Annotated in this window: 51 protein-coding genes, 1 tRNA gene and 1 other annotated feature (1 of these 53 running past the window's edge); of the genes, 44 read left to right on the top strand and 8 right to left on the bottom strand. The window is 38.2% G+C overall.

Annotated elements, in window-relative coordinates; genetic code table 11:
* The 6 genes from fadR to uvrC form a co-directional block, all read left to right on the top strand.
* Positions 1-46: the 3' end of a fatty acid metabolism transcriptional regulator FadR gene (gene fadR / locus AC4G3O_RS15490; RefSeq protein WP_066108759.1), read on the top strand. Its footprint begins 536 nt before the window's first position; 46 of the gene's 582 nt are visible here — the last part of the coding sequence; the start codon falls outside the window, past its left edge; its stop codon occupies positions 44-46.
* A 36-nt stretch (positions 47-82) separates the two neighbouring features.
* Complete coding sequence (locus AC4G3O_RS15485; RefSeq protein WP_139892815.1) at positions 83-856, top strand: enoyl-CoA hydratase; 774 nt, start codon at positions 83-85, stop codon at positions 854-856.
* Positions 857-982: 126 nt separating this feature from the next.
* On the top strand, positions 983-1,756 hold the full coding sequence (locus AC4G3O_RS15480; RefSeq protein WP_066108751.1) for an electron transfer flavoprotein subunit beta/FixA family protein: 774 nt from the start codon (positions 983-985) through the stop codon (positions 1,754-1,756).
* 67 nt (positions 1,757-1,823) lie between these two features.
* The gene (locus AC4G3O_RS15475; RefSeq protein WP_490558435.1) at positions 1,824-2,801 is read left to right on the top strand and encodes an electron transfer flavoprotein subunit alpha/FixB family protein; all 978 of its coding nucleotides are present in this window, start codon (positions 1,824-1,826) and stop codon (positions 2,799-2,801) included.
* A 182-nt stretch (positions 2,802-2,983) separates the two neighbouring features.
* Complete coding sequence (gene trxA, locus AC4G3O_RS15470) at positions 2,984-3,298, top strand: thioredoxin (protein WP_066108745.1); 315 nt, start codon at positions 2,984-2,986, stop codon at positions 3,296-3,298.
* 129 nt (positions 3,299-3,427) lie between these two features.
* Positions 3,428-5,215, top strand: coding sequence for an excinuclease ABC subunit UvrC (gene uvrC / locus AC4G3O_RS15465; RefSeq protein WP_066108740.1), 1,788 nt, complete (start codon positions 3,428-3,430; stop codon positions 5,213-5,215).
* A gap of 114 nt (positions 5,216-5,329) precedes the next feature.
* On the opposite strand, the gene AC4G3O_RS15460 is transcribed toward uvrC, so the two are convergent.
* Complete coding sequence (locus tag AC4G3O_RS15460) at positions 5,330-5,791, bottom strand: YslB family protein (protein ID WP_066108735.1); 462 nt, start codon at positions 5,789-5,791, stop codon at positions 5,330-5,332.
* 406 nt (positions 5,792-6,197) lie between these two features.
* Between AC4G3O_RS15460 and AC4G3O_RS15455 the strand changes: the two genes are divergently transcribed.
* The 11 genes from AC4G3O_RS15455 to AC4G3O_RS15405 all read left to right on the top strand — a co-directional run bounded on the left by AC4G3O_RS15455 (position 6,198) and on the right by AC4G3O_RS15405 (position 15,164).
* On the top strand, positions 6,198-6,815 hold the full coding sequence (locus AC4G3O_RS15455) for a succinate dehydrogenase cytochrome b558 subunit (protein ID WP_066108731.1): 618 nt from the start codon (positions 6,198-6,200) through the stop codon (positions 6,813-6,815).
* Positions 6,816-6,872: 57 nt separating this feature from the next.
* Positions 6,873-8,633 carry a succinate dehydrogenase flavoprotein subunit gene (gene sdhA, locus AC4G3O_RS15450; protein WP_066108728.1) on the top strand — a complete coding sequence of 587 codons (1,761 nt, stop codon included), beginning with the start codon at positions 6,873-6,875 and terminating at the stop codon, positions 8,631-8,633.
* A gap of 2 nt (positions 8,634-8,635) precedes the next feature.
* Positions 8,636-9,397 carry a succinate dehydrogenase iron-sulfur subunit gene (gene sdhB / locus AC4G3O_RS15445; protein WP_066108725.1) on the top strand — a complete coding sequence of 254 codons (762 nt, stop codon included), beginning with the start codon at positions 8,636-8,638 and terminating at the stop codon, positions 9,395-9,397.
* A gap of 303 nt (positions 9,398-9,700) precedes the next feature.
* A complete protein-coding gene (locus AC4G3O_RS15440; RefSeq protein WP_139892818.1) occupies positions 9,701-10,171 on the top strand; it encodes an acyl-CoA thioesterase in 471 nt (156 codons plus the stop codon).
* 119 nt (positions 10,172-10,290) lie between these two features.
* Complete coding sequence (locus AC4G3O_RS15435) at positions 10,291-10,515, top strand: helix-turn-helix domain-containing protein (RefSeq protein WP_066108719.1); 225 nt, start codon at positions 10,291-10,293, stop codon at positions 10,513-10,515.
* Positions 10,516-10,796: 281 nt separating this feature from the next.
* Positions 10,797-11,618 carry a glutamate racemase gene (racE, locus tag AC4G3O_RS15430; protein WP_066108716.1) on the top strand — a complete coding sequence of 274 codons (822 nt, stop codon included), beginning with the start codon at positions 10,797-10,799 and terminating at the stop codon, positions 11,616-11,618.
* 163 nt (positions 11,619-11,781) lie between these two features.
* Entirely contained in the window at positions 11,782-12,873 is a 1,092-nt protein-coding gene (locus AC4G3O_RS15425) for a GerMN domain-containing protein (RefSeq protein WP_066108713.1), read from the top strand.
* A 144-nt stretch (positions 12,874-13,017) separates the two neighbouring features.
* A complete protein-coding gene (gene rph, locus AC4G3O_RS15420; RefSeq protein ID WP_139892820.1) occupies positions 13,018-13,755 on the top strand; it encodes a ribonuclease PH in 738 nt (245 codons plus the stop codon).
* A 46-nt stretch (positions 13,756-13,801) separates the two neighbouring features.
* The gene (locus AC4G3O_RS15415) at positions 13,802-14,407 is read left to right on the top strand and encodes an XTP/dITP diphosphatase (protein ID WP_491136436.1); all 606 of its coding nucleotides are present in this window, start codon (positions 13,802-13,804) and stop codon (positions 14,405-14,407) included.
* Positions 14,404-14,916, top strand: a complete 513-nt coding sequence (locus AC4G3O_RS15410; RefSeq protein ID WP_491136435.1) for a metallophosphoesterase family protein — start codon at positions 14,404-14,406, stop codon at positions 14,914-14,916. The genes AC4G3O_RS15415 and AC4G3O_RS15410 overlap by 4 nt, the downstream gene beginning before the upstream one ends.
* Positions 14,917-15,090: 174 nt before the next feature.
* Positions 15,091-15,164, top strand: a tRNA-Arg gene (locus tag AC4G3O_RS15405).
* A gap of 199 nt (positions 15,165-15,363) precedes the next feature.
* Here the strand turns inward: AC4G3O_RS15405 and AC4G3O_RS15400 are convergent.
* The 3 genes from AC4G3O_RS15400 to AC4G3O_RS15390 all read right to left on the bottom strand — a co-directional run bounded on the left by AC4G3O_RS15400 (position 15,364) and on the right by AC4G3O_RS15390 (position 19,105).
* A complete protein-coding gene (locus AC4G3O_RS15400; protein WP_140462244.1) occupies positions 15,364-16,581 on the bottom strand; it encodes an NAD(P)/FAD-dependent oxidoreductase in 1,218 nt (405 codons plus the stop codon).
* Between the two features lie 193 nt (positions 16,582-16,774).
* Complete coding sequence (locus tag AC4G3O_RS15395; RefSeq protein ID WP_491136434.1) at positions 16,775-18,334, bottom strand: esterase/lipase family protein; 1,560 nt, start codon at positions 18,332-18,334, stop codon at positions 16,775-16,777.
* Positions 18,335-18,835: 501 nt separating this feature from the next.
* The gene (locus tag AC4G3O_RS15390; RefSeq protein ID WP_066108697.1) at positions 18,836-19,105 is read right to left on the bottom strand and encodes a DUF1292 domain-containing protein; all 270 of its coding nucleotides are present in this window, start codon (positions 19,103-19,105) and stop codon (positions 18,836-18,838) included.
* Positions 19,106-19,285: 180 nt separating this feature from the next.
* On the opposite strand from AC4G3O_RS15390, the gene AC4G3O_RS15385 reads away from it, so the two are divergent.
* Positions 19,286-20,299 (top strand): LLM class flavin-dependent oxidoreductase, encoded by a 1,014-nt coding sequence (locus tag AC4G3O_RS15385; RefSeq protein WP_066108694.1) that lies wholly within the window; start codon positions 19,286-19,288, stop codon positions 20,297-20,299.
* A gap of 302 nt (positions 20,300-20,601) precedes the next feature.
* Complete coding sequence (locus tag AC4G3O_RS15380; RefSeq protein ID WP_140462245.1) at positions 20,602-21,417, top strand: GNAT family N-acetyltransferase; 816 nt, start codon at positions 20,602-20,604, stop codon at positions 21,415-21,417.
* 118 nt (positions 21,418-21,535) lie between these two features.
* Here AC4G3O_RS15380 and AC4G3O_RS15375 read toward each other — a convergent pair whose 3' ends face one another.
* Positions 21,536-22,345: an SDR family oxidoreductase gene (locus tag AC4G3O_RS15375; protein ID WP_140462246.1), complete on the bottom strand. Its 810-nt coding sequence runs from the start codon at positions 22,343-22,345 to the stop codon at positions 21,536-21,538.
* Between the two features lie 434 nt (positions 22,346-22,779).
* Between AC4G3O_RS15375 and AC4G3O_RS15370 the strand changes: the two genes are divergently transcribed.
* The 17 genes from AC4G3O_RS15370 to yihA all read left to right on the top strand — a co-directional run bounded on the left by AC4G3O_RS15370 (position 22,780) and on the right by yihA (position 46,787).
* Complete coding sequence (locus AC4G3O_RS15370) at positions 22,780-24,129, top strand: APC family permease (RefSeq protein ID WP_490551068.1); 1,350 nt, start codon at positions 22,780-22,782, stop codon at positions 24,127-24,129.
* Positions 24,130-24,309: 180 nt separating this feature from the next.
* Complete coding sequence (locus AC4G3O_RS15365) at positions 24,310-26,043, top strand: ABC transporter ATP-binding protein (protein ID WP_491136460.1); 1,734 nt, start codon at positions 24,310-24,312, stop codon at positions 26,041-26,043.
* On the top strand, positions 26,033-27,889 hold the full coding sequence (locus AC4G3O_RS15360; protein ID WP_066108683.1) for an ABC transporter ATP-binding protein: 1,857 nt from the start codon (positions 26,033-26,035) through the stop codon (positions 27,887-27,889). The genes AC4G3O_RS15365 and AC4G3O_RS15360 overlap by 11 nt, the downstream gene beginning before the upstream one ends.
* A gap of 224 nt (positions 27,890-28,113) precedes the next feature.
* Positions 28,114-28,302, top strand: coding sequence for a hypothetical protein (locus tag AC4G3O_RS15355; RefSeq protein WP_066108679.1), 189 nt, complete (start codon positions 28,114-28,116; stop codon positions 28,300-28,302).
* A gap of 432 nt (positions 28,303-28,734) precedes the next feature.
* Positions 28,735-28,978: a binding site (T-box leader), on the top strand.
* 92 nt (positions 28,979-29,070) lie between these two features.
* A complete protein-coding gene (gene ilvB / locus AC4G3O_RS15350; protein WP_491136433.1) occupies positions 29,071-30,801 on the top strand; it encodes an acetolactate synthase large subunit in 1,731 nt (576 codons plus the stop codon).
* Complete coding sequence (gene ilvN, locus AC4G3O_RS15345) at positions 30,798-31,316, top strand: acetolactate synthase small subunit (RefSeq protein ID WP_066108669.1); 519 nt, start codon at positions 30,798-30,800, stop codon at positions 31,314-31,316. Before ilvB ends, ilvN begins: the two co-directional genes overlap by 4 nt.
* Before the next feature lie 28 nt (positions 31,317-31,344).
* Positions 31,345-32,376 carry a ketol-acid reductoisomerase gene (gene ilvC, locus AC4G3O_RS15340; protein WP_066108666.1) on the top strand — a complete coding sequence of 344 codons (1,032 nt, stop codon included), beginning with the start codon at positions 31,345-31,347 and terminating at the stop codon, positions 32,374-32,376.
* Positions 32,363-33,901 (top strand): 2-isopropylmalate synthase, encoded by a 1,539-nt coding sequence (locus tag AC4G3O_RS15335; protein ID WP_490551071.1) that lies wholly within the window; start codon positions 32,363-32,365, stop codon positions 33,899-33,901. The genes ilvC and AC4G3O_RS15335 overlap by 14 nt, the downstream gene beginning before the upstream one ends.
* Positions 33,902-33,924: 23 nt before the next feature.
* The gene (leuB, locus tag AC4G3O_RS15330; protein WP_066108663.1) at positions 33,925-35,034 is read left to right on the top strand and encodes a 3-isopropylmalate dehydrogenase; all 1,110 of its coding nucleotides are present in this window, start codon (positions 33,925-33,927) and stop codon (positions 35,032-35,034) included.
* A 38-nt stretch (positions 35,035-35,072) separates the two neighbouring features.
* Complete coding sequence (leuC, locus tag AC4G3O_RS15325; RefSeq protein ID WP_491136432.1) at positions 35,073-36,497, top strand: 3-isopropylmalate dehydratase large subunit; 1,425 nt, start codon at positions 35,073-35,075, stop codon at positions 36,495-36,497.
* Between the two features lies 1 nt (position 36,498).
* The gene (gene leuD, locus AC4G3O_RS15320; RefSeq protein ID WP_491136431.1) at positions 36,499-37,071 is read left to right on the top strand and encodes a 3-isopropylmalate dehydratase small subunit; all 573 of its coding nucleotides are present in this window, start codon (positions 36,499-36,501) and stop codon (positions 37,069-37,071) included.
* A gap of 149 nt (positions 37,072-37,220) precedes the next feature.
* Entirely contained in the window at positions 37,221-38,234 is a 1,014-nt protein-coding gene (locus tag AC4G3O_RS15315) for a tetratricopeptide repeat protein (protein WP_066108655.1), read from the top strand.
* Positions 38,235-38,398: 164 nt separating this feature from the next.
* On the top strand, positions 38,399-39,688 hold the full coding sequence (gene tig, locus AC4G3O_RS15310) for a trigger factor (RefSeq protein WP_066108652.1): 1,290 nt from the start codon (positions 38,399-38,401) through the stop codon (positions 39,686-39,688).
* A gap of 405 nt (positions 39,689-40,093) precedes the next feature.
* Positions 40,094-41,353, top strand: a complete 1,260-nt coding sequence (gene clpX, locus AC4G3O_RS15305) for an ATP-dependent protease ATP-binding subunit ClpX (RefSeq protein ID WP_066108651.1) — start codon at positions 40,094-40,096, stop codon at positions 41,351-41,353.
* Positions 41,354-41,977: 624 nt separating this feature from the next.
* Positions 41,978-43,642 (top strand): ATP-dependent protease LonB, encoded by a 1,665-nt coding sequence (gene lonB / locus AC4G3O_RS15300; protein WP_066108648.1) that lies wholly within the window; start codon positions 41,978-41,980, stop codon positions 43,640-43,642.
* Between the two features lie 242 nt (positions 43,643-43,884).
* The gene (gene lon / locus AC4G3O_RS15295) at positions 43,885-46,209 is read left to right on the top strand and encodes an endopeptidase La (RefSeq protein WP_139892829.1); all 2,325 of its coding nucleotides are present in this window, start codon (positions 43,885-43,887) and stop codon (positions 46,207-46,209) included.
* A complete protein-coding gene (gene yihA, locus AC4G3O_RS15290; protein ID WP_066108642.1) occupies positions 46,206-46,787 on the top strand; it encodes a ribosome biogenesis GTP-binding protein YihA/YsxC in 582 nt (193 codons plus the stop codon). The genes lon and yihA overlap by 4 nt, the downstream gene beginning before the upstream one ends.
* A 511-nt stretch (positions 46,788-47,298) precedes the next feature.
* On the opposite strand, the gene AC4G3O_RS15285 is transcribed toward yihA, so the two are convergent.
* The 3 genes from AC4G3O_RS15285 to AC4G3O_RS15275 form a co-directional block, all read right to left on the bottom strand.
* Positions 47,299-48,234, bottom strand: coding sequence for an SMI1/KNR4 family protein (locus AC4G3O_RS15285; RefSeq protein WP_491136430.1), 936 nt, complete (start codon positions 48,232-48,234; stop codon positions 47,299-47,301).
* 204 nt (positions 48,235-48,438) lie between these two features.
* A complete protein-coding gene (locus AC4G3O_RS15280) occupies positions 48,439-48,624 on the bottom strand; it encodes a hypothetical protein (protein ID WP_066108632.1) in 186 nt (61 codons plus the stop codon).
* Between the two features lie 917 nt (positions 48,625-49,541).
* On the bottom strand, positions 49,542-50,201 hold the full coding sequence (locus AC4G3O_RS15275) for a nucleotidyltransferase domain-containing protein (protein ID WP_192796829.1): 660 nt from the start codon (positions 50,199-50,201) through the stop codon (positions 49,542-49,544).
* A gap of 528 nt (positions 50,202-50,729) precedes the next feature.
* On the opposite strand from AC4G3O_RS15275, the gene AC4G3O_RS15270 reads away from it, so the two are divergent.
* The 8 genes from AC4G3O_RS15270 to AC4G3O_RS15235 all read left to right on the top strand — a co-directional run bounded on the left by AC4G3O_RS15270 (position 50,730) and on the right by AC4G3O_RS15235 (position 57,576).
* Positions 50,730-51,269, top strand: coding sequence for a GNAT family N-acetyltransferase (locus AC4G3O_RS15270; protein WP_066108626.1), 540 nt, complete (start codon positions 50,730-50,732; stop codon positions 51,267-51,269).
* A 290-nt stretch (positions 51,270-51,559) separates the two neighbouring features.
* Positions 51,560-52,015: a CarD family transcriptional regulator gene (locus AC4G3O_RS15265; RefSeq protein ID WP_175354316.1), complete on the top strand. Its 456-nt coding sequence runs from the start codon at positions 51,560-51,562 to the stop codon at positions 52,013-52,015.
* 623 nt (positions 52,016-52,638) lie between these two features.
* The gene (locus AC4G3O_RS15260; protein WP_066108619.1) at positions 52,639-53,040 is read left to right on the top strand and encodes a CDI toxin immunity protein; all 402 of its coding nucleotides are present in this window, start codon (positions 52,639-52,641) and stop codon (positions 53,038-53,040) included.
* Positions 53,041-53,221: 181 nt separating this feature from the next.
* Positions 53,222-54,082, top strand: a complete 861-nt coding sequence (locus AC4G3O_RS15255) for an alpha/beta fold hydrolase (RefSeq protein WP_491136429.1) — start codon at positions 53,222-53,224, stop codon at positions 54,080-54,082.
* A gap of 139 nt (positions 54,083-54,221) precedes the next feature.
* Positions 54,222-54,620: a hypothetical protein gene (locus AC4G3O_RS15250; RefSeq protein ID WP_148630932.1), complete on the top strand. Its 399-nt coding sequence runs from the start codon at positions 54,222-54,224 to the stop codon at positions 54,618-54,620.
* 268 nt (positions 54,621-54,888) lie between these two features.
* Positions 54,889-55,377 carry a tetratricopeptide repeat protein gene (locus AC4G3O_RS15245; RefSeq protein ID WP_262366023.1) on the top strand — a complete coding sequence of 163 codons (489 nt, stop codon included), beginning with the start codon at positions 54,889-54,891 and terminating at the stop codon, positions 55,375-55,377.
* Positions 55,378-55,885: 508 nt separating this feature from the next.
* Positions 55,886-56,284: a DUF5412 domain-containing protein gene (locus tag AC4G3O_RS15240; protein ID WP_491136428.1), complete on the top strand. Its 399-nt coding sequence runs from the start codon at positions 55,886-55,888 to the stop codon at positions 56,282-56,284.
* Positions 56,285-56,838: 554 nt separating this feature from the next.
* A complete protein-coding gene (locus tag AC4G3O_RS15235) occupies positions 56,839-57,576 on the top strand; it encodes an AAA family ATPase (protein ID WP_151675546.1) in 738 nt (245 codons plus the stop codon).
* Positions 57,577-57,671: the final 95 nt, after the last annotated feature.

Below are 57,671 nucleotides of genomic sequence, written 5' to 3'. Positions count from 1 at the left end.
AGCTGAACCAGTTCACCATTTAATAATCAAAGGATTGGGTGCTTGAATGAGATAACCATGATACAAAAAAGGGGTAATACAAATGAAGACATTACGTGTATATGAGGAGAATCAGGTGGCCTATGTCTCTATAGATAGGCCACCAGCTAACGCACTGGCTTCTGATCTTCTTGAAGATTTATCCGCCATGTTTGATTCGATTGAAGAAAACGAGGATGTGCGGGTTGTTGTCCTATATGGAGAGGGGAAATTTTTCTCAGCTGGTGCAGATATTAAAGAATTCACGACAGTTACATCCGAAGGAGATTTTTCTGCTCTTTCTAAAAGAGGACAGGATTTATTTGAAAGGATTGAACGGTTCAAAAAACCGGTCATAGCGGCCATTCACGGCGCTGCATTGGGAGGCGGACTTGAGCTCGCTATGTCTTGCCATCTGCGATACGTAACTGAAAGGGCTAAGCTTGGATTGCCAGAGCTGCAGCTGGGTCTTATTCCCGGTTTTGCTGGTACTCAAAGGCTCACTCGTTTTGTGGGAGCATCCAAAGCTGCAGAGATGATGTTCACATCTGAACCTATTTCTGGTTTGGAGGCTGTTGAAGCAGGACTTGCAAATAAATCCTTCAAGGATGAAGAGTTAATGGATGCCGTAAAAGAGATTGCCGGTAAAATTGCAGGAAAAAGTCCAATTGCACTAGAGAAAGCCATCCACCTTATTAACTACTCTAAGCATGAACAATATTACAAAGGAGTAGATGAGGAAGCTATCCAATTTGGCAAAATCTTTGTCACTGAAGATGCTAAAGAGGGGATTCATGCATTTTTAGAAAAACGTTTGCCGATTTTTAAAGGAAAATAGGCGGTCAATAGCGAATCATTTTGTGAGTAACCTCTTCTCTTTGAGTGGGAGCTTCAGAGAGTAGGAGTTATATATATTTAGTTTTCTCAATCTTCAAAATTAATACGAACTATAGGAGGGCAATACATGAATATCTATGTTTTGCTAAAAAGGACATTTGATACAGAGGAGAAAATTTCATTATCAAACGGCCGTATTCAAGAAGATGGCGCTGAGTTTATCATTAACCCGTACGATGAGTATGCAGTGGAGGAAGCTATCCAGGTGCGTGATGCACAGGGCGGCGAAGTGACTGTTGTGACAGTCGGCGGAGAAGATGCAGAGAAAGAGCTAAGAACTGCACTTGCAATGGGAGCTGATAAGGCAGTTCTTATAAATATTGAAGATGATGTGGAAGATGGAGACCAATATACAACTTCTAAAATATTAGCTGAGTATTTAAAAGAACAAGAGGTTGATTTGATTATTGGAGGGAATGTGGCAATTGATGGAGGTTCCGGTCAGGTAGGACCGCGTGTAGCCGGTTTACTTGATATCCCTTATGTAACTACTGTTACTAAACTTGAAATTAACGGCGAAAATGTAACCGTTACCAGAGATGTTGAAGGGGATTCTGAGATTATTGAAACTTCTCTGCCTTTATTAATTACAGCTCAACAAGGTTTGAACGAGCCGCGTTATCCATCCTTACCAGGGATTATGAAAGCGAAGAAAAAACCGCTTGAGGAATTGGAACTGGATGACCTTGATCTTGAAGAAGATGATGTAGAAGCTAAAACAAAGAGTATTGAAATTTATCTGCCTCCTAAGAAAGATGCCGGTAAAGTTTTACAAGGGGAAATTCCTGACCAAGTAAAGGAACTGGTTAATCTGCTTCGTACTGAAGCAAAGGTAATTTAATTTAAATAAACGGTGATAGTGATAGATAGCAACGAACACAAAGGGAAAAATAACGGGAGGTAAAATTATGTCTAGAAAGATTTTAGTTTTAGGTGAAACAAGAGAGTCTTCTCTTCGTAATGTATCCTTTGAAGCAATCGCTGCAGCTAAGACAGTTGCTGAGGGCGGAGAAGTTGTAGGCGTTATACTTGGAGAGTCTGTTACAGAGATTGGGATGGAATTAATTCATTATGGAGCCGACCGTGTTATCGCTGTTGAGAATGAACAGCTAAAACAGTATTCATCAGACGGTTATACTCAGGCCTTGTTAGCTGTGATTGATCAAGAATCTCCTGACGGACTTATTTTCGGCCATACTTCATTGGGAAAAGACCTGGCGCCGCGTGTTGCTGGTAAATTAAGTTCCGGACTAATTTCAGATGCGATTGGTGTAGAAGAGGCAGGCGGAAATATCGTCTTCACACGTCCAATCTACTCCGGTAAAGCATTTGAAAAGAGAATTGTAACAGATGGACTAGTATTTGCTACTATTCGACCAAATAATATTGATCCGCTTGAGCATGATCCTTCCCGTACGGGGGATGTTTCAACTATATCTGTAGATATCAAGGATTTACGTACCGTTATTAAGGAAGTATTACGTAAAGCAACTGAGGGAGTTGATCTGTCAGAAGCTAAAGTAATTGTTGCCGGTGGACGGGGAGTAAAAAGCGAAGAAGGTTTTGAACCACTAAAAGAATTGGCCAACGTTCTTGGAGGTGCTGTTGGAGCATCTCGCGGAGCATGTGACGCCGAATACTGTGATTATTCTCTGCAAATTGGCCAAACAGGTAAGGTCGTGACACCGGATCTGTATATTGCTTGTGGAATTTCCGGAGCAATCCAGCATTTAGCCGGTATGTCTAACTCCAAAGTAATTGTAGCAATCAACAAAGACCCAGAGGCTAATATTTTTAAAGTAGCTGATTACGGTATTGTTGGCGATTTATTTGATGTAGTTCCTTTATTAACAGAAGAGTTCAAAAATCTTCTTGTGAAATCTTAAGTTCATATTTTGGGTAAACAGGGTGGCAAAAGCCATCCTGTTTTTCAACATAAAGGTAAAATTAGTACAAACCCATTTCTTTGAAATTCAGGATAATTAAGCAGGACAGTAGCCATCCTATATAGAACAGTGGTATACTCCACTTATAGTTTACTTAATGTATGCTTTAGGAGGTAAAATTCATGGCAATTTCTAATGTAACGGATCAAACATTCGTAACTGAAACAGGCGAAGGCTTGGTTTTAGCTGATTTTTGGGCACCTTGGTGTGGACCTTGTAAAATGATCGCACCTGTATTGGAAGAAATCGATGCAGAGTTAGATGGTAAAGTTAAAATCGTTAAACTTGATGTAGATGAGAATCAAGAAACAGCTGTTAAATTCGGTGTCATGAGCATTCCTACACTTGTTCTTTTTAAAGATGGAGAAGTAGTAGATAAAGTGATCGGATTCCAACCAAAAGAAGCACTTGTTAATTTGATTTCCAAGCATTCTTAAGGTTTAACGTAAAAAAGACTTCGGACGACCGGAGTCTTTTTTCTTTTGGAAAGTATTAAAACCTCCTTTAATTGTAAAATCCGTTTATAATATATAGAAACTTAAACTTTAAGTAGAGGGGGGACCCTTTTGAATCAACATATAAAAGATAAGCTTAGCTTGTTACCCGATCAGCCGGGATGTTATCTAATGAAGGACCGACAAAATGTTGTTATATATGTGGGAAAAGCCAAAGTTTTAAAAAATAGGGTACGTTCTTATTTTACTGGTTCTCATGATGGGAAAACCCAGCGCCTTGTATCGGAGATTGAGGATTTTGAGTATATCGTAACCTCTTCTAATATGGAGGCACTCATATTAGAAATGAATCTAATAAAAAAATATGATCCAAAATACAATATCATGCTGAAGGATGATAAAAGCTTTCCGTTTATCAAGATCACTTCGGAAAGGCATCCTCGATTAATCATTACAAGAAACGTAAAAAAAGATAAAGGTAAGTACTTTGGGCCCTATCCAAATGTATATGCAGCCAATGAAACTAAAAAGCTGTTAGACCGGCTGTATCCGCTCAGGAAGTGTACAACCTTACCGGCTAAAGCATGTTTGTATTATCATATTGGACAATGCCTTGCACCATGTGAAAAGACGGTCAGGGAAGATGAATATAAACAAATTACAGATGAAATAACAAAGTTTTTAAATGGCGGTTTTAAGGATATCAAGAAAGATTTACAGGATAACATGTATAAAGCATCAGAAGAATTGGACTTTGAACGGGCCAAGGAATTAAGGGACCAAATCGCTCATATTGAAGCAACAATGGAAAAACAAAAAATTGTATTCAGCGATTTAACGGACCGGGATATATTTGGATATGCAGTTGATAAAGGTTGGATGTGTGTCCAAGTCTTTTTTGTTCGGCAAGGAAAGCTGATTGAGAGAGATGTCTCGTTATTCCCTTTATATGATGATCCTGCTGATGAGCTATTGACCTTCTTGGGGCAATTTTATTCTAAGCCAAATCATTTTAAACCACATGAAGTACTCCTCACTGATGATATAGATATAGAATTGGCTGAAGGACTTCTTGACGTGAAAGTGGCACAGCCTAAACGTGGACCAAAGAAAGACCTGGTGAAACTTGCTGTTAAAAATGCAAAAATCGCCTTGCAGGAGAAGTTTTCTTTAATCGAAAGAGACGAAGAACGGACGATAAAAGCAATTGAAAACTTAGGAGAAATCATGGGGATTCATACACCGCATCGAATCGAGGCTTTCGATAACTCGAATATTCAGGGTGTTGATCCTGTCTCTGCTATGGTTGTATTTATTGATGGGAAACCTGAACGGAAGGAATACCGGAAATATAAAATTAAAACCGTAATCGGCCCGAATGACTACGATTCCATGAGAGAAGTCGTCAGAAGGAGATATGCCCGCGTACTTCGAGAGAATCTCCCTTGGCCGGATTTAATCATAGTTGATGGAGGCAAAGGACATATTGAGGCAGTTCGCGAAGTAATTGAGGATGAATACGGAATGGAGATTCCTGTAGCGGGATTGGCTAAGGATGATAAACATAAGACCTCCGTATTGCTATACGGAAACCCTTTAGAAATAATTCCATTGGGCAGAACCAGCCAAGAGTTTTACCTCTTGCAGCGTATACAGGATGAGGTTCACCGATTTGCAATTACCTTCCATCGGCAAATTAGAGGAAAATCAAGCTTCCAATCTGTCCTGGATGGAGTTCCTGGTATAGGAGAGAAAAGAAAGAAAGTACTGCTTAAGCATTTTGGCTCGATTAAAAAGATGAAAGAAGCCACATCAGAGGAATTTATAAAATTGGGAATCCCTGAAGCAAGCACCAAGGCTTTATTGGATAAACTAAATGAAGAACAAAAAAATGACTAACCAGTAAACCTGCACCTTTAATTTTATGGTGCAGGTTTTTTATTGAAGGTAAACAGATATCATAGAGAAAAAGGGCAATTCATATATGGAATTACCCTTTTTAATCAATTTACATTAAATGGTATCTTTATTGTCGGTTTTCACCGTGAAGTATACTTTATTTGCCCGTTTTTTTTGTTCTTCATAGCTTTCAGAAACTACTTTTCTCTGATGTTCTGTTTGGTAGGCAAGAAAACCTGCTTCTAATTGGAAATGGGTATTTTCGTTGATTGAAAATCTGCGGTTAATTAATTCACCTGTAAGCTCCCACTTTAATTCATCTTTTGTTTCCTTTACCAGCGTAAGGTCGCCCCAACCGGCGTCATGAAAAAACGTGATGGTTTCTTCTGTACTAGATAATGGAAATCTTCTTCCGAGTTGCTTTCCAGCCCAATAAAGGATTTGAGGGCCTTCCTTTCCCAATAAATCTTCCAAAAGGAATTCTCTTATTATTTCATACCCAAATGCAGGTATTAACGGCTCATTTTCAGTGACAGGTGCCATTTCTACTGACTCTAACTTATCTTCTTTTGTCATAGTTTCCCCTCTTTCCTTACATTATTATAGCTATATATATGGGAGTGGATGCAAGGGTAAAGTTGTATTTTCTATTAAGTATTTTCCAGGTAATATATAGAAATAGAAAAATATCAGTTATTTACAAATTATCGGTAGAAATAGGAAATCTCTGTATCCGTTTTCTTGACGCATTTTGGTTGAAAGGAGTACAATAAAACCGTCACATAATTGTAAGAATATGTGGAATTATTTTTGTTTTTATACTATTCATCTATTAATTTTGCAGAAAAATGTTTTTGGCATCTTAGATGGGTGGTGGGTTAGATGATTGCAGCTATGTTGAAGACCTGCTTGCAATTATTTAAGGCATAGTCCTTATCCAAGGCTATACTTTTATTTTTTCATTTTCAGAGGGAGGGTAACTATGGAGAGTCGTCGCGAGTTTAATTTACGTAGGTTACATTCGTTGTTAGGGGTATTACCAATCGGGCTTTTTTTGATTGAGCATTTAATGGTCAATTATTTTGCGACAAGAGGGCCTGAAGCATTCAACAAAGCAGCTGAATTTATGCATGATTTACCTTTTAGGCTTTTAATGGAGATTGTTGTCATCTATTTGCCAATCCTTTTCCATGCTGTATTAGGTCTTCATATTGCATTTACGGCGAAATATTCAGTGGGAAGTTACAGCTATTTCCGTAACTGGATGTTTGCTTTACAAAGAATCACAGGTATCGTGACTGTAGTTTTTATCGTTTGGCATGTATGGCAAACGAGGGTGCAGGTCGCATTGGGTGATACAGCAAATGCGGATATGATGGTTGAAATTTTTTCTAATCCATTTATGATTGCTTTCTATATGGTAGGTGTACTTTCAGCAATATTTCACTTTGCAAACGGGTTATGGTCATTTGCTTTAAGATGGGGACTTATCGTAACACCAAAATCCCAAAGAATATTTACATATATAACTCTTGGAGTTTTTGTATTTTTAGCTTTTATATCCATTCGCACGCTGCTGGCGTTTATCAACATGGCTTAAACAATTGCAATAGCTTAGCAGGTGAGTCTGCTAGTTTAATAAGGAGAGGGTCGGTTTATGAGTAAAGGTAATATAATCGTAGTCGGCGGCGGTCTTGCTGGTTTAATGGCTACCATCAAAATCGCTGAAGTAGGACATAAAGTAGAACTTTTTTCAGTCGTACCCGTTAAAAGATCCCATTCTGTTTGCGCCCAAGGGGGAATTAATGGAGCGGTAAATACAAAGGGTGAAGGTGATTCTCCTTGGGAGCACTTTGATGATACCGTGTATGGCGGTGACTTTCTGGCTAACCAGCCGCAGGTAAAAGCAATGTGTGATGCGGCTCCTTCGATCATTCATATGTTTGACCGTATGGGCGTTATGTTTAACCGTACGCCTGAGGGATTGCTCGACTTCAGACGTTTCGGCGGTACACAGTATCATAGAACAGCATTTGCAGGCGCAACTACTGGCCAGCAATTGCTCTATGCATTAGATGAACAGGTTCGTCGTTATGAAGTGGCGGGTCTTGTTCAGAAATATGAGGGTTGGGAATTCCTTGGAGCGGTGCTGGATGATGAACAGATATGCCGCGGAATTGTAGCACAAAATTTAACCTCTATGGAAATTAAATCTTTCCGTGCGGATGCAGTTATTATGGCAACCGGAGGACCTGGAATTATTTTTGGTAAATCTACGAATTCCATCATTAACACTGGTTCAGCAGCTGCGATTGTATATCAGCAGGGTGCTACCTATGCAAATGGTGAATTTATTCAAATACATCCAACGGCAATCCCTGGGGATGATAAACTTCGATTAATGAGTGAGTCTGCGCGTGGAGAAGGCGGACGTATTTGGACTTATAAAGATGGAAAGCCTTGGTACTTCCTTGAAGAGAAATACCCTGCTTATGGAAATCTAGTTCCTCGTGATATCGCAACACGTGAAATTTTTGATGTGTGCGTGAATCAAAAGCTGGGAATCAACGGTGAGAACATGGTCTACTTGGATCTTTCTCATAAAGATCCTAAAGAGCTTGATATTAAATTGGGCGGTATTATTGAAATCTATGAAAAATTCACTGGTGAAGATCCGCGCAAATTGCCTATGAAAATCTTCCCGGCTGTTCACTATTCCATGGGTGGACTATGGATTGATAATGACCAAATGACTAAAATACCTGGATTATTTGCTGCCGGTGAATGTGATTTTTCACAGCATGGAGCTAACCGTTTAGGAGCGAACTCCCTGCTATCCGCCATTTATGGAGGAAGTGTTGCAGGACCAAATGCGGTACGCTATGTAAATGGACTTGCTAGAAACGCTGATTCCCTACCGGATTCTTTATACGAACAGCATGAGAAGGCTGAAATGGAAAAATGGAATCGCATTATGTCCATGAATGGAACAGAAAATGCTTATTCCATCCATAAAGAATTGGGTGAATGGATGACCGATAATGTAACAGTAGTTCGTTATAATGATAAGCTTCAAAAAACAGATGAAAAGATTCAGGAGCTGCTTGAAAGATGGGAAAACATTAATATTAACGATACGGCAAAATGGAGCAACCAGGGAGCATCATTCACACGTCAGCTATACAATATGCTTCAACTGGCACGCGTTATCACATTGGGTGCCCTGCAGCGTGACGAAAGCCGTGGTGCTCACTACAAACCGGATTTCCCAGAACGAAATGATGAAGAGTTCATGAAAACGACAATGGCTGACTTTGTTGATGGAAAATCTGCACCAAATATTTATTATGAAGAGATTGATGTCTCACTTATTAAGCCGCGTAAACGTGACTACTCTAAGAGCAAGGGGGCAAATTAATTATGGCTACAGAAAGTAAAGTACTGTTTAAGATCCAACGCCAGGATAACCCGAACTCTGAGCCTTATTTTGAAGAATTTGAGTTGTCCTATCGACCAAATATGAATGTCATCTCTGCACTAATGGAAATACGTCGTAACCCGGTTACAAAGGAAGGCAAGAAAACAAGCCCGGTTACGTGGGATATGAACTGTCTGGAAGAAGTTTGCGGTGCCTGTTCCATGGTCATTAATGGAAAGCCACGTCAATCCTGTACGGCATTAGTGGATCAATATGAACAGCCAATCGTGCTGGAACCAATGCGTACTTTCCCGGTTATCCGTGACCTTCAGGTAGACCGTAGCAGAATGTTCGATTCACTTAAAAAAGTTAAAGCCTGGATTCCCATCGATGGTACGTACGATTTAGGTCCGGGACCTCGTATGGCTGAGAAAAAACGCCAGTGGGCATATGAATTATCTAAATGTATGACTTGCGGTGTTTGCCTGGAGGCCTGCCCGAATGTAAATGATAAGTCCAATTTTATCGGACCTGCTCCTGTGTCACAGGTTCGTCTATTTAACGCTCATCCAACAGGTGAAATGCAAAAAGCAGAACGTCTGAATGCGTTAATGGGTGACGGAGGAATTCAGGATTGTGGTAACTCCCAAAACTGTGTTCAAGTTTGTCCGAAAGGTATTCCTTTGACAACCTCGATTGCTGCATTAAATCGGGACACGAATGTCCAGGCTTTCAAAAATTTCTTTGGAAGTGACAAAATCTAAGTCTTTTCATTTTGATAGTCTTAGATGGATGTGAATAAATGTAATATAGTAAGAAAGGCCGTCTGTAATAGTCAGACGGCCTTTTCCGTTTAGCGATTGTGTTATGTTTGTAGAAATATAAATAAATAGGTTAGTACTACATTTGTGATCATACAATAAAGTTTTATTTTTATTCACTTGTAATCTAAGCAAAGGACATGGTCCAAAAAACATGCTATCCACCAGTAAAATAATTACAATTTCGTCGATTTTTCTGTATAATGAATGAATAGTCATTCATATTTATAGAGAGGTGTGTTCCCAATGGGTAAAATTGCATATATTAAAGACATGGAAGAGTGGAAAGAAGAATTTACTTTTTCTTATTCTATTAAAGTTAGATTTTCAGAGACAGATATGTTTGGGCATTTAAACAATACAGTGCCTTTTACGTATTTTGAACAGGCACGGATTGAATATTTTAAAAGTCTTGGCATGATGCAGGATTGGGTGGATACCAAACATGAAACGATTCCTGTAGTAGCTGATCTTCAATGTGATTTTCTCCACCAGGTTTTTTTCGATGAGAAACTCAATATTAAAGTTAAGGCAAATAAAATAGGCAATTCATCGGTTGATATCCATTATCTTGGTCTACGAGAGGATGGGGTTCCCTGCTTCACCGGTCGAGGAACAGTTGTCCAAATTTCCAGATTAAGCGGTAAGCCGGTAGCTTGGACAAAAGAGATGAAGGAATTGTTTAATGACGGATTGAAGAAGCAACCTCAATCATAAAAACACGTTCATTCTTATCTAAATATAGTCACTCCTTATAGACCAGTCACATACACTATCGTGACTAAATATATACCCAATCCTAAGGTTATGGCTGGTAGCAAGGAGGGTTACAATAGTTGAAGGAGAACGATTTCACTCATAAACCTTTACTCACAAAAAGAGAAAGAGAAGTATTTGAGTTATTGGTACAGGACAAAACAACAAAAGATATCGCTAAGGACCTCTTTATTAGTGAGAAAACTGTGAGAAATCACATATCTAATGCGATGCAAAAATTGGGCGTAAAGGGCCGTTCCCAAGCGGTCGTAGAACTACTTCGAATGGGTGAATTAGAATTATAAGATCATTCAATGATCTTTTTAGAAGCTCGCCTAGCAAATGATCTATTTATCATTGTTCTTGACAATTCCTTTATGAGTCCATAAATTAGGAAGAGTAGCGAATATCAAATCACTATACACGTCATTGTAAAATGTAAAGTATGTGGTTTGAATCACTACTCTATTTTTATGCCCAAGTGATGGATTGGAAAAGAAATAAACTAATGATAAAGTGATATACAGTCCGGTTTAAATAATAGAGCAAAATGCTGCAAGCAAAAGATAGATAGAGGCGATCTGATTTGGATAGAGAAAACCCAATAGGACTTATCGATTCGGGAGTTGGCGGATTAACGGTTTTTAAAGAATTTATCAGGCAGCTTCCAAATGAAAATTTAATATATCTTGGTGATACAGCCAGATGTCCATATGGGCCCAGACCAATGGAAGAAGTTCGAAAGTTTACATGGGAAATGGCTCATTTCCTTTTGAAGAAGAATATTAAAATGTTAATTATAGCTTGTAATACCGCGACGGCTGCCGTACTTGAGGAAATGAGGGCAAGCCTGCCAATTCCGGTTTTGGGTGTTATTCAGCCGGGAGCTAGGGCAGCGATTGATGTATCAAAATCAAGAAACATCGGTATTATTGGTACGGAAGGAACAGTGCGCAGTAAAGCATATAATAAGGCGTTATTAAGCATTCATCCAAAGGTACACATTGAAAGTTTGGCATGCCCAAAATTTGTCCCTCTGGTAGAAAGCGGGGAATGGAACAGTGCAATTGCTAAAAAAATTGTTGCTGAAACATTAAAGCCCTTGAAAAATAGGAGCATGGATACATTGATTTTGGGATGTACACATTACCCATTGCTAACAGAACCTATATCAAATTATATGGGATCCTATGTGACGGTTATATCATCAGGGGAAGAAACGGCCAGAGAGGCAAGTGTACTATTGGAGCATGCTGGCATGCTAAATAAGGAAACCCCTCAGCCAACCTACAATTTCTATACTACCGGCTCCAGAAGAATGTTTAAATCTATTGCTTACGCCTGGCTTGGTGAAGCAGTTGAAACGGTTGAACATGCTACGCTTAATCAGTTGGTAGATGGAGACTAGTAAAGCAACTTATAAAAACCCTTGCACAATTTTAAGTATGAAAATACTTCGCTAAAATTGTGCAAGGGTTTTTTTAATCCATAATTTTTTTCTGCCTATAAAGGTATAAAATGAGCCAAGCCCCGTATATATGTAGTACAAACAGTCTTAGGAGGAATGGTGTATGCCTTTACGAACGAAATCAACATTGGTTGCTTCGGTACTTATATCATCTGTTTTAGTGTCAGGCTGCGGCTTGTTCGATTTACCAAAAAAAGAAGAAATTGATCCGCCACAGGATGTTACTTATTTGAAGGAGCAGGCAGAGGGTGAAGAAGAAGTTGTCAATCAGGAGGGTGTTAACACCAACGAAGAGGCAGGAAAGAATGAAGAGGCATTAAAGGTTCAAACGGAATTATATTTAATGGATGCAAATGGATATATTGTGCCACAAACCATTCCATTGCCAAATACAGAAAGTGTAGCTAAGCAGGCGGTGGAATATTTAGTGACGAACGGCCCGGTATCACAAATGCTTCCGAATGGATTCAAAGCTGTTTTGCCGTCAGATACTGCTGTTAAAAGTGTAGACATTAAGGATGGAGTAGCCACCGTAGATTTTTCTAAAGAGTTTAAGGAATATAAAAAAGAGGATGAAACGAAAATTCTGGAGTCAGTGACTTGGACTTTAACGCAATTTGATAAAGTGGAGAAAGTAAAATTGCAAATCGAAGGGCAAGCATTAAAGGAGATGCCCGTTAATAAAACAGCAATACAAAACGGAACATCAAGATTAATGGGAATTAATAACGATCATACAGACACGACCGATATTATGAATACACGTCCTGTTACGGTTTATTATATGTCCGGTGAAACAGATAACTATTATTATGTACCAGTGACAAAAAGAATCAGTAATCAGGAAAATGATCATGTAGAAGCCGTAGTCAGCAGCCTGATTAAAGGTCCGGGTTATTCCTCTCCGCTTGTTACGGAGTTCAGACCTGATGTTGCATTAGTCGAGGAACCTAAAATAGAGGATGGCGTGGTTACACTTAATTTTAATGAATCTATTTATTCAAGCTTTGATGGGGAGGAGAAAATAGTATCCGGCCATTTATTAAATGAACTGGTGCTTTCTCTTACTGAGCAAAAAGATATAAAGAAAGTGGCGATTCAGGTAAATGGAGAGGGTGAGCTTCTGAAGGAAGATGGCAAGAAGCTATCGGAACCGGTAACACGACCTGAAACCGTCAATACAGGTAAATACTAATAGTGAAAAAGATGGGCAAGTTCCGTTTAGGAGCTTGCCTGTTTTTAATTTGGACATAAATGGCAATATTGTTTGGACAGGGTGCTTTTTTATTGATTTAGGGTATGCTAAACTAAGCATGATGTATACATTTAGGAGGTACCTATGAGATTTGATGGTCGAAAGAAGAATGAATTAAGACCCGTACATATAGAAACAAATTATATTAAACACCCGGAAGGCTCGGTGTTAATCAGTGTCGGTGATACAAAGGTGATTTGTACAGCCAGTGTAGATGACCGTGTTCCGCCATTTATGCGCGGAGAAGGAAAAGGATGGATTACGGCAGAGTATTCAATGCTGCCTCGTGCAACAGAGCAAAGGACGATGCGCGAATCAACTAAAGGGAAAGTTACTGGACGTACGATGGAGATCCAGCGTTTGATTGGGCGCGCTTTACGTGCGGTAGTCGATTTGGAAGCGCTTGGAGAAAAAACAATCTGGATTGATTGTGATGTGATTCAGGCAGATGGAGGAACAAGAACAGCTTCGATTACAGGTGCATTCGTTGCAATGGCGATTGCGCTCGATAAGCTTCAGGAGGCAGGGAAAATTAGCTCTTATCCGATTAAAAACTATTTAGCTGCCACATCAGTCGGGATGATTGAGGAGCTTGGAGCGGTTCTTGATTTGAATTATCATGAAGACTCTAAGGCTTTAGTGGATATGAATGTCATTATGACAGGCGCAGAGGAATTTGTGGAGCTTCAGGGAACCGGAGAAGAAGCGACTTTCTCCAGACATCAATTGAATGAATTACTTGACCTTGCAAGTGAAGGTTTACAGCAATTATTTACTGTACAGCAAGAGTCATTGGGAGATATAGCAGCTAAAATTCAGTAAAGCGTACCAATTTATACGATTTTTCTCTTGGGAGGAGAAGTTGAATATGAATACCGTTTTAATTGCAACCAAAAATAAAGGTAAAGCAAAAGAATTTGAAGCATTATTTTCCCCAAAAGGGATTAAGGTTATTACCCTATTGGATATTGAGAATGCGATTGATGTTGAAGAGACAGGAAGCACATTTGAAGAAAATGCTCTTTTGAAGGCTAACACTATTTCTGAGCTTATGAATATGCCTGTTTTGTCTGATGATTCTGGCTTGGTCATTGATGCATTGGATGGACGTCCGGGTATTTTTTCGGCAAGGTATGCAGGTCCAGGAAAAGATGATAGAGCTAATTATGAAAAGGTTCTTAATGAGCTAGAGGGTGTACCTAAAGAAAAACGAACTGCCCGTTTTTATTGTGCAATAGCACTTGTCGGTCCGAAGATGGAACCTATTACAGTTTCCGGAACATGTGAGGGAATCATTGCTGACGCGCCGGATGGCGAGAATGGCTTCGGATATGATCCTATTTTCTTTGTGCCGGAAAAACAAACAACGATGGCGAACCTTGAAGCAGAGGAGAAAAACAGAATCAGCCATCGAGCGAATGCTTTAAAAGAATTAGAGAATGTACTAAATGAAAAAGTAGTGGAATTCCTATGAAATGTTTAATTGTCAGTGATAGCCATGGCTTACTGGAAGAATTGGACGTTTTGCATGAAAGACATAAAGAAGAGGTCGATCTGTTTATACATTGCGGGGATTCAGAATTATCTTGTGATGATCAAGTAATTCAGTATTATCAAACTGTACGAGGTAATTGTGATTTCGGAGAGGACTTTCCGGAGGATTTAATTGCACATCTTGAAGACTGGTCAATACTTGTTACACATGGGCATTTATACAATATCAAATCTACGTTGATGAATATTAGCTTGAAAGGGAGAGAGGTTGGTGCGAATGTTATCTGTTTTGGCCACTCTCATATAGCAGGTGCAGAAAAAATTGATAACTGCCTGTATATTAATCCCGGCAGTATACGTCTACCGAGAGGAAGTCAGTATAAAACCTATGTGATTCTCGAAAAACAAGGTCAGAATGCAATCGTTGATTTTTACACAATGTCTGGGGAAAAATTACCAGGCTGGCAATTGAAAACAACACTTTCCTAAATCAAAAAAAAGTTGTATAGTAAGTGAAGGGAATATACAGATCAGGATTTGTGAGTTCCCTTCCCTTCACTTTTAAAAAGATAAAAAACTTTTTCAAAAAAGTTATTGACTTATAAATAAAGTGATTATATAATAATAAATGTCGTTAAGGACAACGTAAAAAAATAAAAACATGTCCCAGTAGCTCAGCTGGATAGAGCAACGGCCTTCTAAGCCGTCGGTCGGGAGTTCGAATCTCTCCTGGGACGCTAGTAAAAAAAACCTCTTATTTTCATAAGAGGTTTTTTGTTTCTAAATCTAATAAGTATGAAGCTAGAATGATTAAATCTATGGTATAGACAAATTCTCTTCCAAGTCCGTTAATTAAAGAAAGAGGCAAAACCTTTTAAAGTTGGTTTTGCCTTTTTTTACATTTAATATTGAAATTATACAAATAACCTATTTGGATTACCTTTCCCTCCGTTTCTGACTATATAAGTTAAAGGCTGGATGAGAACCTTTTGTGATGATATCCGTGATGATTTTAGACAAGACAGTGCTATAGACAAGTCCGTTATCTCCATAGGCAAATTGAAAATGGCAGTGTGGAAATTCGTCATATTGACCGATAAGAGGAAGTCCATCGTGTGTCCCGCCATAGAAGGCTCCAAGATAAAATTCGGGTTCAGCTTTTATACCGGGAAAGAGCTTATTAAATTCTTCAATAAGCTTCGTCTTTTTATGATTAATTTTTGAATCACGATCCTCAGGATAGATTGTGTTTTCGTCAAGTCCTCCAATGATAATCCGATTATCTGCAGTTGTGCGCATATAGATATATGGGCGTGCTGTTTCCCAAATTAATGTTTGCTTATACCATTCAGATTGCTGAAGATTTTCAACCGGTTTGGTGATAACAGCATATGAACTTGTCAGAAGACAATCCTTATCTTTTTTAAATTCGAGCCCTTCATATCCAGCAGCAATGATGACTTTTCTTGCTGTGATGGAATGATTGCGGTCTGTAAAAAATGTAGCATACTCCTTATTGAATTTTTTACCGGTTATTTTTGTATCCTCAAATATTTGTACACCCTTTTGATGGGCTGCTTGAATCAGGCCATGATTATATTTAAATGGATTGATTTCCCCATCATTATGGATATACAAGGCTGATTGCTTAGAAAATGGGTAACGCTCTTTAATTTGGCTTTCGTTAAGCAGATCGACAGGGAAGTCGTGCTTGATCAAATAATCGTATTCCCTTTGTAACTTCGTCTCTCCTTGGGGATCACTGGCATAATAGAGGCTATCCCTTCGTGTAAACTCGGAATCTAAATTTAGTTTTTTCGATGTTTCTTCAATTTCAGAAATGGCTTGCTCGCATAATTTTGTATGGTAAATGGCTGATTCTTCCCCAAAGGAATTGATCAACTCAAACAACATCTTATCTCCTAAATATTGAAGGAGGGCGGTGTTGGTCATAGTGCTGCCGGTACCAATCCTTCGTTTATCAACTACAGCCACCTTAAGTCCTTTGTCGCTTAAAAGGTATGCGCACTGTGCCCCTGAACTTCCTCCCCCAACAATAAGAACATCACAAAGTATATCTTCCTCCAACGATGGATATACAGGAGGATTAGGATAAGTTGTTTGCCAATAATATTTGCCGCTCTGCAGGTTCATAATCCGTGCTCCTTTTATAGAAGTGATTTGAAATAGAATTCCCTGCTGAAATGAAAGTATACCTGTATCAAAGTGTAAGATTATTGGATGGAGCGAGAGCTTAAAAAATATAATATGACCACTTTATAATCTGAATAAGCAAAAAAGAAACACCTCTCTTATTATAGAAACATAAGAGGGGTGTATATACACATTAATCAATATAAACAGATCTCACCAACGTGCGAACAGATTCTTTTCCGTTAGGATGCTTGGTCTTGATATCGACTGTCATATTATAGACACCTGGCTTCGGCACTTTTGGCAGTTTGGCAGAGAAATCTATTCCGTTGGTTGTCTTAGGGAGGACGGTTTGCGTCAATTCGATACCGTCTTTGTCGATTAATTTAATTGAGAAGCTAGCTGTTCCGGAATGCTTAGGGGCACGGATGGTGAAGTCCGTCAGCTCTGCTTTGCCTGTTCCGGCCATCTCCAGTTTATATATTTCCTTTTCGTTAAAGGTAGAGGCTAATAGATAGGCATCATCAGCTTCCGTTGCCTTTATTTGTACCGTCCATGTACCAGGAGTGAATTCTTTGTTATAAAAGGTATATAAGCTGGCACCGGAAAAAAGTATCTGATCGACAGTCGGCTTAGAGGCGGGGATGATGGTACCATCTGGTGAAATCAATTCGACACCTGTTGATGAGTGGGCCGTATAGATCGAGATTGTACCGGTGGTTTTTTGCGGAATATAGATCTCTTTTTTTACAAGTTGATTTTGGGCTAAGGCATCCCCATGAATATAATGAGAAGATGTATTTTGAATGGCCGATTCATTTTGCTCGGGATCGGCTGTTGATTTAATTTGTGTAACTGAGGCAGTGCGCATATAAGGCTCAATCCGCGAAAACACCTTGGAGCCCATCCGAATATTATCATGGTCAATTGAGCTGTCTGTAAACAGATGTGTACCATAGGATAGTTTGGAGCTTGTTTCAGTGACCAATCCATCATTAGCCCCGTATGAAGATAAATAGGCGCCTCCCAAGGATAGAGCGGAGAAAGCAGGTCCATGATCCGTTCCTGCCACGGTATAGTACTTATTCTTGTTTCTATTCGTATGCCCATCCGTTACAGAGCGGAATCTCGCCATTTCCCCAAGCTGCAAAGAATAGGTACCAGCATCGTTTTGGCCAAGCAAATCTCCGAGCCACCCAGCATACCAGCTATATGCCAGGTCTGCCAGCTCTGAACCACGATGTGGTGAACCTAGTGTAATAACCTTGCCGACATAGGGGTGGGCTCCATAGTGTACTAGGGCTGCTTGAGTATCTGGTCCTCCTTTGCTGTGAGCGATGATGTTGACTTTCTGGCCATTGAAGTGTCGGGAGATATCGGCTAGCATCGATGCAAGTAATTCTCCGTTCGTATACTGATTTTCCGACCCGTTTCCGGCTGCATCATAAAGCTGGACAAAGGCGGTTTGATATCCGGCTTCATACGCCTTTGTATACATATCATTCACGCCATGATATTCTGTTTCACCGTACCAACTGGTTGAACTGCCATTTTTCCCTTGGACAAAAACAATCGGAGGTTTAGCTGGATTTAAATTCGGCGGCCGTTCACCCAGGAACCATTGGCCTGGCGTAAAGGTTTCATCAGGTGGTTTCAGCTTGCCGGCTGAGGTTTTTGTAGGCAGGCTGAATGGTAAGAAAAGAAGCGCAGCTGATAGAATAACACCAATCCGTTTCTTCATCGTATCCTTCATATGATCCTCCATTCAAATCAGTCTTTTAATACAAAAATAATTTTATGATGATTAGAGGTTTCGTATTCTGAAGCAAATGGCTCAAAATGTATTAGGAATAATTATGTGTGCAAGATTCTTTGAATGTGGAAGAGGAGTTTTCTTTGGTTGATAAAACGTAGTCAGAGTAGGTTTCTTTAGATAAAAACATTTATTAAATGTCATAATGAGAGCGGTAGATACAATCTTTATCTATTTAACTATACAATCATTTTGACTTTTTTTACAATTTAAATGTGGCATACAAGCATAGAGGAGAAATACTGTTATTAAAGAAAAAATAACTAAGAGATTTTCTGTACGTGGGAAATTGAAGGATGAAAACGGAATGGGCCTTGAATGGCTGTGGATTTATGGATATTCACAGTCAACACCTAGGTCTATAGTAGATCTTGACTGAATTCACAAAAAAGGTTGTCCCTTATGCTATTAATGCATTTGGGACAACCTATTACCTGTAAATTAATGAGAGTGTTTCATATTCTCTTCAAGTACACTTGCGACCTTTTGGAATTCTTCGTCGCTTTCAATTTCGTGAAGTTCACCGTCTTCGTCAACACGGAAAAAGAATATTTCCATATCTTCTTCTGTTTCGAGTTTGATTTCTTCCACGAGTGCGGTAACAGCGTATTCTGCTCCGTCTACATCCAATGTACCTAGTACTTCAATTTCTTCTTCCTGTCCATTTTCGCCTTCTAATACAAGGATTTCTCCCACTTCAATTTTCGCCATTTGATTACTCCTTTAACGATTTACTTGTCCGCTTAGTATATCCATTATTGATAGGAAAAACAACTATTAATACCCAGGTGCGAAGCTTAGAAAAAGGATTGATCAAGCAAGAATGTTTGTTTATTGTCACTTACTTGTTACTATTAAATGGAAACTTTATGATGGAAGGATCCAAACTATATGACAAATAAAAGTATTAATATAAATGTTCCTGTTTCTGTACTAAATTTAGCCCCTATTCGCAAAGGCCAAGATGCAAAGGGAGCAATTGATTCAATGGTTGAGCTTGCACAGGCTACAGAGAAGATGGGATATAAGCGATATTGGGTTGCCGAGCATCACAATACACCTACAATGGTTAGCTCAGCCACTTCTATTTTAATTAAACATATTTTGGAGCATACAGATAAAATAGAGGTCGGATCCGGTGGCATTATGCTGCCTAATCATTCCCCATTAGTTGTGGCGGAGCAGTTTGGAACGATGGCAACTATCTATCCAAATCGCCTTAATTTGGGCTTGGGAAGAGCGCCTGGAACAGATATGATGACGGCGAGTGCATTAAGACGTTCACAGAAGGATTCCGTTTATACATTTCCTTCAGATGTGCAATCCTTGTTAACCTATTTGGGACCGGAAGAGAATCAGGGTTATGTAAGGTCGTACCCGGGTGTCGACACCAATATACCAATTTATATTTTGGGATCCTCTACGGAATCAGCTGTTCTTGCTGCTAAATTGGGTCTGCCTTATGTATTTGCAGCCCATTTTGCTCCAACTTATTTGGAAGAAGCCATCTCAATTTACCGTAATCAATTCAAGCCGTCTGAATATCTAAGTGCTCCTTATATGATGGTCTGCTTGAATGTTATTGCAGCGGAAAGTGATGAAGAGGCTGAGATAGAATCTACAACCATGCAACAATTTTTCCTAAACGTTGTTCGTGGGACAAAAAATTTGTTAAGCCCTCCAATCAAAAACATGGATGAATTATGGAATGGACCTGAAAAACAAATGGCAAAATCCATGTCCAGTGTCACGTTGCTTGGCTCAAAACAATCCATACGCGAGCAGCTAATCAGCTTCCAGGAAAAATATAATGCTGATGAAATTATGGCTGTTTCCTATATCTATGATCAAGATAAACAAAAGCGGTCCTACGAAATACTAAAAGAAGTGGTTGAAGGTCAATAATGAAAAAACAGCGCATCCGACGGTACATATTTAACCGTGAGGATGCGATTTTTTTATTAATGAATTGTGTCGTTGCAATCCTATTTGTTTCGTCGAGCTCAGTTGAAAAGTGATAACATGAAGAAGGAAATGTGGCAGTAAGGATTTTATTAAGCAACCGTATATATACATAGAATACCACTGAATAAATGGGTAATTATGTTAAAATATTCAAAAGCATAGTTTTACGAGTTCTTTGTCGGTGGATGGGCTAAATTGTATATTAAAGCATTCAATATTTTTTTGTATGGGAGTGAGGGAGAATGATTAAGCGTTTAAGCGAAAAAGATCATGATGTTTGTGTGTCTTTTATTCATACGAAGCCTTCTGAAAACTTATTTTTAATTGGGGATATTGAAGCGTATGGATATGAGGAAGATTTCCAAAAGGTTTGGGGAGAGTTTGATACAAATGGGAATCTGATTGCCGTTCTTTTAAAATACAAAGAAAACTATATCCCATATGCTGTGAATGATCTATTTGATGCCAAAGGATTTGCTGATATTATGCTGAATGATCCTGAATTTTCCATGATGTCCGGTCTAAAGGAAGTCACTGAGAATATTGAACCCTATTTACAGCAGAGACTTTTAAATAAAAGGCAAACATTTTATGCGAAATGCCAAGTTTTAAACGCTGAGGCTGGCTATGTAGATACGACAGAAGTACAGTATGCTGCACCTGATGATGCAGAACGAATTGTTGAATTGCTGCAAAATATCCCGGAATTTAAAAATTCATGTACGTCGGTAGAAGAAAAACGTAAAAGTTTAAAGGATGGTTTTTCGCGTTGTGCTTATATTACCGATAATGGGAAAGTAGTTTCATCCGCTTCGACTACAGCGGAAAATTCCTGCTCAGCTATGGTAGTCGCTGTCGCTACTTTAGGAGATTATAAGAAAAAAGGCTATGCTACGAAATGTATGGTCAAGTTATGCAAGCAGCTTCTTAGTGAGGGAAAGGAAATATGCTTGTTTTATGATAATCCAAATGCTGGCGCTATATATAAACGAATTGGCTTCGCAGATATTGGATATTGGATGATGTATAGGTTTAAGAAGGATAAATTGTCAGATTAATAGAGCGGCGATATGGAGAAGACGTAGTGGAAGGCATTCATACAAAGCACCCTGAAAGTTAAGCTTGAAACCTAATGTTCAGAGTGCAATAGAGTATTTACTATTACTGTAGGATTGTTTATTTATGTTTTGCTAGATTTGCTACAGTACCGCCATCTACGCGTAAGTCGATACCTGTGATATAAGAAGCCGCATCGCTTAATAAAAATTCTACAGCTGTTGCAATCTCTTTTGATTCCCCTTCACGACGTAAAGGTGTAATTTCAAGCATCTTCTTCATTTCTGCTTGCTTTGAGGCTTCCTGACGTCCCATTGGTGTGTTGATTGTTCCAGGAGAGAGAGAATTTATACGTGCGCCTTTTTCTCCCCATGTCCATGCCTGGTCCTCAACAATTAATTGTACGCCTAATTTAGATAAACTGTAGGCAGCCCCAGGATTCCCTTGGGCAAATTGCTCCATTGTTTCCACGGCATTTTCAGCTAACGGCTGTTTTAGTACTTCCATATAAGGGCCTTGACGGGGAGCCATATAACCGCTCATGGAAGAGATGCAAACGACCGCTGTTCCTTCCGTAGCAAGTGGAAGGAAAGCTTCTAGAATAATACCTGTCCCAACCAGGTTAACTTCTGTAATCCGTTTTGAATCTGCCATAGTAGGAGAAAGGCCTGCTGTATGAACTAATCCTTTTAATGTACCCAGCTCAGCAGCCTTATCAGCTAGGTCTGCAACGTTTTCCTTAGATGTAATATCAACGACTTGAATGTGGACATCTGTAATCCCTTTTCCAGCCAATTCCTCTTTTGTTTGAAGTAAGCGTTCATGCGAAACGTCTGCTAAAAGGACAGTCCCCTTCTTGCCGACTAATTCAGCAGTTGCTTTCCCCATTCCGCCAGATCCGCCTGTAATGACATATACTTGTTTCGTCATAGTTCCAACCTCCTTATATGATTCAATTTTAATTATAAATGTTTTTTGATTAGTGGTAAAATTTAACTATATGAAGATTCAGAATAAATTCTAAACTTTTATATAAGAGGTTAAAATATAAAACTCAAATGTTTATGTATATCCATAAAAAATAACGGTTTCAAGACTAGGTTTTGGAAAGGAAGCTAGTTTGTCATCAAGAGATATTAGAAACTAGAACACACCATACTCCTATAAAATATTGTGAGCAAATAATTAGTGAAGTAATTATTAAATAAAATAGGATAATTTAGGAGTGTATCAATTAATAAATTCAATTTTCGCTATACTAATATGATTAATAAATCAATAATTGTCTTGAATAACTTCTCTCTTTCGGATAACATTTTTAATATGTGAAATAAGGAACTTATTTTGAGAGGATTAATTAAGCCATGTCAAAACATCAAAAGAAGAACATCTATGCAGCGGGAGCTGTTTTAAAGAAAGAGATTGGTTTGAAAGAAGCCTTAACCATTGTAGTTGGGGTTGTAATTGGATCAGGTATATTTTTTAAAGCTACTCCAGTATTGGAAAGCGCCGGTTCTCCAGTTGCGGCTATTATAGCTTGGTTACTTGGGGGATTAATTACTCTTGCAGCTGCTCTGACGTTGGCTGAGATTGGCTCAGCTATACCGGAGACAGGTGGGGTATTCGCTTATTTGAAGGAGCTTTATGGAGAAAAATTTGCTTTCCTATTTGGATGGGTACAAGCGTTAATCTATATACCAGGCATTCTGGCGGCGCTATCCATCGTTTTTGCCACACAAGCAACATATTTTATGCCTATGACAGACCTCCAGCAAAAATTATTAGCGATTGGTATTTTAGTATTTGTGGCCGCACTAAATATCATCTCAACTAAACTTGGAGGCAGGATTCAGTTCATTTCTACGATAGCTAAAATGATTCCAATTATTGCCATCATTGTGTTTGGAATTATTCATGGAATGGGGAAAGAAACAGCATCGCTATTCTCGGGAGAATCTGTTCATAGCTTTACCCTAACTAGCTTTGGTGCTGCAATCCTAGGAACTTTGTTTGCCTATGAAGGCTGGGTGAGTGTTGGAAATATGGCTGGAGAAATGAAAAATCCTCAGCGCGACTTACCACGCTCTATTTTGTTTGGAATGACGATTATTATTGCAGCATATGTCCTAATAAACGTAGCCTTTTTCTCTGTTATGTCTGTTCAGGAGATTGTTTCGACAGAAAAAGTAGCAACGGATGCTGCTCTCATTCTTTTTGGAAGCGGCGGCTCAGCGATTATCTCGATAGGGATTCTAATCTCTATATTTGGTACATTGAACGGATATTTGATGACAGGTGTCCGAGTGCCATTTGCGATGGCACAAAGCAAGATCTTCCCGTTCCATCATGTTATGGGACGTGTTGAAAGCCGTACAAGTACACCGATTAATGTCTTTATTTTTGAAGTGGTCTTATCGATTATTTATATTTTATCTGGATCATTTAATACACTGTCTACTCTGGCCTTATTTGCCACATGGATTTTCTTTGTAATGGCCATTTACGGGGTTTTCATCCTTCGTAAAAAGCGTAAGGACTTAGTTCCGACTTATCGAGTTCCTTTCTATCCGTTTGTTCCGCTTGTCGGAATCATTGGTGGAGTATATATATTGGTATGTACGGTTTTTACCGATACCTTATATTCTTTAATTGGATTAGCGATTACCGCATTGGGTTATCCTGTATATCTCTATCTGAAAAAATCAAATATGTAAATATGAATACACACGGGTTTCCGATTAGGAAATTCCGTGTGTTTTTTTATCTATCTATATATAAAGCTCCTAAACTGTTTTTAAAAGGAAAGGTAAATTGGGCTTTTTACTTGTATGATTGAAAAGGTTTTAGCAAAATAAGGATGTAGTCATATGTCGGTAACGAAAAAAGGTGAAGGTATGGGGTATTTACGAAAATATATAAAGAAATATGGAGTTTTATTTACGGTTGCGATTCTATTTTTAATGGTTGAAGCCATTTGTGATTTGCTTCTGCCTACGATATTAGCAACGATGATTGATAAAGGTGTAGCAAATAAAGACCTTTCTTTTGTATTGGAAATGGGCGGAGTGATGTTAGTTGTTACGGCAGTAGGTGCGTTGGGTGCGATAAGCAGGAATATAATCTCCAGTAATATTTCGCAAAAAATGGGAGCTGAACTTCGCTCTGATTTATATAAAAAGATACAGTCTTTAAAACTCGTGCAAATGAACCGTTTTGAAGCAGCGACTCTAGTTACAAGGCTTACAAATGACGTAACGCAGGTGCAAGTATTTGTGAACGGCTTGATGAGAATTATGGTGAAGGCTCCATTGATTTGTATAGGGAGCATTATCATGGCAGTCCGTTTAAATGCTTCTATATCATGGATTCTATTAATTATTATTCCGATTGTAGCGGGTATCATTATGCTGAATCTGAAACTTAGCTTTCCTTTCTTTATCCGTGTTCAAAAAGTGACAGATCGCTTGAACGGGGGAATGAGAGAATATTTATCCGGCATACGGGTGATCAGGGCATTCAATCGTTCTAAGTTTGAGAAGGAGCGTTTTGAAGAACGGAATGATGATTTGGCAGAAACCTCTATTAAAGCTATGCGAGTAATGTCTGTATTTAGTCCTGGAATCATGCTAACCGTGAATTTTGGAATTGTGCTCGTCCTTTTAGTGGGCGGTTGGAATATAAATAATGGACAGATGCAGGTTGGACAAATTGTTGCCTATGTGAACTATATGACTCAAATCTTAGTATCTTTATCGATGATTTCAATGATATTTAATTTCTTTGTTCGGGCAAGGGTATCTGCCGGAAGGATTGGAGAAGTATTTAATACTGAGGAGCCTCCTTCAACACTTGATACATCTGGAAAAGCTATTGATAAAGAAGGTATCTTTTTTAATCAAGTTGGTTTTTCATACTTTGGAACGAAGGACTTTGTAGTAAAAGACGCTACCTTTCATGTAAATAGGGGTGAGACAGTTGGGATAATAGGTTCAACCGGATCAGGAAAGAGCAGTCTGGTTAACTTGATTCCTAGATTGTATGAACCTTCTAAAGGTGCCATTTATATGAATGGGGTAAACATTCAAATGATGGACCCAGCTTTATTGAGAGAGACTGTGGCATATGTGCCTCAGAAATCTATGTTATTTACGGGAACGATTAAAGAAAATATACTTTGGGGAAATGGGAATGCCAGTATGGAAGAGGTGGTACAGGCAGCCAAGGCAGCCTGTGCCCATACATTCATAGAGGCTTTGCCCAATGGGTATGATACTCATCTTGGACAGGGCGGAATTAATCTTTCCGGTGGCCAAAAGCAAAGATTATCGATTGCCAGAGCCCTGTTGAAAAAATCATCTGTTTTAATTCTTGATGATTCAACCAGCGCACTTGATGCGGTCACGGAGAAGCAATTAAAGGAATCATTAGGGGAAAGAACGAAAGGGTCGATGATTTTTTTGATTGCCCAAAGAATAACCTCTGTTATGGATGCCGACAAAATTATCATTATGGATAATGGGAAAATAGTAGGTATTGGAAATCATGAAGAGTTAAAAACACATAATCCGGTTTATCAGGAAATTATACGTTCGCAAATAGGTGAGGAGATGGTTAGCCATGGCAAATAAATCGGAGAATGGAAGCAAGCCCTCACAGCCGCAAATGCCGAAACCAGGGGGAAGAGGCCATGGCCATGGTGCGGGCCGATTTGCTCCTGTAGAAAAACCTAAGGATTTTACGGGAACTCTTAAACGGATTTGGGGATTTTTTGGGTCTGAAAAGAGAAGTCTGTGGATTATTTTTGGCTTTGTTGTTATTAGTTCAGCTATCAGCTTATTTGTTCCCTATTGGATTGGAAGAACGGTCGATACGATTGCGAAGGAATCAGTTGACCTGAACTTATTACATATGATGATTCTAATTTTGGCTGTGGTCTATGTAACAGATGGAATATCCAGTTTGCTCCAGGGCTGGATGATGGTCCGAGTTTCTCAGCGGGTTGTTCAATCTTTAAGAAGCAAGCTATTTCATAAGCTGCTTAAATTACCAATCGGTTATTTTGATTCGCATGCCCATGGCGATATGATGAGCAGAGTTACAAATGATATCGATAATGTCAGCAGTAGTATTTCTCAATCGACTACGCAGCTGATGGGTGGAGTCATCACAATAACGGGATCATTTATTATGATGCTAATATTGAGCCCCATTTTGACGGTTGCTGCATGTATTACGATACCATTTATGTATTTGCTGACGAAAATGATTGCTAAACGGACACGGGTTTTATTTCGGGAACAGCAAAAACATTTAGGCAAATTGAACGGACATATAGAAGAAACGATATCCGGAACGCTTATTATTAAAGCCTTTAATAGAGAAAATCAAGTGGTCGAGACGTTTGAAGAAATCAATGGTAAATTATTTGAATCAGGAAGGAAGGCACAAATCTGGTCAGGTTATTTAATGCCATTAATGAATGCAATTAATAATCTTGGACTGGCCGCGATTGCAATTGTAGGCGGTATCTTGGCTGTAAATGAAGCTGTAACGATTGGGGTGATCGCCAGTTTTGTCAGCTATTCAAGGCAGTTTACGAGACCGTTAAATGATTTGGCCAATATATTCAATCTATTTCAGTCTGCAGTTGCAGGTGCTGAACGAGTATTCCAGGTGATTGATGAGAATGAAGAGACAAAAGATGGCGAGCATGCGGTTCCACTCCGGCATTCAGAAGGAAATGTAACGTTTAAGAATGTTTCATTTGGATATGACGCAAATCACCCCATCTTAAAAAATATCAGTTTTGAAGCAAAAACGGGCAGCCACAATGCGCTAGTGGGACCAACTGGTGCAGGGAAGACAACCATTACGAATCTCTTAACCAGATTTTATGAGGTATCTGAAGGGAGCATCTTAATCGATGGGGTAGATATTCGTGATTATACAAGAGAGAGCTTAAGAGATACGTTTGGGATTGTGCTGCAGGACACGTATTTGTTTACGGGAACCATTAAAGAGAATATAAAATATGGCCGGTTGGATGCTACAGATGAAGAAATGATTGAAGCTGCCAGAACGGCAAATGCTCATTATTTTATTACAAGACTTCCAAATGGCTACGATACGATGCTTCTAGAAAATGGCTCGAATCTCAGCCAAGGGAACAAGCAGCTGCTAGCTATTGCCCGGGCAATATTAAAGGATCCAGCAATCCTGATCCTGGATGAGGCAACGAGCAGTGTAGATACGAGAACAGAGCTTGCCATACAGAATGCTATGCGTAAAGTGATGAGAGGACGTACCAGCTTTGTGATTGCACACAGGCTCAGTACGATTCGCGAGGCAGATAAGATTATGGTCATTGATGACGGCCAAGTCAAAGAGAGTGGAACGCATGAAGAATTATTACGTCATAAAGGTCGATACAGTGAAATGTATGAAAGCCAGTATAAAAATATCCAGACTTCATAATGTGAAATCCTGTGGTAATTGATCCGCAGGATTTTTTATTGAATTATATGTAAATAATATGGAAATTATATGCTACTATTAAAATAGTATTTAAGAAGGAGTTCGATTGCTTTGAAAAAAAGACGACCCTGATACTATTTGTCCTTTCATTCATCTATCTATCATTGGCCCAAGTATTAAGTTGGAATAAATACTTTGTTGTTTGGGAGGGTAAGGTATATGAAATGAAGGAAGATGAGGCAATAGATCCTCGGAAAATTGGTAAATACATAGGCAAGGTGGAGTCAATAGCAGATGACGATACCGGACAATATAAAGGGAATGGCTCTAACATATACCCTGTAGGCACTAAGTATTATAAATTGAATAATCAATCTTCTGATTCTGCCATTGCTGTTGAAATCGGTAACTAAAAATGGAAGAAAGCCGAGTTTATCCATGAAGCACCGTTCCGTTTTACCGACCTGTTTGGGAAATACTTGCCTTATACACTTTTAGCAGCTATTGTATTTATTATTTTAGTGAAATTTATACCCAGAATCAGAGTGTCACAATAAATTCCAGAGCTTATAGGCTCTTTTTTTGTGTAAAAAATAGAGATGAAATTTCATTTATTTCTTTTAATTACAAATGATATTGCGATGATAAAAATTTAAAAATAGGAAAACCGCTTAGCAAAAACAATGAAAGCGCATACAATTATTCAGAATTAATTAAATAGTCTAATAATTTAGAAAAATCAGTTGACTATGTGTCTGGAAGGTCGTATTATAAATTTCAACGAGATAACAAATTAGTAATTATTTGGATTTATAATAGTGGAACTAATAACAAGAATTTAATAAGTAGAAGCGATGATAAGGATAAGTAGTAAGTGGGCTGAACAGTTACAGAGAGCCGATGGTGCTGAGAATCGGTACTGTTTCCAAGTATGAACTCCCCTTTGAGCGTCTGTATGAACTCTCCAGTAATACAGACCGGGTTTGACCGATCAACCCGTTATCAAAAGTAAAGAGTGCATGATTGATGAAATCAATTATGAATTAGGGTGGTACCATGGAAAGGACAACAAGCCTTTTCATCCCTGCGTTTCAATTGGGAAACGTATGTGATGAAAAGGCTTTTTTATTTTTAAAAAAGACCTGGCAAATAAGCCTATCACTAAACAGGAGGTAGATTCCATGTTGGAGAAAACAGCTCTTGCTGAGAAGAAAAGCCTACAAACTGAAATAAAAATCAGCGGAGCCGAGATGTTGGTCAATGCCCTGAAAAAGCAAGGAGTGGAGGTTTTATTTGGATACCCCGGAGGTGCCGTTCTACCCATTTATGATGCACTTTATAAATCGGGATTGAAGCATGTGTTGCCAAGACATGAGCAAGGCGCAATCTATGCGGCTGAAGGATATGCAAGGATAAGTGGAAAGCCTGGAGTGGTAATTGCTACCTCTGGTCCCGGAGCAACCAATATTGTCACAGGTCTTGCTGATGCCATGATGGATTCCTTGCCTTTAGTCGTTTTTACCGGTCAGGTTGGTACAGGAGTAATCGGAACAGATGCTTTTCAGGAGGCAGATATTTTAGGAGTTACAACACCGATCACAAAGCATAATTATCAAATTCGAAATACGGCAGATATTCCAAGAATCGTGAAGGAGGCCTTTCATATTGCTTCAACAGGACGGCCAGGGCCAGTCCTCATTGATATTCCGAAAGATATGGCTCAGCTCGTAGCAATAGAAGAGGAACCTGAGACAATCCATTTGCCGGGATATCAGCCAAAGTATGAACCTAATTATTTGCAGATTAGAAGACTCGTAGAAGCAGTCAGTTCTTCTAAGAAACCCGTTTTCTTGGCTGGTGCAGGTATCCTTCATGCGAAAGCCTCAAAGTACTTACTTGAATATGCTGAGCAACAGCAAATCCCAGTCGTTAATACATTATTGGGACTTGGCAGTTTTCCTCCGAGTCATCCGCTTTACATCGGAATGGGAGGGATGCACGGAATATACGCAGCCAATATGGCACTGTCTGAATGTGACCTATTAATCAATATTGGTGCCAGGTTTGACGATCGTTTAACAGGTAATCTATCAAAATTTGCACCGCATGCAATGGTTGCCCATATAGACATTGATCCTGCTGAAATCGGTAAAAATGTTCCGACGGCTATCCCGGTTGTAGGAGATGCCAGGCATGCTCTGAAGCATTTAATCAAGCAGAATGGCAAACAGCCAGATAACGAGGGCTGGAGGAAGCAAATTCAGAATTGGCTGGAGGATGCACCATTCTATTATGACAAGGGGAACGGTCAGCACCTGAAACCACAGAGAATTATGGAAATGATTTATGAAATGAGTAATGGGGATGCCATCGTGACAACCGATGTTGGTCAGCATCAAATGTGGGCTGCCCAGTATTATCCTTTTAAGCGTCCGAATGCATGGGTAACCTCCGGAGGACTTGGCACGATGGGGTTTGGATTACCGGCTGCGATTGGAGCACAAATTGCTGAACCAGATGATTTGGTTATCTCCGTAAATGGTGATGGGGGTATCCAAATGTCTATTCAGGAACTTGCTGTTATCGCAGAACTGAACTTGCCAGTAAAAATTATCATTATCAATAATGGTTCTCTTGGAATGGTACGCCAATGGCAGGAAATCTTTTATGAATCCCGATACTCAGAAAGTGTATTTCGTTCCCAGCCCTCCTTCAGCAAGCTGGCTGAAGCTTATGGAATAAAGGGATTCGATATCTGGACGGAGGAAGAAGCTGAAAGGGTATTTAACGAAGAATTTAGTAAAGATAGTCCAGTACTAATCAATATTTTTGTAGAACCTAAAGAAAATGTATACCCAATGGTTGCACCTGGAAAGGGAATTAATGAAATGGTAGGGGTGAAGAAAAATTGAAAAGGATCATCACTTTAACCGTTCTAAACAGACCGGGTGTCCTTAACCGGATTACCAATTTATTTACGAAACGAAATTATAACATTGAAAGTATTACGGTAGGGCAATCCGAAATGGAGGAGAGAGCGCGAATAACTTGTGTTGTAAACGTCGAATCCGTGCAAATTGCAGAACAAATTACCAAACAATTAAATAAACAGATTGATGTCATAAAGGTACAGGACATAACAGATCAATCCGTTGTAGCCAGGGAGCTTGCGTTAGTAAAAGTAACAGCCACTCCCCAATCGAGAAGTGAGATTTACTCACTCATTGAGCCTTTTAGAGCTTCGGTTATTGATATTGGCAAAGAAAGTCTTGTGATTCAAATAACCGGTGAATCAAATAAAATAGAAGCTTTTATCGAATTAGTCAAGCCGTACGGAATTAAGGAATTAGCTAGAACAGGCACTACCGCTTTTGCCCGCTCCACTCAAATGGGCAACCAGGGAACAAAGAATTATTCAATTGTCTAAATAAAAATGAAAAAGGGAGAGAACAATTATGGCAAAAATGTACTATCAAAATGAAGCAAATGAAGCAGCTTTATCAAATAAAAAGGTAGCAGTTATTGGATATGGATCACAGGGGCATGCCCATGCACAGAACTTACGGGAAAGCGGATTTGAAGTAGTTATTGGATTGCGAGAGGGTAAATCTTGGAACCAGGCGGTTGAAGATGGATTTGATGTTAAATCTGTTAGGGAAGCAAGCGAGGAAGCAGATGTAATCATGATTCTCTTACCGGATGAACATCAAACAAAAGTATATAAAGCAGAGATTGAACCAGTCTTGCGGAAAGGTCATACACTGATGTTCGCTCATGGTTTCAATGTCCATTATCATCAAATTGTTCCTCCGGCATTTGTAGATGTATCCCTAGTGGCGCCAAAAGGACCGGGCCATTTAGTCAGAAGGACATTTGAACAAGGGGCAGGTGTTCCAGCATTATTTGCCATCTATCAGGATGTGTCAGGTGAAGCAAGAGAAGTTGCATTGGCTTACGCAAAAGGGATTGGAGCACTTAGGGCAGGAGCTCTTGAAACTACATTCAAGGAAGAGACCGAAACAGATTTATTTGGAGAACAGGCAGTACTTTGCGGGGGACTTACCTCCTTGGTAAAGGCAGGTTTTGAAACGCTGACGGAAGCTGGCTATCAGCCTGAGCTTGCTTACTTTGAATGTTTACATGAATTGAAATTAATTGTTGATCTCATGTATGAAGGCGGCATGGAAGGGATGCGCTATTCCATTTCTGATACCGCTCAATGGGGTGATTTTGTTTCAGGTCCCCGCGTAGTTGGCCCGGCTGTTAAAGAAGAAATGAAGCAAGTGTTAAAAGAAATTCAGAATGGCACATTTGCAAAAGGATGGCTGCTTGAAAATCAAGTGAACAGACCTGTATTTAACGCGACACAGGCACAGGAAAATGCACATCCAATTGAACAGGTAGGCAGAGAACTTCGTCAAATGATGCCATTTATTCAACAGCAAAAAAAGAAACAGAAAGAAGTGGTCGGCAGTGCGAAAAATTAATATTTTTGACACGACCTTACGTGATGGAGAACAATCTGCCGGAGTCACTCTTAATTTGACCGAAAAACTGGAGATAGCCAAACAATTAGAAAAAATGGGTGTAGATATCATTGAGGCTGGTTTTCCCGCAGCCTCTCCAGGAGATTTCGAATCAGTGAAGAAAATTGCTGATTTAGTCAAAAATTCAACGGTAACAGGACTGGCAAGATCTGTGGAAAGTGATATTGATGCAGTGTGGGGAGCTTTAAAGCAAACGGCCGACCCGAGGATACATGTCTTTCTTGCTACATCACCCATACACAGGCAGTATAAGCTGAAAATGACGGAGGATCAGGTAGTTGAAGCTGCCGTGGCTTCGATCCGTTATGCTTCGAAGTATTTCCCGGTTATTCAATGGTCAGCTGAAGATGCTTGCCGAACAGAGCTTCCATTCCTGGCTCGGATTGTGGAAGAAGCTATCAAAGCCGGAGCAAAGATCATCAATATCCCGGATACGGTTGGTTATATCACACCGAAAGAATACAGTGAAGTCTTCCGATATCTAATGAGCCACGTTCCATCTATAGATCAGGTTACGTTGTCTGCCCATTGCCATGACGATTTAGGATTGGCGACCGCCAATTCTATGGCAGCGATTCTGGCCGGAGCGACTCAGATAGAAGGTACCATTAATGGAATTGGTGAACGGGCCGGGAATACTGCACTGGAAGAAGTAGCGCTTGGCCTATATACAAGAAAAGATTTTTATCAGGCAGAAACCGGCTTGGTTCTTAGTGAAATTAAACGTACAAGTGAATTGGTCAGTAAACTGACAGGTATGGTAATCCCGCCAAATAAAGCTGTAGTAGGTAAAAATGCCTTTGCACATGAATCCGGCATTCATCAAGACGGTGTGCTTAAAGAGAAAACAACCTACGAGATAATTGAACCTGAATTAGTTGGATTAAGTTCTAACTCCATGGTGCTTGGTAAGCATTCAGGCCGGCATGCATTCCGTACAAAATTAGAAGAGTTAGGCTTCCCTGTGTCGGATGAAGAAGTTAATCACCTTTTCAAAGTATTCAAGGATCTCGCAGATCGTAAGAAAGAAATGACAGATGATGATATTGTCGCGTTAGTACTGGAAGAGAAAGTAACAAAAGAGGATAACTATTATGAATTAATTTCCATTCAGGTTCAATACGGAACCAATCAGATTCCTACAGCAACCGTTACATTGTCAGGGGTAAATAACGACAGAATACAGGAGGCCTCCACTGGAGCAGGGAGTATTGAAGCGTTATACAATACGCTCGAGCGTTGCATCCAGAAACCAGTTAAGCTGCAGGATTACCGTATTCAATCAGTTGGCGGCGGCAGAGATGCGTTGGCACAGGTGTTTGTAAGAATTATTTATCAGGGAGTGGAAACAAGCGGACGGGGATTAGCCCAGGATGTGTTGGAAGCGTCGGCCAAAGCGTATTTAAATGCTATTAACCGAGTGATTTTAACAGTAGAGCACCAATCAATGGTGATCACGAATTAATCAATAAGGGGGATTTCTTCGATATGAAAAAAAACATTGCTGTATTGCCGGGTGACGGAATTGGACCAGAAATTATGATAGGAGCCCTCGAAATCCTCAATGCTATTGGTGAACGATTCGGGCATGAATTCGTCTTTGAATATGGGCAAATTGGCGGGGCAGCGATTGACACGGAGGGTACCCCTTTATCTGAAAAAACGATTGACCTTTGTAAACGAAATGATGCCGTGTTACTTGGAGCAGTTGGCGGTCCGAAATGGGATCATAATCCCCCGGAGATGCGACCTGAGCAAGGGCTGTTAAAAATCCGCAAAGAGTTAAATTTATACGCAAATATGCGTCCAATCAGTTATTATGCCAGCATCGAGGATTCATCACCTTTGAAAAAAGAAATCATTGATGGTACGGATTTTTTAATCGTGAGGGAACTAACGGGCGGGTTATATTTTGGCAAACCGAGTAAGCGTAATTATCATGATGGCATGGAATCTGCTGTCGATACTCTGTATTACGAACGCGAAGAAGTAAAGCGGATTATCACACTCGCTTTTGAATTGGCAAAGGAACGAAAAGGAAAGGTAACATCCGTTGATAAGGCAAATGTATTAGAATCAAGCCGAATGTGGAGAGAGGTGGCAGAAGAAGTAGCCAGTGAGTATCCAAAAGTGAAGCTTGAGCATATGCTCGTAGACAACGCAGCGATGCAGCTTATCCGTAATCCAAGGCAATTTGACATATTGGTGACTGAAAATATGTTTGGTGATATTTTGAGCGATGAGGCAAGTGTCTTAACTGGTTCACTTGGAATGCTCCCTTCAGCAAGTCTTTCTGAAAATGGTTTGCATTTATATGAACCAATTCACGGCTCTGCCCCGGATATCGCAGGCCAGGATAAAGCTAATCCAATTGCAATGATTCTGTCTGTTGCATCGATGCTTCGCCATTCCTTCCAAATGGAAGAAGAGGCAAGTATAGTGGAACAAGCGGTGAAAAATGTACTGGACTCCGGCAAACATACAATAGATATATCAGGAGATGGAAAAGTGCTGTCAACTACGGAAATGGCCAGGGCTATTAAGGAAGAAATTTTGCAGAAGGACGCTATTTTTCACATTATGGAAGCGTACGCGTAAAAAAATTAAAGGTATCAATAAAATGAGGAGGAATCTATGTGGGTAAATCGATCGTGGATAAAATCTGGGAAAATCATATAGTGCACAAGGAGGCGGGAAAACCAGATTTATTATACATCGATCTGCATCTCGTTCATGAAGTGACTTCTCCTCAGGCATTTGAGGGTCTTCGCCTAAAGAAAAGAAAGGTACGCAGACCAGATTTGACCTTTGCAACAATGGATCATAATGTCCCCACCATTAATCGTTTTGTAATAACAGATGAGGTGGCGAAAAGGCAATTGACAGCACTTGAACGGAATTGCCAGGAATTTGGAGTACCTTTAGCAGGCCTTGATAGTGAAGACCAGGGAATTGTCCATGTGATTGGACCTGATTTAGGCTTAACCTGGCCGGGAAAAACCATTGTTTGCGGCGACAGCCATACATCTACACATGGTGCATTTGGTGCATTGGCCTTTGGAATTGGCACGAGCGAAGTGGAGCATGTATTAGCGACGCAAACCATTTGGCAAAACAAACCGAAAACGATGAAAATTGAAATAAACGGTTCACTCCAAAATGGGGTTACTGCAAAGGATGTCATTTTATTTATCATCACTCAAAATGGAACGAACTTTGGTAACGGTTATATTTTGGAATATGCAGGAGATGTAGTACGTAATATGTCGATGGAAGAGCGCATGACTATGTGTAATATGTCTATTGAAGGTGGCGCTCGTGCCGGTCTGGTTAGCCCGGATGAAACTACTTTTTCTTATATGAAGGGCCGGAAATATGCTCCCGTGCCGGACGAATTCGAGGAATATTGTAAGCGGTGGTCAGAATTGGCCAGTGATGCTGATGCAGATTATGACAAAGTAATCTACATGAATGGAGATGATATTTCTCCTATGGTCAGTTGGGGCACCAATCCTGGGATGTGCAGCCCAGTAACCGGGAATATCCCTCATTCAAATTCAATGAAGCCAGCAGCAGCCAAAACATTACAGCGAGCGCTAGAATACATGGGTCTTAAAGAAGGTCAGGCAATTACAGATATACCGGTTCAGCATGTATTTATTGGTTCCTGCACAAATTCCAGGATAGAAGATTTAAGGGAAGCGGCTGAAATTATCGATGGTAATAGGGTTGCTGCAGGAGTGAGAGCAATGGTCGTTCCAGGCTCACAGGCTGTTAAGAAGATGGCAGAGGAAGAAGGTCTGGATACGATTTTCAAAGCAGCTGGATTCGAATGGAGAGAAGCAGGCTGCAGCATGTGCTTAAGCATGAATCCAGATGTGGTGCCGGCAGGTGAACATTGTGCTTCCACGTCGAACCGTAATTTTGAAGGAAGACAGGGCACTGGAGCAAGAACGCATTTAGTATCTCCGCGCATGGCAGCAGCGGCAGCGATTTACGGAAAGTTTGTAGATAGCAGAGAAGCGGTGAATCCTTTGATTTCTGGAAAAGGAGGTCATTAAAATGGAAAAAATGACAGTCTATACAGGTAAACCTGTTATTCTTGAACGCGATCATGTCGATACAGATCAGATTATACCGAAGCAGTTCCTAAAGCGCATTGAGCGTACCGGGTTTGGCAGGTATGTGTTTTTTGACTGGCGTTTTCATGCAGATGGAACCGAGCGAGACGATTTTGAACTGAATCAGCCTGAAGCTAAAGGTGCGACCATTTTGTTGGCAGGTGAAAATTTTGGATGTGGATCCTCTCGTGAGCATGCCCCATGGGCACTGGGGGATTATGGGTTTAAAGTAATTTTAGCTTCCTCCTTTGCAGATATTTTTCATCAAAACTGTTTGCAAAATGGAATACTGCCGATAACCTTAGAAAAAGAGACTCTTGCTTCACTAAAGGAATTTATACGTAAAACACCGTTGGATCTAACGGTTGATCTACCTAATCAAGAATTGAGAGCACAAGAAAACGTACTTGCTCGATTTGATATTCATCCATATTGGAAGAACATGCTGATTAATGGTTGGGATGAAATTGAACTAACGCTTCAGTATAATGAAGAAATCAATCAATACGAATAGAGAATACTGGCATAGACTACAAGATATATAGTCTATGTTTTTTTGCGTTTCATTGTTTATTGAGTGAATAACAGAAAGATTTTTTGTTTTTCATGGAAAGGCATGCTAAACTAACGACAATTAATTCAAAAAAATCAAGGCGGTTTGTTATGAAGAACACAAAAAGTGAACGAAAGGATGAAAAGGTAATTCCTTTTCCTAATCTGGCACAATTGCTCCTCAAAAAAGGTATGCAAGCCATGGAGGAGAAAAAATTCAAAAATGCCCGTGAATTATTTGGCCAGGCGTATGAATTGGAACCGGAAGATGAAGATATCAATATCGGATTGGCTCTGTCACTTGTAGAGCTCGGGAATTACCAAGATGCAAAAGCTATAGTGAATAAGATGATGGGAAATGGAATTGGAGAGTATTTTCATGTCATCAATATTTATTTAATGATCCTTCTGCAATTAAATGAACATCGCGAGATTATATCGGTAGTCGAAGCGTTATTGGAAGAAAATCAAGTACCTGAAGGCAGAGTTGAATCATTAGAACATCTATTGGCTATGAGTAAACGAATTGTGGAACAGGGCAGCGAACAGGAATATTCAGATGATTTTCCTGAATTTAAAGTCGAATCACCTCAAATTCAGGAGGAAGAAATAAAAGTTATTTTGGAAACCGGAACGATGCAAGAGCAATTTTTTATGCTATCTTCACTTGCAGGGCAAAATATTAGACCGTGGGTAGGGCTGCTTTGCCAATATTTAATAGAAGAAAAACATCCTTTTTTAAAAACCTTTACTTTATCCATATTAAAAGAGCAGGAAGTGGATAAGATTGTAGAGGTGGATAAGTTCGGTCAAACTATTACAGTGAATATAGTAGACTTACCAATTGTTGAAGAAACGCATTTTTTATCTGACATACATAAAACCTTACGTGACAGGTTGGAAAATAATAATCCTATCATGTTCGAACAGGCAATGGAAATGGTTAAAAGGCATAATATCCTGCTTTATCCATTGAATATACCGAATCTCGAAGGATGGGCAGAAGGCTATTATCGAATTGTGTCGGAAGCCTATGGAATCGATTTGAAGGAGCCTGATGAAAGGATAAATATAATTATAGAGGAAATCAGGAATCTAGAGGGGATGACTTTCCCTGTTATTTGAGGGTCCAAGTCTTGAAACGTAGGAAACCTATGTTATAATATAGTGGTTGCAATATGCATTGGTACAGTAAGGCTGTACTGCCTAAGATCAATAAATCTAGTTGCACATAATATCGTGTTAAGAGAAAACGATTATTAGGAAATATATATAGTGGAGGGAAAACCATGTCTGCAAAATGGGAAAAGCTTGAAGGGAACAGCGGTGTATTAACTGTTGAAGTACCGGTTGAAAAAGTAAACGAAGGCTTAGATTCAGCATTCAAAAAAGTGGTTAAACAAGTACAAGTGCCAGGATTCCGTAAAGGAAAAATGCCTCGTGCATTATTTGAAAAGAAATTTGGCGTTGAGTCTCTTTACCAAGACGCATTAGATTTTATTCTTCCAGAAGCATACGCTAATGCAATTGAAGAAACTAAAATCGAGCCAGTTGATCGTCCAGAAATCGATATCGAAAAAATGGAAAAAGGCGAAGCTCTTATTTTCAAAGCAACTGTTACTGTGAAGCCAGAAGTTAAACTTGGCGAATACAAAGGTATTGAAGTTACACAACTTGATACTGAAGTAACTGATGAAGATATCGAAAAAGAAATCAAAACTTTACAAGAGCGTAACGCAGAGCTTGTAATCAAAGAAGAAGGACAAGCTGAGAATGGTGATACTGTAGTTTTAGACTTTGAAGGATTCGTTGATGGCGAAGCATTCGAAGGCGGACAAGCAGATAATTACTCCTTAGAACTTGGTTCTAACTCTTTCATTCCAGGATTTGAAGAGCAATTGGTTGGTCTTGAAGTTGGTGGAGAAAAAGATGTTGAAGTTACTTTCCCAGAAGAATATCATGCTGCAGAATTAGCAGGAAAACCAGCTGTATTCAAAGTGAAAATTCATGAAATCAAAACAAAACAATTACCTGAGTTAGATGATGAATTTGCTAAAGATGTTGATGAAGAAGTAGAAACATTGGAAGCACTTAAAGAAAAAATCAAAACTCGTTTAGTTGAGTCTAAAAACCATCAAGCAGAGCACCATGTAAAAGACACAGTTATCGAAAAAGCGGCAGAAACTGCAGAAATCGATATTCCAGAAGCAATGATCGACACTGAAACAGATCGTATGATTCAAGAATTTGAACAACGTCTTCAAGCTCAAGGTATGACTCTTGACATGTACTTCCAATTCTCTGGCCAAGACAAAGATGCTCTTAAAGGTCAAATGAAAGAGGAAGCTGAAAAGCGTGTACGCATCAACTTAACTCTTGAAGCAATCGCTAAAGCAGAGAACCTTGAAGTTACTGAAGAAGAAATCAACACTGAAGTACAAGCAATGTCTGAGCAATATGGCTTGACTGCTGAACAAATCATCCAAGCGCTTGGCGGAACTGAAAGTGTTAAAGGTGACTTATTAGTAAGAAAAGCAATCGACGTATTAGTTGATAACAGCAAAACAGTAGAAGCTTAATACACATATTAAATAACAAAACAAGGTGCGATTTTATCGTACCTTGTTTTATACATACTATACATACTAATTGCAGGGCCAAAGTTTCGAGAAGATTCGACTTTTAGAATCGAAATATTTTAACACATACATAATTGCTTTTTTCATGAATTAAGTGTAGATTAATTCTAAATAAATAGGATTTAAAACTCTTCCATTTTTGATTTCCAGGATTGAAAGGAGTCAAGAATGGATATTATGTACATATACATAAGGAACAATTAGTTTGGCAAATGAGTACGGCCTTTTTCTTACCTTATATGGGGCAATGTATGTTACAATCCTTACATACCCTTCATTAGTTAATCTGGATCGTAAAGAATTGCAGATTTCATGATAGAGTTCATAATACCAAGGGGTGAAACTATGTTTAAATTTAATGATGAGAAAGGGCAATTGAAGTGTTCTTTCTGTGGGAAAACTCAAGAACAAGTCCGAAAACTCGTAGCGGGTCCAGGTGTTTATATATGTGATGAGTGCATAGAGTTATGCACTGAAATTGTAGAAGAAGAACTGGGTACTGAAGAAGAAGTTGAGTTAAAAGATATACCAAAACCAATGGAGATCTTAGAAATCCTTGATGAATATGTTATTGGTCAAAAAGGTGCTAAAAAATCCTTGGCAGTAGCCGTTTATAATCACTATAAACGTGTAAATTCTAATAGCAAAATTGAAGATGTAGAATTATCTAAATCCAATATTTGCTTAATCGGGCCTACTGGAAGCGGGAAAACACTTCTTGCTCAAACTTTAGCCAGATTATTAAATGTACCATTTGCCATTGCAGATGCTACGTCATTAACTGAAGCTGGTTACGTGGGTGAAGATGTTGAAAATATCTTACTTAAGCTAATTCAGGCTGCTGATTACGATGTAGAGAAAGCTGAAAAAGGCATTATATACATTGATGAAATCGATAAAATTGCACGTAAATCTGAAAACCCATCCATTACACGAGATGTTTCAGGTGAAGGTGTACAGCAGGCGTTGCTGAAAATTCTTGAAGGCACAGTGGCAAGCGTTCCGCCACAAGGAGGAAGAAAGCATCCTCATCAAGAATTCATCCAAATTGATACAACGAATATTCTATTCATTTGCGGTGGTGCATTTGATGGAATCGAACCGATTATTAAACGCCGTCTTGGCCAAAAAGTTATCGGTTTTGGATCAGTTAAAGAAGAAGTTGAAGATAAAAACTTGTTAACTAAAGTTCTTCCTGAAGACATGCTTCGTTTTGGATTAATTCCAGAATTTATCGGACGTTTGCCGGTAATTGCTACACTTGAGCAATTAGATGAGGATACATTAATCCAAATCCTTACTAAGCCAAAAAATGCGCTTGTTAAGCAATTCCAAAAAATGCTTCAACTTGATGACGTAGAACTCGAATTTGAGGACGGAGCGTTGTTAGAAATTGCGAAAAAAGCAATTGAGCGTAAAACAGGTGCACGTGGACTTCGTTCCATTATTGAGGGAATTATGCTGGATGTCATGTTTGAACTTCCTTCCCGTAATGATATTAAAAAATGTATCATTACAGCTGAAGTGATCTCTAAAGGCGAATCTCCAAAAATAATTCTTGTTGATGGAACAACTGAAACAGTTGAAAAGAAAACATCTGCTTGATAAAGATATAAGTTGTAGAAGAGGCCAATCAAAATCTTGATTGGCCTTTTTTGTATTGCAAATGACGCAATTTACAGGTTATCTATTCTTAAATGGATACATGTTTGGAGAGTTAGAAGAAAACAATTGCTTTTATAGGAAGAATAATAAGAGATTGACCCGAGTGGAGTAGGAATCCGGCCGATTCCTTCATTAATCCAGCCAATTCAGCTCAAATTCCAGCCAAACGCTAAAGTAGGTGGCAGGTTTTGATGTAGATACATAGAGCTTGAGTCATAAGGATAGCCACCCACTGCGGGAGGAAAGAACACATCTGTGCGCCTCCTCTTATGCTTTTCGGAGGCCAACAGGATGTTTGGTCACAAAGACGTTGCCACAGGACGTGGCGTATTTAGTCTTTGTTCCTTAACGTAAGGCCCTTCAGCTTTTTAGTTAATCCAGCTTCGCCTCCTAGCTTCTCGAGACATAAGTGTAGCCACAGCGGGAGGAAAAGTGCCTCCCTGCGCGCCTCCTCTTATGCTTGTCGAAGCTGATCAGTCGGCTCAGCTTTTTGATGTTTATTCCATCCTTTCTAGGGAGATACTAGCTTGTATCTCAACGATGTGATTTCAGGAGGGTGCTTATATGAGTTGGACTGGTGTGGTTATTGTTATCCAGCTGTTTTTTGGAATAGTGATTGGCATGTATTTTTTAAATTTGTTAAAGGGTCAAAGGGTACAAAAGGTTTCAATTGATCGAGAGGCTAAGAAGGAGATGGATCAGCTTCATCGAATGAAGTCTATCTCATTAACTGAGCCGCTTTCCGAAAAGGTAAGACCAGCACGGTTTGATGATATTATTGGTCAGAAGGATGGAATCAAGGCACTAAAGGCAGCGCTTTGTGGGCCAAATCCACAGCATGTACTAATTTATGGTCCGCCTGGAATTGGGAAAACGGCCGCTGCGCGACTGGTGCTGGAAGAGGCTAAAGCAAATATGAAATCTCCATTCAGGCAAACCGCAACATTTGTAGAATTGGATGCCACAACAGCCAGATTTGATGAGAGAGGAATTGCTGACCCACTTATAGGCTCTGTTCATGACCCAATCTATCAGGGCGCCGGAGCAATGGGCCAGGCAGGTATTCCACAGCCAAAACAGGGGGCAGTTTCAAATGCTCATGGCGGTGTCTTATTTATTGATGAAATTGGAGAATTGCATAATATACAAATGAACAAATTATTGAAGGTATTGGAAGATCGGAAAGTACATTTTGAAAGTGCATACTATAATGAAGAGAATCCGAATATACCAAAACATATACATGAAATTTTTCAAAATGGATTGCCTGCTGATTTTAGGCTTGTTGGGGCTACAACGAGAACACCTTCTGAAATTCCGCCTGCGATTCGTTCCAGATGCATGGAGATTTTTTTTCGTGAATTAAATCAGGAGGAACTGAAAAAGGTGGCCAAAAATGCAGTTGAACGGGTGTCCTTAGAGATTAGTGATGAGGCGCTTAATGTCATTGGTAATTTTGCCAGCAATGGACGGGAAGCTGTAAATATGGTTCAGAGTGCCGCAGGTTTAGCCATTACAGAAAATAGAGATTATATTAAAGATGAAGATATTGAATGGATTGTTCAATCCAGCCAAATGTCTCCTAGATATCAAAGCTTTATTGCGAAAGAATCTGCCGTTGGTGTTGTAAATGGTCTGGCTGTAACCGGACCAAGCTCAGGGGCGTTACTTGAGATTGAAGTTACGGTTATTGATGCGGTTGATAAGGGATCAGTTAATATAACTGGAATCGTAGAAGAAGAAAGTATTAATAGTGCAGGAAAATCCATCAGAAGAAAAAGCATGGCTAAGGGATCGATTGAAAATGTGGTGACTGTCCTGAGAACGATTGGCGTACCAGCTGACAAATTTGATATCCATGTTAATTTTCCGGGCGGTATACCGATTGATGGTCCTTCGGCAGGCATTGCTATGGCCGTTGGGATTTACTCAGCTATCTATCAAATACCGGTAAAAAATAATGTTGCAATGACAGGAGAAATCAGCATTCACGGGAAGGTTAAGCCGGTTGGCGGTGTGTTTACGAAAGTGACAGCAGCTAAGTTAGCGGGAGCCGATGTAGTTCTGATTCCGGAAGAAAATATACAAGCCCTGTTAAACCAAGTCGAAAATATTGAAATTAAACCTGTCAGGAACTTAAAGGAAGTATTTCAACTAGTATTCGATCGTACAGCGGCCATTGATACTATTATTGAAAATATGCCACTTTCTGAACGGGAAAGCGGCTGAGGGAACAAAATTAAAAGGCTTGCATCAGAGCGAGCCTTTTTTTTTGTCTTACTAATAATGAGAGTGGGAAATTTTGTTACCTTAAAAATTGATTGAAAGGTGTTACATCCACTTAAATCTAGGGAAAACAAGTAACATGGTTTCGTTTATCGTCCCAAATAGACACAAACCAGTAAATACGATAAAATTGGTAAAAGGTCAATGAATAATACATATATTAGCATGTTTTGGAGGTGCAACAAATGGCAAACACTATGGACAAAAACGTTCCCCTCCTGCCGCTTCGCGGATTGCTTGTTTTCCCAACGATGGTTCTCCATCTGGATGTTGGAAGGGAAAAATCTGTTCAGGCGCTAGAGAAAGCGATGGTAGATGACCATTTGATATTTTTAACTACTCAGAAGGAAGCTTCTACAGATGAGCCCAGTGAAGATGATTTGTATGAAATGGGTACACTCACTAAAGTAAAACAGATGCTTAAACTCCCAAATGGGACAATTCGAGTGTTGGTAGAAGGTTTATCGAGAGCACAAATGGTTTCCTATGAGGATGATAGTGATTTTCTTACAGCGAAGCTCGAAATTATTGAAGATCCAGTAGAGAAGGATCCTGAAACAGAAGCTTTGATGAGAACTTTATTAAATTACTTTGAACAGTACATAAAAATCTCAAAAAAGGTCACAACAGAAACATATAATTCAACTGTTGATATAGAAGAACCCGGCAGACTGGCCGATATTGTTACATCACATTTGCCGCTTAAGCTGAAGGACAAGCAGGAAATACTTGAGACCATTGATGTCAAGGAAAGATTAAACAAAGTAATCAGTTTAATCAATAACGAGAAAGAAGTATTGAATCTCGAAAAGAAAATCGGTCTGCGTGTCAAAAAATCAATGGAGCGAACACAAAAGGAATATTATCTACGCGAACAAATGAAAGCAATCCAAAAAGAGCTCGGTGACAAAGAAGGTAAGGCTGCTGAGATTGCTGAATTTGCTGAGAAGATAAAGGAAGCGGGCATGCCGGCTCATGTCATGGAAACTGCACTTAAGGAGCTGGACCGCTATGAAAAGATTCCGGCAACATCTGCAGAGAGTGCGGTCATTCGTAATTATATTGAGTGGCTGATTGCAATTCCTTGGTCGAAAGCAACGAAGGATGATCTGAATATTAGAAAAGCTGAGAACATCTTAAACAAAGACCATTATGGTCTTGAAAAGGTGAAAGAGCGCGTGCTTGAATATTTGGCTGTTCAGAAGCTTACGAATTCCTTAAAAGGACCAATTCTTTGCCTTGCGGGACCTCCAGGGGTAGGTAAGACTAGTTTGGCAAAATCCATAGCTAAGTCTTTGAACCGTAATTTCGTCCGGGTTTCTCTTGGTGGAGTAAGAGATGAATCAGAAATACGCGGACATCGCCGTACGTATGTGGGGGCTATGCCTGGCCGTATTATACAAGGGATGAAAAAAGCGGGAACCATTAATCCGGTTTTCTTATTGGATGAGATTGATAAAATGTCCAACGATTTTCGGGGGGATCCATCTTCAGCTATGCTTGAAGTTCTTGACCCGGAGCAAAACAATACTTTCAGCGATCATTATATTGAGGAAACCTACGATCTTTCCAATGTAATGTTTATTGCTACAGCCAATGATTTAGCAACGATTCCGGCACCTCTACGTGATCGGATGGAAATTATTAATCTCTCCGGCTATACGGAAATTGAAAAGCTCCATATTGCTAAAGATCATCTGATGCTAAAACAAATCAAAGCTCACGGATTGACAAGAAGCCAGCTTCAAATGAAGGATGATGCGATTATCAAAATCATCAGGCAATATACAAGAGAAGCTGGGGTTCGTACTTTGGAAAGGCAATTGGCGGCAATCTGCCGGAAAGTAGCCAAGATTATTGTTTCAGGTGAGAAGAAAAAAGTTATTGTCACAGAAAAAGTAGTGGCTGAATTTTTGGGTAAACCGTATTTCCGTCATGGCGAAGCAGAGCGTGAAGACCAGGTTGGAGTAGCAACTGGACTTGCTTATACTACATTTGGCGGTGATACCCTTCAAATTGAAGTTTCTTTATCACCAGGTAAGGGCAAACTTGTGTTGACGGGTAAACTTGGAGATGTCATGAAAGAATCTGCGCAGGCTGCTTTCAGCTATGTTCGTTCCAAGGTTGAAGATTTTGGGATTGACAAGGATTTCTATGAGAAATATGATATTCATATTCATGTTCCTGAAGGAGCTGTTCCAAAAGATGGTCCTTCCGCAGGTATTACTATAGCGACTGCCTTAATTTCAGCGCTTACGGGTAAAGCGATCCGTAAGGAAGTAGGGATGACTGGTGAAATAACTTTGCGTGGTCGTGTATTGCCGATTGGGGGATTAAAGGAAAAGTCATTGAGTGCTCATCGTGCAGGACTAAAGAAAGTTATATGTCCGATTGATAATGAGAGAGATATTGATGATATTCCTGAAAGTGTTCGTGAAGAATTAGAATTCGTATTTGTATCACAACTTGATGAAGTGCTGCAACATGCATTGGTAGGTGGAGAAAGTTGAAAATTACTCAAGCAGAGATTGTGATGAGTGCTGTTAAACCGGAACAATATCCAACAGATGGTTTTCCGGAGTTCGCTCTTGCTGGACGTTCAAATGTAGGAAAATCTTCTTTTATTAATAAAATGATCAATCGGAAAGGTTTGGCCCGTACTTCATCTAAACCGGGTAAAACACAAACATTGAACTTTTATAAGCTTAATGAGCAATTATTTTTCGTCGATGTACCGGGATATGGATATGCGAAAGTATCCAAGTCCGAACGTGAAGCATGGGGTAAGATGATTGAGACATATATTACGACACGTGAGCCTTTACGTGCTATGCTCTTAATAATTGATTTGCGCCATAAACCGTCTGTGGATGATGTAATGATGTATGATTTTCTTAAGCATTATGAGATACCTTGTATCATTATTGCAACCAAAGCGGATAAAATTCCAAAAGGTAAATGGCAAAAGCATCTAAAAGTCGTGAAAGACACACTGAATATTATCGAAAGTGACGAAGTGATTTTGTTCTCTTCAGAGACTGGGCTTGGAAAAGATACGGCCTGGAATGCCATACAGGCGCGAATATAAAAATTGATGTGAAAAGAGCTGCATATTAGTTATGCAGCTCTTTTCATATGTATATTCTAATATCAGAAGCTCTGATGAGTATTTTTTGGTAAAGCCCCTAATTCATAAAGGATAGCAGCATCACTATTTTTTCCTTCCCTAAATTTAAATATCATGATACCTGTTTCTTTGATTCGTTGGTTATCCGAAGGAATGTTAAACCAACCACCTTTATAGGTCATCCAGCCGGTATAACGGACAACTAGCTTTTCTCCCTGTTCTATTAAATCATCTATTATCCATTCATCATCCTGAAAAACATTCCTATACTAGTTCATAAATTCTCTCATATCATTTTTGGGGTTATCTGTATTTCTTGAGTGGAATATAAAATGTGAATCTGTAAGCTGATCTAAGAGTTCAAGATTACCTTTCGTAAAGTATTCATCGAACCATATCCTGGCGACTTCTCTTTTTTGATCAGTAATCACTTTATCTCCCTATACTTGTATAAGATGGTCTGACCTTTGTATTATTCCTCATCCTCAAAAGTAATCATTACGCCAACAACCTGTTTGAAAATATTATATTTCACTTTGACTTCATACATTCCATCACCATAGCCAGACATAGAAACCGCACCTCCAGGAACCACTCCGGCTTGTTCATCTGTATCGGTCATATCACAGCATGCTACATAGTATTTAGAGCTAGCCTCATCTATCTCTATATCATGGGTATTTATCAGTTCATATGGGATTGTTTCATCTTTTTGAAAAACGTCAAAATCAAAGATTCCTGCTTGTGCTGAATCAACCGCTATTGCTTGAGCGCAATCATGCCATCTCCCGCTTGGTTTCTTTTCGCCATAATATACGAACAAATTTTGTACTGCTTCCTCATCAGTGTGTGTAACATATGCTGTCCACTTTCCATTTTTCACATTTAGAAGTAAGACTTGCAGGTCTTCTTCATCTTTATCGTAACATGGGTCCGTAACAATTAACTTCCCACTTTCGATTGTAAATGTGCCTAAGATTTTAGGCTTATTTGTCTTTTTCGGTACATACCAGTCAATAAATTCACTTAAAGTTGAAGCCTTACATTCGCATTTTCCCTTTTTATCATCCCATAGAAAAATCAGCTCTTGCATAAATCTTTTTCGAATTTGATAGCAGAGCTTATTTCCATTGATATGGTCACCAATACAAATAAATTCATCAGGCATATTTTTAGGCCGGTTCTCTTGATTTTGCCTAACAATATCCATTGCAAAGGCTAATTGTTCATTAGCTTGAATCGAGTACAAAGTCCATTCTCCGAATGTTGCACCATTTGTTTCTAGAAAGAGTTCCTTGTATTCTTCTGGAAAGGTAGCGCCAAGTGTTCGTTCTGTTTTCTTTAATTCAATTAATGACACTCCGGCTACTTCAATCTTGGGATTAATCTTATTTATTACTTTCTTCATTGTTTCCTCTAAGGATTTTTCCAAATTATTATGACATGTCAGAGAAATAACGTAATTTTATTAATATGCTAAGAATTGATTTATAAAAAGCGAAAGAAATGAGTGGTCTGAAGATGAGAATTGAAGTAAACGAATGAAGTAGAATCATCAAATTCGAGAATCTTCATAAGGATGGATTGTATGCGTAAATCTGTCAAACATCTATTATGTGGATTGCTTGGATTTAATTCTCCATACGAGGGATGCAATTAAAATAAGTAAACCGGCGGCTATTCCCGTTATTTGATCGATTAAAAGCTCACCTGTTCTAAAATAACGGATTGTAAATGTTCCTCCGAAAATAAGAAGTATGCTGATGGAAAATCGAATGAAAAATGTGTTTGTGCTCAATCTCTAACACCTCCTCTGTAAATAAAGCATAATTCATATGTAATTAATTGTAAATATTCTTTGTTAATAGGCTGAGAATCTCTATAAAAGGCTTTTTCGTAAATATTGTTGCTTTGAATAAAAAGGGAACTGCTATCCATTTGCGGTAAAATTGGGTGGGGATTACCTTCTTGAATGAATGGGATAGGTTAGTGAAGAAGGAATTTATTAATATTTTATTAAATTATATTAAAGATGAATTTATATAGAAACCCAAAAAAACGGTAAATTGTAGCGTTCAGGTGAGATTAATATGATATAGGTACATAAAAATATAAAGGGCAAACGTTATAAGCAATTAATAGACTTACTCTCAAGGAATTGTAATCGCTTTGCTTTTGTAGAAGATGGACGTTTATTGGAGTTTGAAAAGGAGCGTCTTGCCTTTATTGATAATTTAATAATCGATATTGAAGAACATTTAATCGAAAGACGAATACAAAAAAATGGGAAACCACAAGACTTTCTGAAGATACAGCCTACGTTTTTTATTTTAAAATGAATAATGCTACAAGAGACTTTTTGAAAGAGCGTTGTCATTCCCTTTTTGATTGGATTAGTCCTGAACTACCAGAAGACTTAATGTTTTACCATAATGATAAATGCATATTAGCTGTATGCTCCCACGAAGAATATTTTGTAGTGGAGGAAGCTATTTGGGACAGTTTCATATTGAACTAACGGGGCAGGTTAGCTCAATAAGAGAAAACCACTAGTGAATGTTACCATTACCAAACGACTTTATTATGAATTAAGCAACTATATGTACAAAGATAATAAAGTCGTTTAATTTTAATACAGAAAAATAAAAGCCTTACTACACATAAAATGTAATAAGGCTTTTAAAATTTGTTCAAAAACGCACAATTTTGTCTTTATCATTTCATTGCTTGTAACGTTTCCTTTGCCCAATGAAAAATTAACGTTGTATCTTGTTGTAAATGAACAGGCATACCTTGTTGAATCTCTAAAAAACGGCTTAATACTTGTCGATCAAGCTCTTCTGCATTTAGAATAAGCTCCCCTATATCTGATTGAAATATTTCTGATTTTAAAAATTGCTTTCCTTGTATTACGAAACGTGCATTTTTAAATATAGCTTTAATTGCCTCTACTGATTTTGTGTGCAAATAATTGTGCAAAGTCATATGATAACTATTTCCTGCACCTGTTCGAACAAATCGCTTGATATCTTCCGGTTGAATATGTTTCTTTAAAAATTCCAAGCTACCGTAAACTGCTTTTGTATCATAGACAAAGGTAAATAAATCCGATTTATCCCAAGCTTGGAGTTCGTCTACACCCGAAATAAAACCACAAAGTAAATGACGGTTTGGCATCGTATGGGTAACGACTTCATACGATAATAATCGATCAATCGTCAGTTCTTTAAAAATGACCACTACATCAATATCACTGTCTAGCTTTGCCTCTTCCCTCGCTCTACTTCCTTGCAATCCTATAAAGACAATCTCCTCGCCAAATTGTTGAATAAGTTTTTGACTAAATTGCTCAAGCCAATCGTTCATTTCAATCATATGCATTACCATCCTTATTTAATTTTGCCGCGGTAAATGCAGTAGCGTAAATAATTCTATTTTAAAACTGTAACTGTAGTCAATCGACTTATTTCTTGTAGTTTTTTATTATAACTGTACACGATAAATGGTAGGCGGGAAAGTTTCATTTTTAAATAACTCTATTATCATTAAACATTTCAATCATCTCTTATTAAATTAACGAGTGCATTAATTGAAGAAGGAATAACACTATTCTTGTTTAAGTAATTGTTATCTGGGACCAATAAGTTATTTAGAAAGTAAGATTATGTTTGTTTTGGCGAATGTCTCATTGTGATTAAGGATTATACCGCTAAAGGAGCAGCATTCCAGAAATAATAAAAAGCTTGTGAACAAGTACACTTAAACTATAGGGGGCGTTGATCCAGGAAGGATTAATCTCTTTTTATGTTGAATTTCTTATTGAAGTAAAAGGGGAAGGTTTATTTAAGAAAAAATATAATATAAGTTTTAATCCCAATGATAAACTGATGAGGAGAAACTGAATTGAAAATTGTAAAAATTTACGAATATGAAATTAATGGTCAATTGGAAACTAAATTACGGCAGTTATTAGTAGAATGTTTTACAGATGTATATCCAAAAGATAGAATTTACTTTAAGCAGTTACCTCATTTTAGGTTCATTGTAATTGATGATACTAATCAACTTGTCGGTCATGTGGGCTTGGATTATAGAGTAATGAATTTAAACGGGAAACCAATAAGAGTTCTTGGTATCATCGATTTATGTGTATCAAAAAACAAGCGTTCACAGGGAATAGGTTCATTACTGCTCTCTGAAATAAATGATTTCTGTGAAGGGAAGTTAGTTGATTTTTTACTCTTGTTTGCAGATAACAAAAAATTGTACTTAAACGCAGGATTCAAGTCTGTAAATAATGAATGTAAATGGTTAAAAATTGACGATGAAAATCAATCAACTTACGGAATAGGACATGAAAAGATTAATGAGCTTATGATCAAAGAAGTAGGTAATATAAAATGGGAAAATGGCAAGTTAGATTTATTAGGATACCTTTATTAAGCTAACGGGGGCGATTGCAAAACAAGGCAGTCGCTTTTTGTGTTATTTGCGCAGGAAGGTTTTATAAAGAATAATAATATTAAGGTTAGTAGAGGTTTCAGAATATACGTGGGAAAATCAACCTTCCCTTTATTGGTAATCCGACACGATTCCTATTGTTAGTGCTTTTTCTGATCTTTAAGAAAAAAGTAGTTGACAATGGAAAATAAATTATGATATTATTAAATATTTGCTAAAAAATGATATATATGTTAAGGTTAAGAAGGTTACCATATATGGAGGTGGATTATTTGTTTCAAATTGGCGATAACATTGTTTATCCAATGCATGGAGTAGGTTTAATTAAAGCCATAGAAGAAAAGGAAATCTCAGAGGAAAAACAACAGTATTATGTCATAAAAATGTTAATCGGTAATATGCAAGTCATGATTCCTACGGGTAAGAGTTCAAGTATACGCCCTGTTACTGACATAATTGCATTAAAACACATCATAAACATCTTTCATCATGGAGAATCAGATAGATTACTGCCGTGGAAACAAAGGTATAAAGTGAACACGGACAAAATAAAAACGGGTAAAATACAAGAATGTACTGAAGTTGTACGTGATTTAATGCGTATGAAGAAAGAAAAAGCACTTAATACAAGCGAAAAAAAAATGTTAGATAACGCACATGAATTTTTGATTAGTGAACTGGGATTAATTAAAGGTATTACTGAAAATCAAATAAAAAGTTTCTGTTAAGGTTAATTTAAGAAAATTGATTACTTTCCCGAAAATTTCCTGATTTTTTTGAAATATGTTTATTATTAAAATAAATCTTTTCAAAGACATTCAACTTCTCCAACTCACCTTTAGAGCATTAACCTCTTTTGTAATTTCTACAATCTAATCCATTTTTATTATTTAAATTTATTTTACGAACGTTTGAAGTTTCATCAAATAACTCGATAAAATAGTCACTTGATTTTTGCAATCCTGATTCACACTGGCACGGACAAGGAGCCGTAAGGATGAAAGAGAGGTAGGGCTTTCATTGTTTTAGGTATACAATATATTATTTAAGTCATTATTTCTAGAAGAAAAAACAATCAATCTCACCTCTATCTTTAAGAATTTTTTATATCATCTGAGACAGTGAATAGTAATTGTTTATCTTCTTTACGTTAAAGAGAGAAACGAATTGGTAACACCATATGGTCAACTACAAAAATGGATTCCAGACCAGGAAACCATTTTTTATTTTATTTACATAACAATAGTAAAGATTACTGGTGAGGGTTTAAATCCTTTGAAGGGCAACGCGTACAAGAAGGATTTTAATGCTATTTTGGAACATATTAAAGGTTAACTAATAATATTAAATCATGTATGAAAAAACCAAGTTTGTGAATACGGAAGTATTTGAAATTCTAGGTTCTAATAACAGTCATTCAATTGTAGAAGATTTCTCTGAAAATTCCCTGATTGCTTTTTGGATCAGAATTGACTGGGAGAATCCTATTGTTAACCGAGTTGAAGTAAATGACCAAGAAATTAAGAGCATTCCATCCTTTCTAATTTCTAAAGGATTTGATACTTCAATTCCTATATATATCTTTTGGGGATACGATAGTTATCCATGTGTAAAAACTAAATTGACTGGAGAAATATTAAGTAATATTGAGGATATTGTTTGGTTAGGAAATGATTTATATATTTATTGTCTTACACAGAAATATGTTATTGAATTCTTTCATGATGATACGGTTAATGTGGGGTGGATTTAGGTCAACAAAGACTTTATCCTTATTTAACAAACAGGGGCGGTGATCCAAGAAGGATTAATGCTCTTTTTTGTTGAAATCCTTATTGTTGAAACGGGGCAGTTTAGCGGAAGAAGGTTTAATACCTTTCTTGTTGAACTTATTATGGTAGACCAGGTCAGTTTAATAAGAAAGGAAGATATTATTGGGGAATTGGGAAAGGAATTTACTTAAAACATCACGTGGTGTATTCGAAATATTTATAAAGGGTGAAGGCGAACAACTTTGTGTTACCCATCATTATGCAGAATTTAATCAGACAGGTGATTATTTTGCAGAGACTTTTACAAAAACAAACAAAGTATTTTTGATAAATTTAAGAGAAGCAGGTAATTCAGAGAAAGCACAAGAACCGTATCAACTAATTTTTTTGGAAACAATATTTGATATAGAAGCTATTCGAGAAGAATTGGGTTTTAATAAATGGGGATTTTCTGGGCACTCAACTGGGGGTATGTTAGGCATTATCTACGGAATATACTTTTCAAAATCTCTTACATTTAATGTGATTGTCGGAGCTGCAGCAAGAGAATATATGACATTCTCAAAAGATTGTATTTATAATCCGAAACACTCCCAATTCACCAGAATGCAAGAACTTAATGAAACATTGAAACGTTCAGGTATATCATCAGAAAAAAGAAAAGAACTAAAAATTGAAAGAACGAAACTATCTTTATTCGACCCTGAAAAATATGACGAGCTTTTTTGTCTAAACATTAGTAAAGGAATGTCTGCGATTCGTATAGATTTTTTCAGCCGAGAATTACAAGTCTATGATGTAACGAAAAAGCTGGAGTTTATATCAACCCCAACTTTAATAATTTGCGGTAGAAATGATGTACAGTGTCCAGTGTTATACTCTATTGAAATGGAGGAAGGAATACCGAATTCAAAATTAGTGATTATTGAAAAAAGTAATCATTACCCTTTCTTAGAAGAAGCTCAACAATTTATTGAAGAATATAATTTATTTATAAAGGAACACCAATCCTTATTAAGCTAATGGGGGCGTTGATCCAAGGAGGATTAATGCTCTTTTTTGTTGAATTCCTTATTGTAGAAACGGGGCAGGTTAGTGGAAGAAGAATAAATTCTTTTAAAGAGGAATAAATATAGGTAATAGGCTAATTAGGGGCGATATGATGAAACGCTTACTGTCTTTGATTCCTTTTATTTTATTGATTATTGGATGTAATGAAACATTTCTTTCTAATGGAAATGGTAAACCTCTTTCTTTCTCAGGAGAAAGTGACAACTGGAAAGGGGAATACTCTGTAATCATCTCTGAAAATGGAACAAGAGAAGATGGAGATTTTGTATTTAGCTATAAAAACGGATCGAGCAAGACCTTTTTTAGGAACATAGAGGTAGTAATTAATAACGGTGAAACAAAATATATAGAATATGGTACTAGAGGATCCACGGTTCGATTTTTTTTATCCAGTTCGGGTGGTGCTGTAATGCAGGAAGACCTTCCAATCAAAGTTACAATTAAATGGGATAATGAAAAACAAGAATCCTTTGAGTTAGAGTCTAAGTAAATTCTTTTCGGGGAGAGAGTTATAAATGTTGATAATTTTATAGTCCTTATATTTTTTGCTTTGTTCAATCCTATACGTCGAATGATTCAAAAGCCTAATTATAAAAAAGTTCATTTTAAACAAACGCGGGCATTGATCCAAGGAGGATTAATGCTCTTTTTCGTTGAATTCCTTATTGTAGAAATGGGGCAGTTTAGTTGAAGAAGGATTTTCAAAGTGATGTGATGAACTTGTTATCAAATACATTTTGAAAAGGAGTTTATTAATATTGAATGAAGAACAATTGGTAAAAGCACTTGAATTACGAAAAGAGGATAAGAAGAAAGAATCAAATCACATACTACTAAAAATGGTAGAGGAACATCCTGATAATGCGTTTATTAACTACCAATGTGCTTGGAGCTTTGATGTTTTAGGAGAAGAGTCAAAAGCAGTTCCTTTCTATGAAAAGGCTATTAAGCAAGGGTTATCAGGTAAAGATTTAGAAGGAGCAATATTGGGACTTGGAAGTACATATAGAACTTTAGGGGAATATGAAAAATCAGAAAAGGTCTTTTTAGAAGGAATAGAATTATTCCCGACTAATAGAGCAATACAAGTGTTTTATTCAATGACCTTATATAATTTAAGCGAGCATAAAAAAGCTATGGAGTTTTTACTAAAATGCTTGATAGATACCACAACAGACTCTGAAATACTGAGTTATAAAAATGCAATTAATTTCTATACTGATAAATTAGATGAAATGTGGAAATAGCAAGTGAAAGGTTGTACTTAAACAAACTGGGCATTGATCCAAAAAGAAGGATTAATGCCTTTTTGTGTTGAACTTCTTATTTTAGAAACGGGGCAGGTTAGCGGAGGAAGGAATATTAACAAGATAGATTGAATCTAATAATATAGGCGGGATGAAATATAGAAAGATTTATCGACTTACGACAACCGAGTAGATAATGAGAATTTCGTCTTTTTGACCTAATACACAGGTTACTCGCAAGAACGTTAATGGTTTATTGTTTATCTTACAGGAGGTATCTAAATGCAAGATAACAAAGGTACGGCGATACTTATTCTTTTTGTCATAATTGTAGTTATAGTTGCTTCAAATTTTTTTAAGTAACGAATGGAATAGCAGAAGAACAGAACAGCCGTAGTTCCAGCTATCTCTTATGCTACTAACGGGGCAGTTTAGCGGAAGAAGGATTTTTATTATACATAGGAGAACTAATATAATTATTAACCGGTACAGAGAGCGGTTTAACTGTATGACAACTTACTTGAAGAAAGAGAAAAATAAAGCTCCTAAAAAAGCACTTAGAGTATTCCTTGTTATCTGTCTGTTATTTACTGGGGTTATTGCTTATGGAGTATATTGGGCGTTTTTCGATATGAACAGACTACCAAAAGGAAAATATCTTATCGAAAAAACATCACCTGGCGGCCATTACACACTAAAAGCATATCTCACTAATGGAGGTGCTACAACGTCATATGCTGTTCGTGGCGAGTTGGTCTTTAATGAAGGCAATAAGAAAGCCAAAAATATTTATTGGAATGAACGAGAAGAAACTGCCAATATTATCTGGACAGACAATGATACAGTTGAGATCAACGGGCATACATTAAATGTACCTAATGATAAATTTGATTTTAGACATCAATGATTCATCACTAAACATACTGTTGAATTGAATCAAGATAGATTCAAAACTCTTAATTCTTTATTGGACAAACGGGGCAGTTTAGTTCAATAGGCTTTAATGTAGTTGGCTAAACATAAGTATTATTTAGTTTTATAGTAAAAAAAGAGAGAGTAAATACTCTCTCAAATGTATATTAAGCATCATTATTATTTAGTTTCTCTAGTTTGTCAGATATATTTTTAAGAATTTGATTTTTTTCCTGTTGTAGTTTGAAAAATTTAGTTACAAACCAAATTACAAATATGATTGGAATTAAGTAATATAACAAAGATAAAATTGGTAGAACAGACACCCAGGTTGATGTTGTCAACGTAAAACCTCCATCATTTTTCAAATATTATAACATAAGAATTATTGGTAATTATTAAAAGATAAACAGTTTTTGAATATTTATCCTGGAATAAAAATAAATAAAGAACACTGCGATTGCTCTTCCTCATTATTGAACTATCGGGACAGGTTGCTTTAGAATTACCTCAATACCCATTAAATTTAAAAGTGGAGTGTATCTAATGTTGTTTTTACGTAGAATTACTTTTTTACGAGAAGAAGTACCTGATTTAAATACGTACCCATTCACTGTGCCTGCAATTAGAGGAATGAATACATTGGACTTAAAAAGTGAAGTAACATTTTTTGTAGGGGAGAATGGTTCAGGAAAATCTACTTTGCTTGAAGCAATTGCTTACAAATGTGGGTTTAATACAGCAGGCGGAGGAATAAACAATATATACGATGTAGATTCATCCCACGCTGCTTTGGGAAAATACATTCGTTTGTCTTGGTTGCCAAAAATCAATCAAGGTTTCTTTTTAAGGGCTGAAAGTTTTTATCATTTTGCGTCTCATCTGGATCAACTAGCCAAGGAAGACCCGACTATTTATCAAGCATATGGAGGTAAATCATTACACCACCAGTCTCACGGAGAATCTTTTTTATCGCTATTTTTAAACCGTTTTTCGGGTAAGGGCATTTATATATTGGATGAACCCGAGGCAGCATTATCACCAGCTCGCCTATTAGCATTTATGAGAGTTATTTATCAATTGGTGAGTAGCGGAAACGCTCAATTTATCATCGCCACACATTCGCCTATTCTTCTGGGGTATCCAAACGCACACATCTTTAGTTTTGATTCCAATGTAATCGAAAGTGTCAGATATGAAGACACAGAACATTATCAAATAACAAAGGGTTTTTTAGATAGAAAGGAAAGGTACTTAGAAGAGTTATTTTTAAATGACGAGGATTAATAAAAATATAGCTTACTCCGCTAACAAAGACATTGGTCCAAGAAGGATTAATGCCTTTTTGTGTTGAATTTCTTATGGAAGTAACGGGGCAGGTT

This window comes from Bacillus sp. z14 (2026), from assembly GCF_058313575.1.
This window is presented reverse-complemented; position numbering and strand designations above follow the sequence as displayed.

Bases quoted from the DNA above. Each gene is read 5' to 3' on its own strand.
- AC4G3O_RS15485 (WP_139892815.1), top strand. From the start codon at position 83: ATGAAGACATTACGTGTATATGAGGAGAATCAGGTGGCCTATGTCTCT.
- AC4G3O_RS15480 (WP_066108751.1), top strand. From the start codon at position 983: ATGAATATCTATGTTTTGCTAAAAAGGACATTTGATACAGAGGAGAAA.
- AC4G3O_RS15475 (WP_490558435.1), top strand. From the start codon at position 1,824: ATGTCTAGAAAGATTTTAGTTTTAGGTGAAACAAGAGAGTCTTCTCTT.
- trxA (WP_066108745.1), top strand. From the start codon at position 2,984: ATGGCAATTTCTAATGTAACGGATCAAACATTCGTAACTGAAACAGGC.
- AC4G3O_RS15460 (WP_066108735.1), bottom strand. From the start codon at position 5,791: ATGACAAAAGAAGATAAGTTAGAGTCAGTAGAAATGGCACCTGTCACT.
- AC4G3O_RS15455 (WP_066108731.1), top strand. From the start codon at position 6,198: ATGGAGAGTCGTCGCGAGTTTAATTTACGTAGGTTACATTCGTTGTTA.
- sdhA (WP_066108728.1), top strand. From the start codon at position 6,873: ATGAGTAAAGGTAATATAATCGTAGTCGGCGGCGGTCTTGCTGGTTTA.
- sdhB (WP_066108725.1), top strand. From the start codon at position 8,636: ATGGCTACAGAAAGTAAAGTACTGTTTAAGATCCAACGCCAGGATAAC.
- AC4G3O_RS15440 (WP_139892818.1), top strand. From the start codon at position 9,701: ATGGGTAAAATTGCATATATTAAAGACATGGAAGAGTGGAAAGAAGAA.
- AC4G3O_RS15425 (WP_066108713.1), top strand. From the start codon at position 11,782: ATGCCTTTACGAACGAAATCAACATTGGTTGCTTCGGTACTTATATCA.
- rph (WP_139892820.1), top strand. From the start codon at position 13,018: ATGAGATTTGATGGTCGAAAGAAGAATGAATTAAGACCCGTACATATA.
- AC4G3O_RS15415 (WP_491136436.1), top strand. From the start codon at position 13,802: ATGAATACCGTTTTAATTGCAACCAAAAATAAAGGTAAAGCAAAAGAA.
- AC4G3O_RS15410 (WP_491136435.1), top strand. From the start codon at position 14,404: ATGAAATGTTTAATTGTCAGTGATAGCCATGGCTTACTGGAAGAATTG.
- AC4G3O_RS15400 (WP_140462244.1), bottom strand. From the start codon at position 16,581: ATGAACCTGCAGAGCGGCAAATATTATTGGCAAACAACTTATCCTAAT.
- AC4G3O_RS15395 (WP_491136434.1), bottom strand. From the start codon at position 18,334: ATGAAGGATACGATGAAGAAACGGATTGGTGTTATTCTATCAGCTGCG.
- AC4G3O_RS15390 (WP_066108697.1), bottom strand. From the start codon at position 19,105: ATGGCGAAAATTGAAGTGGGAGAAATCCTTGTATTAGAAGGCGAAAAT.
- AC4G3O_RS15385 (WP_066108694.1), top strand. From the start codon at position 19,286: ATGACAAATAAAAGTATTAATATAAATGTTCCTGTTTCTGTACTAAAT.
- AC4G3O_RS15380 (WP_140462245.1), top strand. From the start codon at position 20,602: ATGATTAAGCGTTTAAGCGAAAAAGATCATGATGTTTGTGTGTCTTTT.
- AC4G3O_RS15375 (WP_140462246.1), bottom strand. From the start codon at position 22,345: ATGACGAAACAAGTATATGTCATTACAGGCGGATCTGGCGGAATGGGG.
- AC4G3O_RS15370 (WP_490551068.1), top strand. From the start codon at position 22,780: ATGTCAAAACATCAAAAGAAGAACATCTATGCAGCGGGAGCTGTTTTA.
- AC4G3O_RS15365 (WP_491136460.1), top strand. From the start codon at position 24,310: ATGGGGTATTTACGAAAATATATAAAGAAATATGGAGTTTTATTTACG.
- AC4G3O_RS15360 (WP_066108683.1), top strand. From the start codon at position 26,033: ATGGCAAATAAATCGGAGAATGGAAGCAAGCCCTCACAGCCGCAAATG.
- AC4G3O_RS15355 (WP_066108679.1), top strand. From the start codon at position 28,114: ATGAAGGAAGATGAGGCAATAGATCCTCGGAAAATTGGTAAATACATA.
- ilvB (WP_491136433.1), top strand. From the start codon at position 29,071: ATGTTGGAGAAAACAGCTCTTGCTGAGAAGAAAAGCCTACAAACTGAA.
- ilvC (WP_066108666.1), top strand. From the start codon at position 31,345: ATGGCAAAAATGTACTATCAAAATGAAGCAAATGAAGCAGCTTTATCA.
- leuB (WP_066108663.1), top strand. From the start codon at position 33,925: ATGAAAAAAAACATTGCTGTATTGCCGGGTGACGGAATTGGACCAGAA.
- leuD (WP_491136431.1), top strand. From the start codon at position 36,499: ATGGAAAAAATGACAGTCTATACAGGTAAACCTGTTATTCTTGAACGC.
- AC4G3O_RS15315 (WP_066108655.1), top strand. From the start codon at position 37,221: ATGAAGAACACAAAAAGTGAACGAAAGGATGAAAAGGTAATTCCTTTT.
- tig (WP_066108652.1), top strand. From the start codon at position 38,399: ATGTCTGCAAAATGGGAAAAGCTTGAAGGGAACAGCGGTGTATTAACT.
- clpX (WP_066108651.1), top strand. From the start codon at position 40,094: ATGTTTAAATTTAATGATGAGAAAGGGCAATTGAAGTGTTCTTTCTGT.
- lonB (WP_066108648.1), top strand. From the start codon at position 41,978: ATGAGTTGGACTGGTGTGGTTATTGTTATCCAGCTGTTTTTTGGAATA.
- lon (WP_139892829.1), top strand. From the start codon at position 43,885: ATGGCAAACACTATGGACAAAAACGTTCCCCTCCTGCCGCTTCGCGGA.
- AC4G3O_RS15285 (WP_491136430.1), bottom strand. From the start codon at position 48,234: ATGAAGAAAGTAATAAATAAGATTAATCCCAAGATTGAAGTAGCCGGA.
- AC4G3O_RS15275 (WP_192796829.1), bottom strand. From the start codon at position 50,201: ATGATTGAAATGAACGATTGGCTTGAGCAATTTAGTCAAAAACTTATT.
- AC4G3O_RS15260 (WP_066108619.1), top strand. From the start codon at position 52,639: ATGTATGAAAAAACCAAGTTTGTGAATACGGAAGTATTTGAAATTCTA.
- AC4G3O_RS15250 (WP_148630932.1), top strand. From the start codon at position 54,222: ATGAAACGCTTACTGTCTTTGATTCCTTTTATTTTATTGATTATTGGA.
- AC4G3O_RS15240 (WP_491136428.1), top strand. From the start codon at position 55,886: ATGACAACTTACTTGAAGAAAGAGAAAAATAAAGCTCCTAAAAAAGCA.